The sequence below is a fragment of the Bradyrhizobium niftali genome (genome assembly GCF_004571025.1).
GTDB lineage: Bacteria > Pseudomonadota > Alphaproteobacteria > Rhizobiales > Xanthobacteraceae > Bradyrhizobium > Bradyrhizobium niftali.
In genome coordinates this window covers 1-55078 of record NZ_SPQT01000020.1, presented here as the reverse complement: position 1 = coordinate 55078, position 55078 = coordinate 1, and the positions used below count along the sequence as shown (strand labels likewise).

Sequence of the window (55078 nt, the reverse complement as noted above, 5' to 3'; positions counted from 1 at the left end):
GGGAAGCTTCATCGCGACAACCGTTTCATCATGAAATAGACCAGCGGCAGCACCAGTGGCATCGCGACGACGATGGAAGCCATCGCCAGCGAGAGCTGGTCGAGCCGGAGATAGCGGATGCCGAGCGTCGACAGCACATGCGTCAGGTCGGCCGGGCCGCCGCCAGTGAGCAGATAGACGCTGTTGAAGTCCCCTAGCGTCCAGATCATCGAGAGCAGCGTGCAGGTGACATAGAGCGTCTGCATCGACGGCCAGGTGATGAAGCGGAACTTCTGCCACCAGCTCGCGCCATCCACCTCGGCGGCCTCGAACAGATCGTGCGGTATCGCAAGGCGTCCGGTGATCAGGATCAGCGTCCAGAACGGCAGCGATTTCCAGATGTGGACGCCGATCGCCATGGTCAGCGCCACCGTCGGGTCGTTCAGCCAGTTCGGGCCGTCGTCACCGGTGAACGAGAAGATGAGGTGGTTGATCACGCCCCATTCGGGATTGAGCATGAAACGCACCGACAGGATGGTCGGGATCGACGGCACCGCCCAGGGCAGGATGAAGATCACCGAGAGCCATTTGATCCAGGTGCGCTGCTGGGCGAAGAAGCCGGACAGGAACAGCGCGATCAGCATCTTGATGTTGATGCCGATGACCAGGAAGATCAGCGTGTTGACAGCGGCGCGCGCGAAGATCGGGTCGTTGTAGAGCGCGACATAGTTCGCCGGCGCCCGCGCCAGCCACAGCCCGTAGCAGACGGGATAGACGACGAAGGCGAGGAAAACCAGCAGATAGGGCGCGAGCAGCACGATGCCCCAGACCTGCGCCGGGGTCAGCCGCGACGACAAGGGCGGCGCGGGGATTGCCTGATCGCCAGAGAGCGTGATCGCCATTCTTTTCGAACTCTTCAAAGAGATGCCGGCCGCGAAACGCGGCCGGTGTTGTTCTTATACCTCTCCCCGCAAAGCGGGGAGAGGGGAAGGGTGATTTAGCCCGCGACCTGCTTGATGCGGGCGATCAGCTCGTCGACCGCCTTGTCCACCGGCACCTTCTCGCTGACCACGCGGTTCATCGCCTTGGCCCAGACGTTTTCGTTGTTCAGGATGGTGAACTTCCAGTTCTTGGTGAAGTCGAACGCGGCGGTGCCGCCCTTGAACTGCGCATAGACCGCCTTGCGATGCCGGTCGGCCTGCCAGAACGGGCTTTCCTGGCTTTCCTTGGTCACCGGGAACCAGCGGCCAAGCGCACCCTCGATATAGGGCCGGACGTTCTCTTCCTGGAGCAGGAAGGCGATGAACTGCTTGGCCTCAGGCTTGTTCTTGGCCACGTTGAAGACCAGCCCGGTCTTGACGTCGGAGCGGTAGCGGATCGTCGTGCCGTCCGGCGCCTTCGGGAAGGAGGCGGTGATGATGTCTTCCTCATACGCCTTCTTGCCGGCCGCGCGCTGTTCGGGCGTCAGCGTCTGGTTGTTGGAGTCCTCGAACCATTTCGCCGCGATCGAGATCGTGAAGTTGTGGGTCATCACGATGGTCTTGTTGTGGAATGCGACGTTGTTGTCCGGATCCTTCCAGGTTGTGGAGGAGGGCGGGGTGCAGCCCTTGATGTAGGTGTCGGTGTAGTCCTTCATCGCCTTGATCAGGTTCTCGCGGACCTTGGGATCGTCGACCAGCAGCTTGCCGTCGTCGTCGACCAGCCTGACGTGGTAGGCGTCCATGAAGGTGTAGAACGACTGGAAGGCGTCGGTGGATTCCACACCCATCGGCTGGCCGACGGCGTAGATGCGCTGACCGGTGGCCTTGCGGATCGCGGGCTGCACCTTGTCGCACCAGAACGTCCAGTAGCCTTCCCAGTCGTTCGGGATGTCGCTCTGCTTGAAGCCGGCCTTGTCCAGCATGTCGTTCCAGATCTGGACGTGCATGCTCTGCTGCTTCAGCGGGAAGCCGTAATAGGCCTTCTTCTTGGTGACGTCGTTATAGAGGATCGACGCATCCAGCGTGTTCTGCACGAACCGATCCTTGATCGGCTCCATGATGTCGGTGAGGTCCTCGAGCTTGCCCTCATAGGCCCATTTGCCCTGCACCTGCACGTCGTAGGTGTCGGCATAGGCAACGTCCGGCACGGTGCCCGAATCGAGCGCGGCGACCGTCTTCGGAATCATGTCCTGGATCGCGTACTGCGACAATTCGACCTTGATGCCGGTCTTGGCCTCGAACTTCTTGATCGTCTCGATGAGCGCGTCGTCTTCGGACCGATAAAATCCCTTGCCCCACCAGACCGTAATCGTCTTCTGCTGCGCAAATGCGGGTGCAGCGGCTGCGAACAGCCCCGCCGCAGCGACCGCGAGTGTGACTGCGCCAATAACCTTGGATCTCACGTTTTTCTCCCTCAAACGGCCGGTGTTTTTAACCGGTCGTATAAAACACTAGCGCATGGCCGTCAGCCGATCTAGCGGCATGTTGTCAGACCTAGGTCGTGGGGACGGGGCCTGTGGAGATGATTAACGTGCGCATCGATCCAATCGCCGCATCAATTCGGCCGGATCAATTCGCAATGGTCGGACACCGCCGTTCGATCGCGGTCCTCAGTTCGACTTCGCGTTTTCTTTGGCGTTCTCCGCCGTCGGCGAGTCTGCCGGGGCGGGACGCTTGCCGCCGCCGGTGATGCGCTCGATCGCGGAGCGCACGGCGTCGCCCGCCTTGCGGTCCTTGAGCATGTCGAGCAGGGGTGCGGAGGCCGGCGAGCGGCGGATCAGGCTTTCCGGATCGGGGAAGATCAGGGGATCATCCCAGGGACCCTGCACCACGAAGGGCAATTCGAAGCCCGAGGCGCTGTTGAGGCTGGCCACGCCCTTCATGTCGTATTCGCGCGTCGGCACCGAGGCGGTGCCGGTCATCGTGATCTTCGCCGCCGGCCCTTCGACGCGGATGTCCTCGGCGGTGGCGACCCCGTCTGAGAATTTCACCGCGATGGTGAGATTGTCGTAAGGCGTCGAGCCGTTGCGGAAATTGCCGCCGCCGGACAGCGGCCGGCGCTCCAGCCGCTTCAGGAGCTGTTCGGCGTTGAAGCCCGAGATCGCGCCGTCATGCCCGGTGACGGTGGCGCTGCCGTCGAGCGACTGTACGAGGCCGAACGGGCTCGAGCCGGAGGCAACGAGGGAGACGTTGATGTTGCCGCGGCCGGACAGTTTGTTGAGGCCGAACAGTTCGGAGGCGCAGGCCTGGAGGTCGACGTCGGTGAACTGGAATTGCGCCTTGATGTCGGCGACGGTGTCGGCGCGCGCGATGCCGAACGAGCCCTTGGCGATGCCGCCATAGATCTGGGCCTCGCCCACCGAGAGCGCCAGCGTGCCGTTGCGCAAACTGGCGCCGATCGCGGTGCGGCCGAGCTTCGACGGTCCGACCGTCAGCCGCGCCGCCGACAGGCGCATGTCGAGGTCGGTGGTCGAGAGCCCGTTGAGATCGAACAGCTGCCTGTTCCAGTCGCGCGCGCCGCTCGCGAGCAGGCGGAAGGTCGAAATATAGGGTGTGAAGTCGAGCGTGTCGGCGGCGAGCGTCGCCTGGAGCGTCTGCCGGCCGTTGTTAGCGTAGGTCATGACGCCCTCGGCGGCATTGCCGTCGAGCTCGACATTGACGTTGGTGAGCGCGATCGAGGCGCCGACGACATTGGCGCGCGCCTTCAGTGCGAAACGGCCGAAGCCACCGCTGGCGGGCTGCGGCTGGCCGGTCCAGCGCAGCGCGTTGCGCAAGGACGGGCTGTCGATCGTGAGCGTGCCTTCCATCATCGGGCTGGTGCGGTTGGCGACGCTGCCGTCGAAGGCGAGCTTGAGCGGGGCGCTGGCGATCCGCGCCTTCAGGCCGGAACGATCGCCGGAGAGGGCGGCGACGAAATCGGCGAAGCTGATCGAGCCGTCGACGCGTTCGCCGCGCCAGTCGAACTGGCCGGTCGCGGCGAAGGAGCGCGAGATCGAGGGCCAGGCCAGCGACAGGTCGATGTCGTCGAACTGCTCGGTGGCGTGCGTGGCGGCGTCCTCGTAATTGAGCACGCCGTCCTGGATCCGGATCTCGGAGAACGAGACCTGGTTTTCGGCGCCGGGCTTCATGGTGCGCGCAATGGTCTGGATGAAGGGCGTCCAGTTGCTCTCGCCGTCCGGCCTCAGGCTGACATGGATGCGCGGCCGCAGCAGCGTCAGGTCGGCGATCTCGAACCGTTGCAGCAGCAGCGGCAGCAGCCGCAGATTGGCGGTGAGCACGTCGACACGGAGCGCGGGATCGCTGGTGCCGCCGCCCTTCAGGCCGACGTCATGGAAGGAGATGTAGCTCGCCGGCAGCAACGAAATGTCGATGGCGCCTGCGACATTGAGCTCGAGCCCGGTGACATCGCGGATCTGCGCTTCCACGGCCTTGCGCAGCGCGTCGCGGTTGATGAGCCAGGAGGTCGCGATCAGGGCGATCAGCGCAACGCCGAGCAGCGCCGCGATCGGCGTCCCGAGGCGCTTCATTCCTTGGGCCATGGTCAATGGCATGTCCTGATCGGGTTGGTCGTTGGAGCCAGAAGGGCGGGCCGGGAAACCCGCGCGCCCCACGCCCAAGTCCTGTTAGGTTAAGTGCCGCAACTTGATGGGTTTTCTTGTCGCTTTCAAGGCCGCGGGCGGTCTTGCCCACGGCGTGGGCAGCTTCTACCACCGCCCCGCGGTGCGGAGAACCCCGTATCATTGACGGCTTCGGACGATTTCGCCTAATAATCGCCGCCAATAAGGCGCGACGCCCGCAAGCCGAAGGTTCAGTCGAGGTTTTTTGCATGAACAAGGTCTATCCCGACGCCAAGTCGGCGCTCGACGGCATTCTGAAAGACAACATGATGATCATGTCGGGCGGCTTCGGCCTCTGCGGCATTGCCGAGGAGCTGTCGGACGCGATCCGGGAGTCTGGCGTCAAGGGGCTGACGGTCGTCTCCAACAATGCCGGCGTCGACGGCATCGGGCTCAGCCGCCTCCTGGAAACCCGGCAGATCAAGAAGATGATCTCGTCCTATGTCGGCGAGAACAAGCTGTTCGCCCAGCAATTCCTCGCCGGCGAGCTGGAACTCGAATTCAACCCGCAGGGCACGCTGGCCGAGCGCATCCGCGCCGGCGGCGCCGGGATCCCGGCCTTCTACACCAAGACCGGCGTCGGCACGCTGATCGCCGAAGGCAAGGAAGTGAAGGAATTCGACGGCGAGAAGTACCTGATGGAGCGCGGCCTGTTCGCCGACCTCGCCATCGTGCACGCCTGGAAGGGCGACACCGCCGGCAACCTCATCTACCGCAAGACCGCGCGCAACTTTAACCCGATGATGGCGACCGCCGCCAAGATCACGGTGGCCGAGGTCGAGCATCTGGTTCCGGCCGGTGAACTCAATCCCGACCACATCCACACGCCCGGCATTTTCGTGAAGCGCATCGTCGAGGTCGGCACGGCCAAGAAGCGCATCGAATTCCGCAACACCCGCCCGCGCACCGCCGCTTAAGCGTCAGGAGACTCACATGGCCTGGACCCGTGAACAGATGGCTGCGCGCGCCGCCAAGGAACTGCGTGACGGCTACTACGTCAATCTCGGCATCGGCATCCCGACGCTGGTCTCGAACTTCATCCCCGACGGGGTCGATGTCAGCCTCCAGAGCGAGAACGGCATGCTCGGCATGGGACCGTTCCCCTATGAGGACGAGGTGGATGCCGACCTCATCAATGCCGGCAAGCAGACCGTGAGCGAGCTGCCCTCGACCTCGTATTTCTCGAGCGCGGATTCCTTCGGCATGATCCGCGGCGGCCACATGGACCTGTCGATCCTCGGCGCCATGCAGGTGGCCCAGAACGGCGATCTCGCCAACTGGATGATTCCCGGCAAGATGGTCAAGGGCATGGGCGGCGCGATGGACCTCGTCGCCGGCGTCAAGCGCGTCGTCGTGGTGATGGAGCATTCGGCCAAGGACGGCTCGAAGCTCCTGAAGAAGTGCAATCTGCCGCTGACCGGCGAGCGCGTGGTCGACATGGTCGTCACGGATCTTGCCGTCTTCACCATCGACAAGCACGGCGACGGCGGCATGGCGCTGATCGAGCTCGCCGACGGCGTGACGCTCGACGAGGTCAAGGCCAAGACCGAAGCCGAATTCCGCGTCGCGCTGAAGAACACGTAAGGTCGTCGCAACGGGGGCGCGCATGACGATACGGTCTGCGCGTCCCGAAGACGCCGGTTTCATCGTACAAACCATCCTGTCATCGCAGCGTGGCTACCGGCCGCGCGGCTGGTTCGACATCGCGCTCGGCTGGCCAGACGCGCAGTGCCGCGATTTCATCGCGCGCATCACGGCCGCGCACGCGGTGTCGATGTGGCATGTCTCGCAATTCCTGATCGCCGAGGTCGACGGCAAGCCTGCTGCCGCGTTGTGCGCACTGCCGGCGGCCGGCACGGGACCTGCGGCCTGGCGTGCCATCGAAGAGGCCGGTGCCGCGACCGGGCTTGCCGCGCCAGAGTTGGAAGCCATCCGTCGCCGCGGCGCCTACACGCGCGCCTGCTGGGTTCAGGGCGGCGAGGGCGATTGGATGATCGAGCACGTCGCGACCGATCCCGCCTATGGCGGTCGTGGCCTCGTGCAGTCGCTGATCGCGCACGCACTGGATAAGGGGCGAACGGCCGGATTTACCCGGGCGACGATATCGTTCCTGATCGGCAACGAGCCGGCAGAACGCGCCTACGCCAAGGCCGGTTTTGTCTTCGCCGATGAGAAGCGCGATCCCGCCTTCGAGGCGATCATCGGCGCGCCGGGCTTTCGCATGTTTGCGCGCGCGATTTGAGCAAACTTGGTTGCCGCATTTGACGCTGTCACGCTGCGGTTCCTCGGTTCTATCACTGCGCATCGGAGTACTGGATCGCCCGATCAAGTCGGGCGATGACACCGCGGGTGTGGCATGTGCGTGCGGGCTACGCGATCACGACCTCGCCGCCCACGTCTTGCTCCACCGCGCCGACACGCTCGCGACCCACGACGGCTCCTCGCGCACCAGGCGGAAGCCGAGATTGGCGGGCGGCACGCCTTGCGCGCAACCGCCGGCGCGGGCGTCGCGGATGAAATCGGTGACATAGGCGCGGTGCGCGCCCTCGGCGATACGCACGCCGCAATTCACAGTCGGTTTGCCGGCATTGCCGGCCTCGTCGGTCCGCGAGCGCACGAAACAGGTCGAGGTCCACTCCCAGACGTTGCCGGCGAGATCTTCGATGCCGTGCTCGTTCGCGCCGAACTTGCCGAACGCATAGGCCGTCGTGTCGGAGAGGTCGCGTTCGGATTCCCGCTCATAGCGGCTGATCCAGCGCTTCGAGGGATCGTTCGCGTCCACCGGCGCGCCATCGTCCTTGAATCGCGAGCCCGCCGCAAACGCCCATTCCGCGTCGCTCGGCAGGCGCCACGTCTTGCCGGTCTTGTGCGAGAGCCAGCCCGCATAGGCCTGCGCATCGTGCCAGCTCACCTGCACCGCGGGGCGATCGGTGGCGATCGCCACGTCGCGATCGAGCGCACGGCAGGCGCCGTCCTGCACACAAAGCTGGTAGTCGGATGACGAGACCTGATGCCGCATGACGTGCAGCGGCCTGGTGAACCGCATCGCGCGTAGCGGCGCTTCCGCCTGCTGCCAGCCACGCGTGAAATCGCCGGCCTCGCGGTAGGACAGGCTGCCCGGCGCGATCTTGATGATCGCAGGCTCCGCCGTGCCGCGGACCGCCATGTCCGAGACCAGCGGCGCCACCGCGATCGGCCCTGCGAGCCCGGCCGCGCAAGCCAGTAGCAGTTTCAGCTTGAATGCGAGCAGCATCGTCGTCTCCCCGAAAGGAAGAAGGGGCCGGTGATCACCGGCCCCTTGTCGCGTCTAGTTGGTGTTGGCCGGTATTTCCGCAGGCGCCTTCACCTGGGTCATCAGATCGTCGTTCCACTTGCCTTCGACCTTGAAGTGCGCGGTGGCGCCGAGGTCGGCGGCCTCGATCAGATTGTGCGTGACATAGGCGTAGATGCCGGGCTGCATGAACTTGTACAGCGCCGCTCCCGCCGAGCCGCCGCGGATGAACCAGGTCTCCAGCCCGACCTCGGGTGCATTGCCGAATTTGCCGGTCTCCCAGACATAGTCGCCATGGCCGCCGATCAGATGTGGACGGCTGTCGCGATTGGCCTGCGAATGCACGATCAGCACGTTCTCGCCGACATTGGCGGTGAGCGCATTCTTGCCGGTGAGGGCGCCGGCCCTGCCGTTGAACACGACGTGGGACGGGATCAGCTTCTTCATCACCTCTTCGGTGTCGGTGAAGGCTTCGCCCGGCGAGTCGTAGGACTTGAAATTGCCCTTCTCGTCGCGCGGCACATACATGTCCTGCTCGCCGATATAGTAGACCTTGTCGTATTTCAGCGCGTGGCCCTTGCCGTCGTTCAGTCCGTCGCGCGGCAGCACCATCACGGCACCGTTCATGCCGGAGACGACGTGCCAGGGGATCATCGGGCCACCGGGCGCGCAGTGATAGACGAACACGCCGGTCTTGGTCGCCTTCCAGCGCAGCACGACCTGCTCGCCGGGATTGATCAGGGTGAGCGCGCCGCCGCCGAGCGCGCCGGTCGCGGAGTGGAAGTCGATGTTGTGCGGCATGGTGTTGGTCGCGGGATTGATCAGCGTCGTTTCGACGTAGTCGCCCTCATGCACGACCATCAGCGGGCCCGGCATCGAGCCGTTGAAGGTCATTGCCTGGAAGGTGGTGCCCTTCTCGTCGATGACGACCTTCTTCTCCTCGATCGTGAGCTTGAACTCCACGATCTTCGGGCCCTGCCTGGTCGCCTGCTCGTGCGCATGCACGAACGGCGGAGCGACCAGCTCGACCTTTTGACGCGGCAGTTTGAGATCCTCGGCAGCCAGGGCGGGGGTCGCCAGCATCAGGGCGGTCGCGGCGGCGCTGATCAATGCGGCTCTGCGGGTGAACATCGTAAAGCATCCTTCATCTGAAAGGGTTTTGATGACGGATGCAGTGTGCGCCTGTTGCGGCAAGCGTGTTTGCGCTGCGACAAGCTTTGGCCGGATTCGCCTCCGTGAAATTCCCCAGGAGGTATGCCGAAGGCAGCATCGACGATGTGAGCGGCACGACGGCACATGGCACGGCATCGGTTGCGCCAGCGGCAACTCGTTCGCATGTTCGGTTGCGGTTGATCGTGAACGTATGGATGCGCCGAACTAGAGCAACTGTATCGCGATCCAGACAGTGCCCCAGACCGCGAGCGACAGCGCGGCAAAGACGGTGGCCATGATCGTCAGCACGCGCACGAGATGGCCCGCGCCGACCGGGGGCGCGGAGGGGACGGGACGAAAATCGTCGAAGCGCGGAATATGGCCGCGAACGCCGGTGAACCAGAGAACGAGATCGAGCGCGAACGACGCCATGGCCTATCTCCAGGGAGCAAGGATTAAACGTCATCATCGTCCCAATCCGGGCTCGGACTTTGAGCGAGCGCAAGGTCGCCGGCCCGAAAACGGGTAATTCAATGCCATCCGGGACTTGCCGCGGCGATGCGCGGCTGAAATTTACGAATGGGTAAAATATGAGGACTGATCTTGCAGCGAGCTACGGCGAAGAGAGATTGCCGCGCTACACGAGCTATCCGACCGCGCCGCACTTCTCGCCCGTCATCGGCGCCGACACCTACGCCCGGTGGCTGGCCGAACTTCCCGCAAGCGCCAGCGCGTCGCTCTATCTGCACGTGCCGTTCTGCCGCGAGATGTGCTGGTATTGCGGCTGCCATACTCAGATCGTCCGGCGCGACGAGCTGATCGCGGCCTATCAGCGGACGTTGCGCAGCGAGATCGCGCAGGTCGCCGAGACCATCGGCCGCCGCATCAAGGTCGAGCATATCCATTTCGGCGGCGGCACGCCGACGATCATGGCGCCGGAGGCTTTCGCCGAGTTGATGGCGGCGATGCGCCAGGCGTTCTTCGTGCTGCCTTCGGCCGAGATCGCGGTGGAGATCGATCCCCGCACGCTGACCGCCGACATGGTCGAGGCCATGCGGCTTTCCGGCGTCAATCGTGCCAGTCTCGGGGTGCAGAGTTTCGATCCCATCGTACAGCGTGCGATCAACCGCGTGCAGAGCTTCGAGCAGACGGCTGATGTCGTCGACATGCTCCGGCGTGCCGGCATCGCGGGAATCAATTTCGACCTGATCTACGGGCTGCCGCATCAGACCGTCGCCTCGTGCCTGGACACGGTGCGGCGCAGCCTCTCGCTCGCGCCCGACCGCTTCTCGGTGTTCGGCTACGCTCACGTGCCTGATTTCAAGAAGCACCAGCGCATGATCAGCCAGGGCGCGCTGCCCGACGGCCTGGCGCGTCACGACCAGGCTTGTGCGATCGCGAATGCGCTGAAGGAGGCCGGCTACGTGCAGATCGGGCTCGATCATTTCGCCCGACCCAGCGATTCCATGGCCGCTGCCTTCGAGGAGCGGACGCTGCGGCGCAATTTCCAGGGCTATACCACCGACAAAGGTGAAGTCCTGCTCGGTTTCGGCGCGAGCGCGATCGGGCATCTGCCGCAGGGCTACGTCCAGAACGAGGTGCAGATCGGCGCCTATGCGCAGAGCGTCAGTGCCGGCCGTCTCGCCACCGCGAAGGGCTATGGACTCACCGGCGACGACCGGCTGCGCGCCGACATCATCGAGCGCATCATGTGCGAGTTCGGCGCCGATCTCGGCGACATCTGCGCGCGCCATGGCGCAGAGGCCGAGACGATGCTCAAATCGGCGTCGCGTCTGAAGCCGCTGATCTCGGACGGCGTCGTGAGGCTGGACGGCGACCGGCTCGCGGTCGCCACCGACTCGCGCTTCCTGGTCCGCAGCGTCGCCGCCGCGTTCGACGCGCATCTGGACCCGGGCAAGCAGCTGCACAGCCGGGCGGTGTAACTGCGTCATTCCGGGGCGCGCCTCCTGGCGCGAACCCGGAATCCATTTCACCGCACAGGTTGCTGCCCGATAGATTCCGGGTTCGCGTTACGCGCGCCCCGGAATGACGAGTTGGTGACCTTGCGCCAGCTTGCGCTCCAACAAAGAAACCGCCGCCCGCTCCGCTATCGTCGTTTCGGAACGGAGTTGTCCATGCCCTTTCGATCCGGCGATCTGGTCGATGACATCATGCGTACGGCGCCGCACACGATCCGCGTGTTTCTCGCCTTCAGGATGGCCTGTGTCGGCTGTCCGATCGCAACCTTCCACACGGTGGACGACGCCTGCCGCGAGCATGGCATCGATCGCGAAAAATTCCTCGCCGCGCTGTGTGACTGCGTGCCGGCGTGAGACGGTCTGGAATTCGCGCGGGTCGCGTGCGGATTCCCGGGTGAGGGAGCGCTTTCGCCGTAAGCGGGAGCGTCCCTCGCCCCTATCTTCGGGGGCAGGGTTGTCGCAAAGGCTTTGGGTAGGCCTGAGCGCGCGCCTCGTCCTTCGAGACGACCGCTTCGCGGTCTCCTCAGGATGAGGCTAATCGGCTTCGGTGCCTGTTGAAACTGCTGCCGCGCACTCCGTCGTCATCCTTGAGGAGCCCGCCCAAAGCGGGCGTCTCGAAGGATGGGCTGCGAGGAAAATGCTTTCACATGTGATAGCCCGACGATCTCAGGAAACGTCCTGGCTCAGCTCTCACGCCGCGCCGCTGTCGGGGCTGCGCTCCGCCAGCACGACGATCCCATGCGGATCGCGCAGGATGATGCGCTGGCGGCCGCTCTCGACGAGGCCTTGGCTCTCCCAGGCGCTCAGGATGCGGCTCACGGTGTGCAGCGTGGTGCCGGTCATCTGCGCGATGTCCTGGCGGCTGATCGGGAAGTCGATCTCGATGCCGTGGTCGAGCTTCTTGCCGGACTGCTTGGCGAGGCGCAGCAGCGCATGTGCGATGCGCTGCTCGACCTGCTGGGTCGACATTTCCAGGATGCGGGTGTGGCTCTCCTGGAGCCGCGTGCCGACGGTCTGGAGCGTGTTGGCGGCCAGCGCCGGAAACCGCTCGACCAGCCGCGGCCAGGCCGAATTCGGCCAGATCAGCACCACGCTGTCATCGACGGCCATCGCAGTCGCCGGGTAGCGCGCGGCTCCGATCGCCATCGCGAGCCCGAACGTCTCGCCGGGCGCGACGTAGCGCACCACGATCTGCTCGCCGGTCGGCGTGGTCTTGGCCGCGCGGACATGTCCGTGCAGCAGCAGGAAGAAGGACTGCGCGTCCGCGCCCTGCTCGAAGATGGCGCTGTTCTTGGGATAGCGCGCCGAGCGGGCCTCGCGCAGGATCTCATCCATGGCTTCCGGCGTGACGCCGGCAAACAGCGGCAAATGCGCAACCAGCGATGTGTCGACCTTGGCCATTCTGCCTCCTTGGCGCTCGGGAGTGTGATGGCACCTGCAATCGTCCTGGTGTTTGCGATAGCGCAAAACCGGCCGGTCGGGACGGCAGTATTTTTCCAGGCAGCGATCTGAATATACAGGAGTTGCCCCATGGCTGGCGCCCGATCCCGCAATTTTGCGGGCTGGCCGCTGTTCGCGAACAGCTTTCGGCCCTTTTTCCTGTTCGCGGCCATCCAGGCAGGCCTGTCGATTCTGGCCTGGCTGCCGCTGTTCTACGGCGAATTGTCGGTGACATCGGCCTTCGCGCCGCGCGACTGGCACGTCCACGAGATGCTCTATGGCTTCCTGCCGGCTGTGATCACCGGCTTCCTGTTCACGGCGATCCCGAACTGGACCGGGCGGCTGCCGATCCAGGGCACCTCGCTGGGCGCATTGCTGGTGGTGTGGCTGGCCGGCCGCGTGGCGGTGACGCTGTCCGCCGAGGTCGGCTGGGCGTTCGCGCTTGTCGTCGATGCGGCGTTCCTGGCGCTGGTCGTCGCCGCCGCGACGCGCGAGATCATCGCGGGCGGCAATTGGCGCAATTTGCCCGTGGTGGTCCTGGTGCTCGTGCTGCTCGCCGGCAATGTCGGCTTTCATCTCGAAGCGCATCACGCGGGCGCGGCCGACGTCAGCATCCGCCTCGGCATCGGCGTGGTCGTGCTTCTGATTTCGCTGATCGGCGGCCGCATCATCCCGAGCTTCACCCGCAACTGGCTGGTCAAGTTCAATCCCGGTCGCCTGCCGGTGCCGTCCGGCCGCTTCGATGGAGTGGTGATCGGATTGAGCGCGTTGGCGCTGATCTCGTGGATCGTGGCGCCGTTGAACGTGATCACCGGTGCCGTGATGGCGCTCGTTGGCGTGCTGCATCTGGTGCGGCTTGCGCGCTGGGCCGGCGACCGCACCTCGCGCGAACGGCTGCTCCTGATCCTGCATGTCGGTTATGTCTTCGTGCCGCTCGGCTTCCTCCTGCATGCCCTGGCCGTGTTCGGCGCGTTGCCGCCGAGTGCGGGGATTCATGCCTGGATGGCAGGCGCGGCCGGAACCATGACACTCGCGGTGATGACCCGCGCGAGCCTCGGCCACACCGGACAGGCGCTGACGGCCTCGCCGGCGACGCAAGGTATCTATGTCGCGATCGTCGCCGCGGCGCTGGCGCGGGTTGCTGCCGTGGCGTGGCCTGCGCATGGCGATGCGCTGCTGCACGTTGCCGCCTGCGGCTGGGTCGTCGCCTTCCTCGGCTTTGCGATTGCGTTCGGCCCGCTGCTCGCCGGCAGCAATCGGCGCGCACTTGCCATCATGGGCGTGCCCGCTCCGGCACGATAGAGTCAGGCCGCAGATGCCGAAGGCACGTCGGCGGGCTTGGCCAACGGCCGCACGCCCTTGCGCCATGCGGTGATGGTGCAGCCGAAGCGGCCGCGGAACCAGCGGGCCATGGCGCTTTGCGCGGAGAAGCCGAGCTGTGCCGCGATATCGGCCAGCGGCCGGCCGGGGTCGTCGATCAATTCGACGACGAGATCGGCGCGCTGCGCGTCGAGGATGGCCGAGAAGCTGGTGCCTGACGCGGCGAGGTGACGGTGGACGGTGCGGCGGGTGCAGGCGAGATGCTCGGCCACGCGCTCGACCGTGCAGTCGCCGCTGGCGAGCAGGAGGCGCACGACCTCGTCGACCTTCTCCTCCCAGCTTGCCGGCCGGATCCCGATCGCCTCGATCCGCTTGCGCAGATAGCTCGCGATCAGCGGATGCGCGCTCGGGATCCGGCGCTCCATGTCGTGCACCGACAGCAGGATTGCGTCGTCCTCGGCGTTGAACGTGACGTGGCAGCCGAAGAAGTCGCGGTAGCGCCTGCGGTCGCGCGGCGGCGGATAATGCAGATGCACTTCCTGCGGCCGCCAATCGCTGCCGAACAGCGACTGGATGATGCGGTGGACGCTGCCGAGCGCCATGTCGATCGACTGCCGCGGCGCGCTCGGCTGCCGGCCGCGCAGATGCAGCGCGACGGTTACGGTCTGCTTGTTGCGCGCAACGTCGAGCCGCATGCCGTCATGATGGACATGGATGAAACGCGAAAACGCTTCGATCGCTTCGCCGACGGTCGCCTGTTCGCGCACGATCAGGCCGACCGCGCCGAAATTGGTCAGGCCGCCGCGTTCGGCGAGGCGCAAGCCGAAATCTTCGGCGCCGGACATTTTCGCCGATAGTTCGAGCAGGCGGCGCAGGCCTGTCACGGCAATGGGGGTATCCGGCTTGTCGAGGCAGGCCAGCGGCAGCCTAACCTTGCGCATCATCTGTTTGGGGTCGAGCCCGACCGACCGGGCGACCTCCGGGTAATAGCTCAAGCCTGCGCTGCGAATGAGGTCGGTCATGCAAACCGTTCGTGCCAGCCATTCCCGCAGATGTCCCGAAATGTAAAGTTTCTGTCCCGATCCGTCAAATCCGGGAACGGGATGGAACATACATAAGGAAAACCGAAGCACTGGCGTGAATGCCGTGCTCATGACGCCGGGCGCGACGAGGCCCCGCCGTTTCGGATCATTTGACCAAGACATTGCTGGATCGGGATTATGCCGGGGAACATGCTTTCCAAGCGTGAGGTATTCGTCATCGACACCGATGCCGCCTCCCGCGAACAACTTTCCACCGCGCTCCAACAGAGCGCCTATGACGTGATCTGCTTCGCCGACGGTGCGTCTCTGCTCTCGGAAGCGAGGGCGCGGATGCCGGCCTGCGTGCTGCTGGAGATGCCGCCGGATCGCTCCGCCCTCGACGTGCTCAAGCGGCTGCGCGAGGAGAATTGCATGGCGCCGGTCCTTGTGACTTCGGCGAATGGCAGCATTGCCATGGCGGTCGACGCGATCAAGAGCGGCGCGGCCGACTTCATCGAAAAGCCGTTCCGCACCCATGACATCGTGGACCGGATCGATGCCGCCATCGACGAGTTCGGGCAACCCAACTCGAACCGCCAGCGCTGGTTGCCCGGCTGCGAGCCCCTGACGGCGCGCGAAGGCGACGTGCTCGAGCATCTCGCCGCCGGCCTGACCAACAAGGAGATCGCCCGGCGCATGCATCTGAGCGCTCGGACGGTCGAGGGCTACCGTGCCGGCATTCTGAAGAAGGCCGGCGCCAAGAACGTGACCGATCTGCTCCGCCGCATCTTTGGTCAGGGTTCGCCCACCCAAGTCTGAGGACTTGTCTAAGGACTTGGGTTAACGGCTCCGCCGCGGCGTGCGACGCGTTCCGCGGCCATGGTGCCGCCGCAGCGGCGCCCCACGGAAACCCCAATCGAACCAGTTCCTTCCCTGCCGCGTCCAACCATGTTGGCGAGGCATTTGATCGCGCGTCCGGCTGGCGGCGCGGCGATATCGGCAGGAGGGACTTCATGCGCATCACCGCAAAATGTTTGGCAACGACGAGCCTGGTTCTGGTGACCACGGCACTCGCGCTGCCGTCGTGGGCCGGCGATGTGGACGCCACATCGGCCATCGACACCGTCACGGTTTACCCGGATGGTGCCACCGTCACTCGCGTCATCACGGTCGACCTGCCGTCCGGTGACTCGACGCTGGTTGCCAAGGACTTCCCGCTTGGTCTCGATACCTCCTCCATCCGGGTGGAGGGTGAGGGTGGTGCAAAGCTCACCATCGGCACGATCGATGCGCGAACGCCGCGTGCGGCGCCGGTCAACCTGCCCGAGCTGGACAAGCGCATCGAGGCCCTGAACGACCAGCGCGCCGACCTGCAAGGCGCGATCGACTCGGCCAATGCCCGGCGCAAATTTGCGGAGCACTTTGCGGAAGCGTCCCCCGCGGGCATCGGCGACAAGGGCGAGGCGCGGCCGATCGCCGAATGGCGCACGGCCTTTGCTGCGGTCGGCGAGGAAATTGCGAGCGCCGATACCGCCGTTCGCGACGCCACGCGCAAGATGCGCGAGATCGACCGGCAGGTCGCCCAGCTCGAAGTCGAGCGCAAGGCCAAGCCGCCGAGCAAGCTCGAAGTCCGCATGGACATCGCCGCGCCGGCCGCGACCAAGGCGACGTTGCGGGTCACTTACAATGTGCGGAACGCGCGCTGGCTGCCGCTCTATGACGCCCGGCTCGACACCGGCGCCAAGGACCGCAAGCCGCAGCTGGAGCTGGTCCGCCGTGCCGAAATCACGCAGTCGACCGGCGAGGACTGGTCGAACGTCACGCTTGGCGTCTCCACGGTCCGCGTCAGCCGCGGCGGCAGTGCGCCAGAGCTGGGCTCGCTGGTCGCGCAATATCCACAACCGCCGAAACCAATGGCGCTCGGTGCGGCCTCCGATCTGGCGCGGCCTGCGCCGGTCGCACGTCAGATGCAACCCCATCTTTCGAAAATGGCCGAAGCGCCTGAACCGCGCGAGCGCGCCGACGAGCAGCAGGCAGTTGCCGAGATCGGCGACTTCCAGGCCACCTTCAGGATTCCCGGCCGCGTCAGCCTCGGCGCTGCCGAGGGCGCCAAGGCGTTGCGCATCGCCTCGATGACCGTGCCGGCCGATCTCGCCGTCCGTGCCGCGCCGGTAATGGACCCAACCGCCTTCCTCGAAGCGAGCTTCAAGCAAACCGACGATACGACATTGTTGCCGGGCAAGGTCGCGATCTATCGCGACGGCGTCTTCGTCGGCCGCGGCAAGCTCTCGGCCTCGGCCAAGGACGACATCGTACGGCTCGGCTTCGGCGCCGACGACAAGGTCAAGATCGAGCGTGCCGTGCTCAAGCGCAACGAGGGTTCGGCCGGCTTGCTCGTGACGACGTCGAAGACCGACGAGCGTTCGTTCAAGACCACCGTCCGCAACGGTCACGACTTCCCGATCAAGGTCGCGATCGAGGACCAGCTGCCGGTCAGCGAGAACGAGGACATCGTCGTCGAGATGCTGCCGTCGACCACGCCGCCGACCGCGAGCAACATCCGCGATAAGCGCGGCGTGCTGGAATGGTCGTTCGACGCCAAGCCTGGCGAGGCCCGGGACTTCAACTTCGCCTGGCGCATCCGCTGGCCGAAGGACAGGAGCATGGTGATCGTGCCGGCGGGCTAGGAGCCTGAGGCGCGATGCCTTCTTACCTCTCCCCGCAAGCGGGGCAAGGGAGCGCATCTTCAACGCGGCGGCAGCTCAGCTTGCATTGCTGCGCGCCGCCGCCCGCATCGATTGCGGCAGCACGTACGGCACGCCGTCGGCTTGGTGGACGACGGCGTCGATCTCGAAGATGTCGCGGATGGTCTCGTGCGTGACGACCTCGGTGCGCGGGCCGTCGGCGGCGAGCTTGCCTCCGTTTAGTACCACAAGCCGGTCGGCGAAGCGGATCGCCAGGTTGAGGTCGTGCAGGATCGCGATGACAGCGGTGCCGCCAGCCGCGCGGCGGCGGGCGGCCTCGACCAGGTCGATCTGATGGCGCAGATCCAGGCTCGAGGTCGGCTCGTCCAGCAACAGAAGTCCAGGTCCATGCTCGGCCTCGCCGCAGGCGAGCTGCACCAGCACGCGGGCGAAATGCGCGCGCTGCTGCTCGCCGCCGGACAGCGTTGGTAGCTGCCGCTCGCGAAAATGGGCAAGGCCGACCTCGTCCAGCGCGGCATCGACGAGCGCGCCGGCCTCGCGCGGGCTGCGATCGCCTACGCCCATCAGCACGATCTCTTCGACGGAGAAGGGGAAGGTGACGTTGATGTGCTGGGACAGCATCGCGCGTCGCGCGGCGAGCTCGCGCGGCGTGAAGCTGTTGATGTCACGCTGCTTGAGGCGTACCTCGCCCCCGCTCGGACGGAGATCGCCGGACAGGAGCCGCAGCAGCGTCGACTTGCCGGCGCCGTTCGGGCCGATGATGGCGACCATCTCGCCGGCCGCAACCGTGAGCCCAACGCCATCCAGCAGCCTCGCGCGGCCGGCGCGCTTGCTTAAGCGTCGCGCCTCGATCACCGCGCTCATAATGAGGTGAGCCCGCGCTGCCGCAGCAGGATCCCCAGGAAGACCGGGGCCCCGACCGCCGCGGTCAGAATGCCGATCGGCATCTCCGCCGGCGCCACGATGGTGCGCGCCAGGGTGTCGGCGCCGACCATCAGGATGGCGCCGAGCAGCACCGAGGCCGGCAGCAGCAGGCGATGCGCCGGTCCAATGACGAGGCGGAGCAGATGCGGCACGACGATGCCGACGAAGCCGATGACGCCGCTGATCGACACCGCAACCCCGGTCATCGCGGAAACCATGACAATCGAGATTCGCTTGAGGCGCTCGACGTCGACACCGCCGTGAAAGGCGTCGGCCTCGCCAAGCACCAGCAGATCGAGGCCGCGTGCGATGAAGGCGCAGGCGCCAAGCCCGATGACGAGGATCGGCGCGAGCACCGCGGCCTTGGTCCAGGTCGCGCCGCTCATCGAGCCCAACATCCAAAACGTAATGTCGCGAAGCTGGCGGTCGTCGGCGATGAACACCAGAAGCCCGATACCGGCATTGGTGATGGCGGTGATGGCGACGCCGGCGAGCAGGAAGATCGCGATCGAGGTCCGCCCCGAGCGGCTGGAGATGCCGTAGAGGATCGCGGTCGTTGCCAGCGAGCCTGCGAAGGCGGCGAGCGGCAACAGCTCGGTCTGGAGGAAGCGCAACGTCTCGCCGAAACGCGAGTCCGTGAAGACGATCGCGCTCGCAGCGGCCAGCGCGCCGCCGCTGGAGACGCCGACCAGGGCGGGATCGGCGAGAGGATTGCGGAACAGTCCCTGCATGATCGCGCCGGCCGCGGCGAGCAGGCCGCCGACCATCGCGGTTGCCGCAATCCGGGGAATGCGGATCGACCACAGCACGAGCTGGTCGCGCGCCGTCATCGCATCGGCTGTCGTGGTGCCGGCAAAGCCGAGGGCAGCGGGCAGCCGGGAGAGCGGAATGCCGGCTGCGCCCACGGTCAGCGCGACGACCGCGGTGGCCGCGAGCACCGCGAGCAGAAGAGGAATCGCGAACGATGCGGATCGCCGTCTCGCACCAGCGTGTCGCTGCGGGCGTCGTGCCTCGGTCTCGATCGCCACGCTCATTGCCGGCAATTCGCCGCCGACAGAGCCGACGGGAATGCGCCACCCTGGTCGGCCAATGCCGGATAGAGTTTTACGGAGAGGTCGCGCGCCGCCGCCGCCGTGCGCGGCCCGAAGCCGAGCAGATAGAGGCCGTCCATCGTGATGAAGCTCTTGTTGGCCGCGACCGGCGTCAGCGCAAAGCCGGGATGGGCATAGACCGCGTCGGCCTGGAGCGACTCCTTGCCGCGTTCGATCGACAGCACCACGTCGGGTTTTGCGGCCACGATCGCCTCGTCGCCGATGATCTTGTAGCCGTCGTAATCGTCGACGGCGTTCGCGGCGCCGGCGAGCTGGATGATCTCGTCGGCTGCGGTCTTGTGGCCCGCGACCATGGCACGCCCGTTCTGCAGCGACATCACGAACATCACGCGCACCGGCTTTTTCACCTTGGCGCGCAGCGCGCGGAGCTGGGCGAGATCGGCGCCGACTGCGGCGCTGAGGCATTCGGCGCGTGCATCGACGCCCATGGCGTGGCCGACCAGCCTGATCTTCTCGATCAGGCCATCCTCGGAAAAGGTCTCGGGCACCAGCACCAGCGGCACCTTCGCCGTCTCGAGGATGTCCATGGTCTCGCGCGGGCCCGACCCCTGGATCGCGAGGATCAGCGTCGGATTGAGGCCGAGCACGCCCTCGGCCGAGATCTGGCGCATGTAGCCGACATTGGGTTTGTCGTGCAGCGCCGCCGCCGGATAGAGGCTAGTGGTGTCCACGCCGACCAGCCGGCTCTCGAGCCCGAGCGCATAAAGGATCTCGGTGATGGCGCCGCCGATCGAGACCGTGCGTGCGACGTCGGCAACGGTGACATCGCGATTGCGGGCGTCATGCACGGTGATGCCGGCGGCGTGCGCGGTGGACGCGAGCGCGATCGTGCCGGTGAACAGGAACGTTGTGAGGGTGCGGCAAAATGTCATTGCATGTTACTTCGTCAGGATCAGCTTGTTCTGCGAGGTCAAACGCAGGCGATAGGCGTCCTCGCCATGCGCGATGATGATCTCGCGCTCGTGCGCGAAGAGCTCGCGGCTGTCGATCCGGCTCCCTCGCATGGTGAGGGTTCTCGTTGTTGCGGAAGGGCTTTCCGACGGCCCTGCCGCGCCGTTGCCGCTGTCTCCGGACATTGCTGACATTTTTGGTGTGATGCGCCTTCGAAATTTCAGATGCTGCCTGTTTGTATAGGCGGCAACTGGCGCATTCCAACGGCGGCAATTTTACAATCGATATAAACTGCAACCTGATGTCATTGACCGTCAGAGTGTTGCCACGTTACCAATCATGGCAGCAGGCAACATGCCTGCGTCTTGAAAGATCAGCCAGCCAGTCGCCGCGTCGAGCGGCGCACGCCAGCCAAAAGACACCAAAAACTAAAGTGAAGTGCAGGCTGGGGCTGATATGGCTGACGGGGCTAGGTATTCGCGGGCCCTGATTTTGGGCGCGTCGGTGGTTTCAATCGCGGCATTGGTGACGGAGAGCGGTCTCGCGCAGACCGCATCGCCGCAGGCCGAACATGCGTCGTCGCCGGAACGGCCGAAACAGGCCAAGCGCAAGCCGGCCAAGCCGCTGGCCGCGCAGCAGGCAGCGCCCGACGTCTTGAACGCCCGTGCGCAGGCGGGTGGCGCCGCGCCGGTGCAGGTGCTCGACACCATCACGGTCGCGGCGACGAAGACCAAGGAGCGCGCGATCGATGCGCTCGCGCCCGTCAGCTCGATTTCGCTCGACCAGATCCAGGGTCTTCAGCCGAACCGGCTGTCGGATGTCTTCTATGCCGTGCCCGGCGTGTCGTTCCAGGAGCGCGGCGACGATCCCGCGACCGTCATCAACATCCGCGGCTTGCAGGACTTCGGCCGCGTGGCGGTCGTCGTCGACGGCGCGCGGCAGAACTATCAGCGCACCGGCCACAATGCCAACGGCTCCTTCTTCCTCGATCCCGAATTGATCGGCGGCATCGACGTCGTGCGGGGACCGACCGCCAACATCTACGGCTCCGGCGCGATCGGCGGCCTGGTCTCGTTCCGCACCAAGGACATCAACGACGTGCTGCGTCCCGGCGAGCGCTGGGGTGTCGATCTCTCCGGATCCTATGGCTCCAACAACAATCGCGGCCTCGGCTCGGTATTCGGCGGCGTGCGCGCCACGCCCGATGTCGATATCTTCGGCGGCGCGGTCTACCGCACGCAGGGCAATTACAAGGACGGCAACGGCACCGAGATCGGCAACACCGGCAACCAGGTCGAGGCCGGGCTGATGAAGCTCACGGTGCGGCCGGCCCTCGGTCACGAGGTCAAGTTCGGCGCCGTGTTCCAGGACTATCAATACGACATCGGCCAGTTCAATCGCGGTCCGACGACCAACCAGGCATTGATTGCGCTCAATCGCGGATCCTCGGTCTACGCGTCCGATGCCAAGAACTATACCGGGACCATCACCTGGAACTATGCGTTGCCGAGCGACAATCTGTTCGACTGGCACATGTCGGTCTACGGCAATCGCACCGACAACGATCAGACCAAGACCTACCACTACGGCACGACACCGTCGGCCTTTTGCAACGGCGGCCTCGGCAACAACGTCTCGGGCTGCGTCGGGGACAAGCGCGGCTACGTCCTCAACACGTATGGCATCGACGCCAACAACACCACGCGCTTCAACGTCGGCGACTGGCGCAATGCCCTCACCTGGGGCGTCGACGCGTTCCAGGATGACGTGATCACGACCGACAGCCGCGGCAATTCCAACATCACCACGCCGAGCGGCATCCGCACCGTGTCAGGTGGGTTCCTTCAGTTGAAGCAGAACTACAGCACCTGGTTCGAGGCGGTGAGCGCGATCCGCTATGACCGTTACGACCTGGACTCGGGCAACACGCACGCCGGTGGTGACCGCTTCTCGCCGAAGATCACCCTTGGCGTCACGCCGGTCGCGGGCTTCCAGCCCTATGTCAGCTATGCCGAAGGCTACCGTGCGCCCTCGATCACGGAGACCGTCATTTCCGGCGCGCATGCAACTGGCGGCGGACCGGTTTTCTTCCCTTGCCCTGATGGGACCAGCGGCCTGTTCTGCTTCCTGCCCAACCCGAACCTTCGCCCCGAAGTCGGCAAGAACAAGGAGGTCGGCTTCAACCTGAAATATGACAACATCTTCAGCGCGTCCGACTCGTTCCGCGGCAAGATCAACCTGTTCCGCAACGACGTCTCCGACTACATCGACCTCGTCGCCTCGACGCCGGTGGCGACGCCGTTCGGCATGGCGAGCCAGTACTACCAGTATCAAAACATCGCGCAGGCCCGCATCCAGGGCTTCGAGGCGGAGACGATGTACGATGCCGGCGTCTGGTTCGTCGGCGTCGCCGGCCACTACATCCAGGGCAAGAACGTCGCGACCAATATCGGGCTCGCGACCATCACCCCGCGCAAGGTGGTCACGACCGGCGGTGTCCGCCTGCTCGACCGCACGCTGATCCTGACGGCGCAGTGGGCCTCGTACGGTCCCAACAACGACGTGCCCGCCGGCTATCTGCCGGCGACCGGGTACGAGCTGGTCAACCTGTACCTGACCTATAACGCGACCAGGGACATCGTGTTCTCGGCCTCGATCGACAATCTCTTGAACCAGTACTACCGGCCTTACGCCATTCCCGGCAGCTCGACCGACGGCACCACGCAGAACGACGTGCTGTGGTCGAGCCCGGGACCGGGCCGGGTCTACAAGGCCGGCATGAAGATCCACTTTGGAGGTGCGTAAGCCGACAGGCGCCGCAACGCCAGCCATCTCCGCCGGGCCGCGCTGATGCTCCAGCGCGGCTTCGGCGCGTTTTCGTCTTGATCAGAAGGAGAGACTTTTATGTTCATCGCCATGAATCGTTTCCAGGTGAAGAAGGGCGCGGAGACCGCGTTCGAAACGGTCTGGGCCACGCGCGAATCCTATCTCGGCAGCATGCCGGGCTTCGTCGAGTTTCACTTGTTGAAGGGCCCCGAGGCCGAGGACCACACGCTCTATTCATCGCACACCGCCTGGGTCGACAAGGCGGCGTTCGAGGCCTGGACGCGCTCCGAGGAATTCCGTCGCGCCCATGCCCGCGCCGACAACCGGACCGGCGAGAGCCTCTATCTCGGCCATCCCAAGTTCGAGGGCTTCGAGGTGATCCAGAGCGAGCGCAAGGCCGCGGCCGCCTGAGGTGGCGACGCAGGAGAGGAGCTGGACATGCTGAGCACCGACCTCGCCGATCTCAAGGCGTACATGGCCGACAATCCCGGCGCGGTGATTGAGGACGTGGCGCGGAAGCGCAAGGTCACGGCGCGTGCGGTGATCGAGGCGCTGCCCTCGTCGATGGTGCGCATGGGAGGCGGCGAGCATTTTGCCGCCGCCATGCAGGACGTCGCACAATGGGGCGAGGTCACGCTGATCGTGCACACGGATGACGCGATCTTCGAATTCACCGGCTCAATCCCCGCGGGCGAGATCGGCCGCGGTTATTTCAACCTGATGCAGCCGAAGGGCCTGCATGGCCATCTCCGCCACGAACGCTGCGCAGGCGTCGCCTTCGTCGAGCGCCCCTTCATGGGCAAGAATTCGGCCTTCATTGCCTTCGTCAATGCCGACGGCGGCATCATGTTCAAGGTCTTCGTCGGCCGCGACGAGACCCGTGCGCTGCGTGGAGACCAGCTGGCGCGGTTCCGCCAGCTTGCGGACCGGATCGCGGCGCCGCCCGCGGCATAGCTTCCCTCTGTCTGTCGGGAGATCAGGATGCAAGGCAATTCCAGGCTTCGGCACGTGATCGTAGCAATCGCGCTGGCGCTCGCGCCGGCTCCGGCCTTCGCGATCGACGAAGCGCTGTTGCCGCGCAATCTGTCGCCCTGGGGCATGTTCGTCAGCGCCGATATCGTGGTGAAGGCGGTGATGATCGGGCTGGCCGTCGCCTCGCTGGTGACGTGGACGGTGTGGCTCGCCAAGACCGTCGAGCTGCGCCGCAAGAGCGCGCTCGCCGTGCAGCGGACGCGCGCGCTCGAGGGCAAGATGAAGCTGGCGGAGGCGGCGGAGCGGACCTCCGACGCGCATGATGCGGTCGCCCAGCTGATCCAGTCCTGCGCCAAGGAGGCGGAGCTCTCCGGCGGCATTGTCGATGACGGTCTTCAGGAGCGCGTGGCGCTGCGGCTGGAGCGGGTCGAGGCGGCGATGTCCAGGCAGATCGCGCGCGGCACCGGCGTGCTCGCGACCATCGGCGCCACTGCGCCGTTCGTCGGCCTGTTCGGCACGGTCTGGGGCATCATGAACGCCTTCATCGGCATCTCCGAGAGCCACACCACCAGCCTTGCGGTGGTCGCGCCCGGCATTGCCGAAGCGCTGCTCGCCACCGCGTTCGGCCTCGTTGCCGCGATCCCGGCGGTGGTCATCTACAATCATCTCGTCCGCGGCATCGCCAATTACCGTGCGCTGCTTGGGGACGCCTCGGCACAGCTCATGCTGCTGGTCAGCCGGCAGCGCGACCACAGAGAGTTCCGCCTGTCGCGGGCGGCGGAGTAGGCCATGGCCGCAAAGCTCGGCGCAGGTTCGGGATCGCCGCTCAAGCGCGGTGACCCCAGTGATCTCGACCTCACCCATGAGATCAACGTCACGCCGTTCATCGACGTGATGCTGGTGCTGCTGATCATCTTCATGGTGGCAGCCCCGCTCGCCACCGTCGACATCGGCGTCGAGCTGCCGGCGACCGCGGCCGAGCCGGCGCCGCGGCCGGACAAGCCGGTCTTCGTCACCGTGAAGCCGGACCTGTCGATTGCCGTCGGCGAAGACGTCGTGGCTCGGGAGGCGCTCACCTCGTCGCTCGACACCGCCACCGGGGGCCGCAAGGGCGAGCGTATTTACCTGCGCGCCGACAAGGCGGTCTCCTACGGCGATCTGATGGACGTGATGAACACCCTGCGCAACGCCGGGTATCTTAAGGTCGCCCTCGTCGGCCTCGACGGACGCAGCTGATGACCGCGAACGCCTTTGCCCTGCATGAGCCACTCGGCGAGCGCGAGGGCGCACGCTGGGGTGTCTCGGCCGCGGTGATCGTGGCGTTGCATCTTGCCGCCGTGCTGCTTGCGACGAGCTGGCTCAGGTCGCAGCCGGAGCAGGGCGTCAGCCTTCCGGCGATCTTGGTCGATATGGCGCCGGTGACCTCGGCGCCGCAGCCAATGCCGGACGACGTCGCGCCCGGGCCGGTGATGCAGGAGGCCGACGCTTCGCCGCCGGAGCCAGCGCAGCGGCAAATGACAGAGGAAACCATCGCGCCGACACCGCCGCAGGACAAGCCCGACGTCGTGGCACCGCCTGAGCAGAAGCTGGAGCCGACACCAGCCAGGCCCGAACCCGCGAAGATCGCGCCGGTCGAAAAGCCTGCGCCTGACAAGCCGAAGATCGTTCGCCGCGAGGCAAAGAGGCCCTCGGATGCCACGCCCGCGCCGCGCACCAGCGCGCCGCCGCGCGCCGAGCGGGAGGCGCCGATGGCGTCGGCGATGAGCACGGGCGCGGTGGCCTCGGCGATCGCGTCCTACAATCAACGCGTCCGCGCGCATTTGATGCGCTTCCACCAATATCCGTCAGCAGGCGGCGGTCAGCGCGGCGTTGCCAGGCTGAGCTTCACCCTCAGCCGCAGCGGGCAGGTCATGTCCAGCCGTCTCGGTGGCTCCTCCGGCGTCGCCGCCTTCGACGCCCAGGCCATGTCGATGATCCGCCAGGCCTCGCCGTTTCCGCCGATTCCCGACGAGATCAAGAACGGCGCGATGAGCTTTTCGATCCCGGTGGAGTTTACGGTGAGGTAGCTCCGCTGTCATGCCCCGCCTGGTGCGCAATTGCGCACGGGGGCGGGGCATCCAGTACTCCGCGGCCTCTCGATTCAAGTACTCCTGTCACGGAGTACTGGATCGCCCGGTCAAGCCGGGCCATGACCGTGTTGAGAGAGAGAAGGGCCTTACTTCGCCTTCAGGAAATCCGCGACCTCGAGCAGCATGAACTCGTCGTCGTCGGCCTTGTTGGGATCGCGGCTGGACGAGAACGGCAGGTTGTTGTCGTTGCCGACGATGATGTGGGTGTCGTCGACGCGATCGACGTTCTCGATGGTGAAGAACGGGAAAGTGTAGACGCCGTCATTGAGCGGCTTCTTCGCCTTCTTGTCGGGATCCCGAATCTTCATGAGGTCGATATAGCCGATCTTGCGCACGGGCCTGCCGACATTGGCGTCCGAAAGCTCGATCTTGTAGACGCGCTTGAACTTGGCGAGATCGGGGAAGCAGTTGTCGCCGCGCTGGCCTTGCGGGCAGGCCTTGTCGGCCGTGCCTTCGCCATTGTCGCGCTCGATGACGAGGCCGGCCGTGGGATCGATCATGTTGAAATCGCCGATGGCATTGCCGTTCTGCTCGAACACGTATTGCCAGTAGCGGCCGGTGAACTTTTCAGCAGTGACGTCGAACTCGAGGATGCGGGAGGCTTCCTTGCCGTCAACCTTTTCCCAGTCCTTCTTCTCGGAGTCCCACAGCGGGCCCTCGAGCAGGCCGTAGAGGAACTTGCCGTCCTTGGACGAGGCAAAGCCCTCAAAGCCCTTGGAGCGGCGGAGGTTGACGTTGGTGTAGGTCGCACCCGGCGCGCCCGGTGTCGCCACCGCCCAATGATCGGGCGAGCGCACCGGCTTGCCGTCGGCAACCGTCTCGAACAGCCCGAGGATCTTGCCTGATTTGTCGGCCTTCAGGATGTAGGGGCCGAACTCGTCGCCGATCCAGAACGTGTCGCCGATGATCTGGAACCCTTCGGTGTCGAAGTCGGAGCCGGTGAGGTAGCGCTTCTGGGTATCCTCGTGCACGATGCGGAACGGCACCTTCTTGTCGGGGTCGTGCAGGAAGATCGTCTCCTGCCGCTCGATCTTGCCGCCCGCCCAATCCATCTTGTAGCGATTGAGATACAGCATCGAGTCCGGCGAGTTGGCGCGCGCGCCCATGCCGTTGTCGGTGATCACCCAGAAGCTGCCGTCGGGCATGTGCTTGATGCCGGAATGGCCCTGGAGCGGCTGGCCCTTGAACGGCAGCGACACGCCGGTCGCCCGCTCAGCGGACTTGCCCATCACGGTGCCGAGCGCGTCGACGCGCTTGCCGGTGGTGTACTTTCCGGACGTCTTGAGATCGGCGGGCGCATCCGCCGGCGCGTCGATGAAGGTCTCGGCCGGCATCACCACGTGGCCGGCGAGCTTCGCCGGGAATTCGCCCTCGCTCTGCGCGAGCGCCGTGCTGGCGGTGAGAATGATCGTTGCGACGGTGCTGAGAAAAATCGCGCGCATGTGCGTCTCCTGTTGGCGGACGCACGCGTTATGCGGATCGCTTGTTGCAGTTTTGTGAAACCGGGCCAAACGCCGCAGCGGCCGGCTACTCCTTTACCGCGCCGGTCAGCGAGGACACGTAATAATCCACGAACAGCGAGTAGAAGACCGCAACCGGCAGCGAGCCGAGCAGCGAGCCCGCCATCAGCGCGCCCCACTGGTAGACGTCGCCGGTGACGAGCTCGGTCAGGATCGCGACCGGCACGGTCTTGTTGGCGCCGCTCTGGATGAAGGCGAGCGCGTAGATGAACTCGTTCCAGGACAGCGTGAACGAGAAGATGCCGGCCGAGATCAGGCCGGGCACCGCGAGCGGCAGCGTGATCCGGCGCAGGATCTGGAGCCGCGTCGCGCCGTCGACCAGCGCGCATTCCTCGAGCTCATAGGGGATCGACTTGAAATAACCGATCAGGAGCCAGGTGCAGAACGGCACCAGGAAGGTCGGGTAGACCAGGATCAGCGCTATCGGTGAGTCGAACAGGCCGAACTGCACCACCACGGTGGCGAGCGGGATGAACAGGATCGACGGCGGCACGAGGTAGGCGAGATAGATGCCGAGGCCCACATAGGGACTGCCGCGGAAGCGCAGGCGCTCGATCGCATAGGCGGCAAGCGTGCTCGCGACCAGCGACAGCGTGGTCGAGCCGATCGCAACCAGCATCGTCGTCCACAGCCAGCGCGGATAGGCGGTGTCGAACAGCAGATGCTTGATGTGCGCCAGCGTCGGCGAGGAGATCCAGAACGGATTGTGCGCCTTGTAGTTCATCAGCTCGGCGTTCGGCTTGAACGAGGTGATCGCCATCCAGTAGAACGGAAACAGCAGGATCAGCACGAAGCAGCCGAGCGGCAGGTAGATCATCATCAGCCGCCGCAGCCCGGAATCCCAGGCCATGGTGTCAGGCGCCGCCTTCGCGTCGGCAGTGGGTTGCGCGACGGTGTCAGTCATTGCTCTCTCCCTGCTGCCATTTGCGGCGCGCCAGGCCGAAATAGGAGAACAGCGTCGCGAACACCAGGAACGGGATCATCGACACCGCGATCGCGGCGCCTTCGCCGAGCTCGCCGCCGGCAATGCCGCGCTGGAAGGCCAGCGTTGCCAGCAAATGGGTCGAGTTGCCGGGGCCGCCACGGGTGATGGCGTAGACCAGCTGGAAGTCGGTGAAGGTGAAGATGATCGAGAACGTCATCACGATGGCGAGGATCGGCATCATCATCGGGAAGGTGATGTAGCGGAAGCGCTGCCAGGCGCTGGCGCCGTCGAGCATCGCGGCCTCGTACAGCGAGGGCGAGATGGTCTGCAGGCCCGCCAGCAGCGAGATCGCGACGAAGGGAATGCCGCGCCAGATATTGGCGGCAATCAGCGAGAAGCGCGCCGGCCAGGGCGAGCCGAGGAAGTCGACATTGCTCGATCGCCAGTGCAGCACGTCGACCAGGAGATAGGAGATGATCGAGAATTGCGGATCGTAGATCCACCAGAACGCTAGCGCCGAGAGCACCGTCGGCACGATCCAGGGCAATAGTATGATCGCACGCAGCAGGCTCTTGAACGGAAAATGGTTGTTGAGCAGCAGCGCCAGCCAGAAGCCGAGCGCGAACTTCCCGAACGTCGCTATGCCTGTGTAGACCACACTGTAGAACACCGCGTTCCACCACAGCGGGTCGGTGAGCAGATACTGGAAGTTCTCAAGACCGACGAAGACGCCTTTGCGGCCGATCGTGGTGTCGGTGAAGGCGAGCCAGATGCCGAGGCCGAGTGGATAGGTCAGGAACACCGCGAGCAGCCCGATCGCGGGCGCAAGGCACATCGCGATCAGGAACGGCTTGTAGTCGAACAGACGGACCAGCCAGCTTGGCTGCCGGTGGGCGAGGGCGAGAGGGGGAAGTGTGGTCACGGACATCAGGGTTTTGTCCTGTCGTTGAACGTCGTCACACCGTCATTGCGAGCGTAGGGACTTGTCCGCCGAAGCGGAAGGCGGAAGCAATCCAGTCTGTCTCCGCAGTGGAAGTCTGGATTGCTTCGTCGCTCTGCTCCTCGTAATGACGATCCGTTACTTCTGCCGCCGGAAGTACCGTTTGCAGCGCTGTTCGGCTTCTGCGGCCGCGGCCTCCGGCGTGGCAGCGCCGGTCGCGACGGACGCGCACATCTGAATCAGCACGTAGTCGGCGCTGACGGCACCGGTCGCCGTCGAGATCGGCCCCCTGTAGCCGTCATAATAGGTGCTGTTCATGGTGTCCTTGAACAACTTCACCTTGGGGTCCTGCGACCACACGGCGGCATCGGCATAGGCGGCCAGCGGCTGGGACCAGTAGCCGGAATTGGCATTCAGCCACGGCTCGTACTGGTCCTTTTCCAGCATGTATTGCAGGAAGGCCTTTGCGGCGTTGGGATACTGGCTGTGCTTGAACACCATGGCGTTCAGGGTCAGGCCCGCCATCGGCGAGATCTTGGCCACGCCCTTCGGCAGCAACTGATGCTCGCTGTCGTCGGCAATCGCCTTGGTCGCCGGATCGTTCTTCAGCGAGAAGTACAGCGAGACGCCGTTGGCGGTCAGCGCGATCTCCTGCGAGGAGTAGGCGCGGTTGTTGCTGACGTCGTTCCACGACGTCGTACCGGCGATGAAGGTCGGGTAGAGCTGCTTGACCCAGTTCAGTGCGGCGATCGTCTCCTTGCTGTTGATGATGACGTTGCCCTCTTCGTCGAGCAGAGCGGCGTTGTGTGACCACAGTGCCCAGTTCGCAAAACCGTTGCCGTCGCCCTTGGCGTTGCCGAGCGCGAAGCCGGCTGGCTTGCCGGCCTTCTGCAGCTTCTGGCAGAGGTCGACGATGCCGGCGTGGTCTTCCGGCACCTTGTCGAAGCCGACCGATTGCAGGATCGACTTGCGGTAGATCAGCGGACCTGCGGTGGCGCCGAACGGCAGTCCGATCCAGGCGTCGCTCTTGTTCCTCTTGCCGTAACGCTGCGCCAGCGGCAGCCAGCCGCCGTAACGCTTGCCGACATAGTCGGCGACGTCGGTCAGCTCGATCAGCTTGTCGATGTAGATGTGCGGTGCATCGGAGAAGCCGATGATGATGTCGGGACCGGCACCGGAATTGGCTGTTACCGCGGTCTGCTGGTTGATGTCCTCCCAGCCGACGAAGTCGACCTTGACCTCGACCCCGGTCTCCTTGGTGAATTTGGCTGCATTGGCGCGGAATACGTCTTCGTCGGCCTGGACGAAGCGCACCGGCCGCAGCATGCGCAGGGTTGCGCCCTTCTCGATCGGCAGTTTCGGTGCGGGGACGTCCGCGGCCTTGATCGTGGATTGGGCGTGCGCTGCAACACCGGTTGCCGCGAGTGTCGCAGCGGACAGGCCCAGCGCCAAGGCGTCACGACGTGTGAGGTCGTTCCTCATCAGTTCCTCCCTGTTGTCTCCCTTCCCGGCGTTGATCGCCGGTGAAGGGCCGTTCCGGTTTCCGGCGCGTCGTGCGGCCGGCCGCCTAGCTGTTCGGCCCGCGATCCATGCTGACGGGCTGCCAGCGGCGGAGCGCGGTGCTTTGCAGCACCGACGGATTGACGCAGCTTACCGGCCACATGCCCTGAAGCACCAGTGACAATTCGTAGCCCACGCGGCGCTTGCGTGCCTCGTCGAACCGTGCCGAGGCCGAGGCGACATGGGCGGTCAGGGTCACGTTCTCCATGCTGAGGATGGGATTGTTGTGCGAGGGCGGCTCCTTCTCCAGCACGTCGAGGGCGGCGTGCGCGATCCAGCCCTCTTGCAGCGCCTTGATCAGGCTCTCCTCGTCCACCGTGGCGCCGCGGCCGGTGTTGATGAAGATCGAGCCCTTCTTCATCTGCCGGAAGTGCTTCTCGGTCAGCATGTGATGCACCTCGGGCCGCGCGGGCGCGTGCATCGACACGAAGTCGGATTGCGACAGCACCTCGTTCAGCGTCGCGGGGATGACGCCGTGGTCGTACATCAGCGTTTCCTGGATGAAGGGATCGTAGGCCATCATGCGCAGGCCGAACGGCGCGGCGCGCTTCGCAACTGCACGCGCGACGCGACCGAACGAGATGAAGCCGAGCGTCTGGCCCATCAGCCGCGGGATCTTCAGCAGCGCCGGCCGGCCCTCGGCCCAGCGTCCGTCGCGCACCATCCGGTCCTGCTCGACCAGGCGGCGGAAGCCGGCAAGCAGCAGCATCATGGCGTGGTCGGCGACCTCCTCGATGAAGGTGTCGGGGATGTTGGTGACGGGAATGCCACGTGCGGTGGCGGCCTTCACATCGACACTGTCCACGCCGACCGAGCCGAGCGTGATGACCTTGCAGCTCTCCAGCGCGTCGATGATCGACTTGGTGATCGGGATGCCCTTGGCGTAGATGGCGTCGGCGTTTTTCGCGGCGGCGATGAACTCAGCCTCGTTGGCCGGGGCCTCGACGATCTCGGCGTCGATCGGATCGAGCGCCTCGCGCTCGTAGGAATAGTCGCTGCCCGCGACCGTGAAGCTCGCGCCCTTCGGCGTCACCACCCTGTATTTCGGCATTTCCTGCTCCCGATTTGGTTTGTCGGTTCTTGTTACGACCCGGCCTTCTGGGCGGGCCTTTGCGTCTTTTACGCGAAATCGGGGTGCATGCGTACAATCGCCGGTTGCTCGCTTGACCATTATTCGCAGCTTTCCGTAGCGCCGTCAGGGCTTCTACGGAGGCACGTAAGTAACTTGCTAAGGGATCGCACACTAAAAGTTGATTCAAATAAAAAGGTCTGCGCGCGAGTCCGCGCCACCCGAGGAGCCCATCGTGAAGTTGAGCAATCTGAAGATCGCGCCCAAGCTTGGCATCCTTGTCGGTGTGACCCTGTTCGGCCTGTGCATCTCCGGAGTTCTCGCCGGATATCTGATGAAGCGCGAGATGGTGAATGCACGCATCGACCAGACCAAGGCGATTGTGGAGATGGCCCGCAACTATGCGGCTGCCGTGATGAAGCGCGTCAGCGCCGGCGAGATGACCAAGGATGCCGCGCTCGCGGATCTCCGCCGCTACGGCAACTCCATGACGTACGACAAGAACTCCGGCTATCTGTTCGGCACCACCTATGACGGCATCACGCAGCTTGCGCCGGATCCGAAGGTGATCGGCCAGAACCGCATGGACGTGGAGACGAACGGGCGCAAGCTGTCCCGCGAGATCATGGACGGGGTCAAGGCCAGCGGCGAAATCCTGCTGTTCTATGAATACATGAAGCCCGGCCAGGAGAAGCCGATCCGCAAGCTCGGCTACGCGGTCGCCGTCCCCGGCTTCGACATGTATCTCGGCACCGGCGCCTATCTCGAGGATATCGACGCCAAGATGGGGCCGATCTACTGGCTGCTCGGCCTCGCCATGCTCGGCATCGTCATCGTCGCCGGCAGCGTCGCCTGGCTGATCGGCCGTAGCATCAGCCGTCCGCTGGCGCTGCTCGGCGCCCGCATGAAGGATCTCGCCGACGGCAAGCTCGAGGGCGACATTCCCGGCGTCGGCCGCGGCGACGAGGTCGGCGCGATGGCCGCGACCGTTCAGATCTTCAAGGACAATGCGGTCCGTATTCGCGACCTCGAGAAGACCGAGGCGGACGCCAAGGAACGCGCCGCGGCGGATCGTCGCAGCGCGATGGAAGAGATCGCCAAGGACTTCGAGCGCAGCGTCAACGGCATCGTCCGCTCGGTCTCCTCGGCCGCGGCCGGCATGCAGAGCACGGCGCAATCGATGACGGCGACCGCGAGCGACGCCTCCTCGCGCGCGGCGACCGTCGGCGCGGCCTCGCAGAAGGCCTCGGGCAATGTCGGCACGGTTGCCGCGGCCGCCGAAGAGCTGTCGAGCTCGGTTGCGGAAATCTCCCGCCAGGTGACGCGTTCGACCGAAGTGGCGAGCCGGGCGGTCAACGACGCCGAGCGCACCAACGCCACGGTGCAGGAGCTCTCCACCGGCGCGGAGAAGATCGGCGAGGTGGTCAAGCTCATTCATTCGATCGCGGCGCAGACCAATCTGCTCGCGCTCAACGCCACCATCGAGGCGGCGCGCGCCGGCGAGTCCGGCCGCGGCTTCGCCGTCGTCGCCTCCGAGGTCAAGGCGCTCGCCAACCAGACCGCGAAGGCCACCGAGGAAATCTCCGCCCAGGTCGCGGCGATGCAGACCTCGACCAGCGATGCGGTCGCGGCGATCGGCGGCATCACCCAGACCATCGCCGAGATGAGCGAGATCACGGCGGGCATTTCCGCCTCGATCGAGCAGCAGGGCGAGGCGACCCGCGAGATCGCCCGCAACATCCAGTCGGTTGCGGCCGGCTCGAGCGAGATCAATGCCAATATCGGCAGCGTCACCTCGGCCGCGGCAGCGACCGGCTCTGCTGCCACCGACGTGCTCACCAACGCCCGCGAGCTGGACAGCCAGTCCGGCGCGCTGCGCAGCGCGGTGGACGGCTTCCTCGCCAAGGTGCGTGCGGCGTAAGTCTTGCTATCATGCCCCGCGAAGGCGGGGCATCCAGTACGCCGCGGCCTCTCTGTTCGAGCCTCGCTGTCTCTGGAATGCTGGATCGTCCGCCTTCGCGGACGATGACAGCTACTGCTTCTCGATCTTCGCGTTCGTGATCAGCTTTTCCCACAGCACCAGCTGCTCGTTCACGAAGGTGCCGAGCTGTTCCGGCGTGCCTGAGAAGGCATCCATGCCGAGGGTGGCGAGTTGCGCCTTGATCTCCGGCTTCTCGACGATCTTCCTGATCTCGGCGTTGAGCCGCGTCACGATCTCCTTCGGCATGCCGGCCGGACCGAAATAGCCCTGCCATGAGGAGATGTCGAAGTCCGGCACGCCGGCCTCCTGCATCGAGGGCAGGTTCGGCACCAGCGGAGAGCGGTCCTTGGTGGTGACGGCGAGCGCGCGCAGCGCGTTGCCGTTGACGTGCGGCAGGCCGGTCAGGATGTCCACGAACATCATCGAGACGCGGCCGCCCATGACGTCGTTGAGCGCCGGCGGCGAGCTCTTGTAGGGCACGTGCAGTAGGTCGAGCCCGGCATTGTGCGCGAACGTCGCACCCGACACGATCGCCGAGGACGAGCCCGAGGCGTAGCTCAGCTTGCCGGGATTGGCCTTGCCATAGGCGACCAGCTCGCCGACGGTCTTGGCCGGCACTTCGGGGTGAACGACCAGCATGAAGGGCAAGTCGCCGGTGCGCGCGATCGGGGTGAAATCCTTGACCGGATCGTAAGTCAGGCTCTTGAGCAGGTAGGGATTGGCCGAATGTGTGGTGTTGGTCGTCACCAGCAGCGTGTAGCCGTCGGGTGCGGCGCGTGCGACAAAGGTCGCGGCGATCATGCCATTGGCGCCCGCCTTGTTCTCGATCACGATGCCGACGCCGAGTGCCTGCGACAAATGCTGCGAGATCAGCCGCGTCGTGGTGTCGGTGCCGCTGCCGGCAGCAAACGGCAGCACCAGCGTGATGTTGCGGCTGGGGTAGTTGTCGGCCTGTGCGGCGGTCGAGGCGGCAAGGCAGAGCGCGGCCGTGCCGATGGTGCGCAGGTTTCGCATCAGCGCTGAAAGCATGTGTGGTCGTTCCCTCTTTTTCGTTGGCGGGGAACCTAGCTTCTCTTTGCTGGAATCGGAAGGCGGGAGTTTGCCGCCAGGTCTCGCGTCCGGGACACGAAAGGGGAGCGTCCGCGGCGCGGAATTACTTCACCACCGAGCCCTTGCGCGAGGCGATCACGACGCCGGCGAGCACCAGCGCGTAGCCGATCAGGTGAAACGGCTGGAGCTTTTCGCCGAGCAGCAGGATCGCCATCGCCGAACCGAACACCGGCACGAGATGGAAGAACGGCGCGGCCCGGTTCGGCCCGATCAGCGCTACGCCGCGGTTGAAGAAGAGATAGGCGAGCGTCGAGGGGAAGATCAGGATGTAGCCGAGCGTCGCCAGCGTCAACCCGTCGAATTGGATGACGTTGCCGCGCCAGGCCTCCCAGACGGCGGTGGGCAGCAGCATGATCGCGCCACAGCAGGTGGTGAAGGACAGGAAGGAGAGCTGATGAACCTTCGGCCGGCGCGGGATGAATGCTGAGTAGAGCCCGAATGCCACCAGCGAGGACGCGAACATGATGTCGCCCCTGTTGAAGCTGATGCTTGCCAGCGCCGCGAGATCGCCGCGCAGGATGATGATGAGCACGCCGAGAAGCGAGATCGCGATGCCGGCGAGCTGAGCACCGGTCAGCCGCACGCCGAACAGCGCCAGCGACCACAGCGCCACGAACAGCGGCCCGGCCGACTGGATCAGCAGCGCGTTCAGCGCCTCCGTGTATTGCATCGCCCAGTACGAGATCGCGTTGTTGAAGGCGAAGCCGACCAGCGACAGGAACAGCATCAGGGGCAGGCTCTTGCGCAGAGCCGGCCAGTCGCGCTTCAGATGCGGCCAGGCGAACGGCAGCAGGATGAGGAACACGCCGAACCAGCGGATCGTGGTCATCGTCAGCGGCGGCACATGCGCGCCGACATGGCGCGCGAGCACGATGTTGGCCGCCCAGAACAGCGAGCTCAGGCTGAGCAGCAGATAGGGCTGGTTGTTGAGCCAACTGGCCGGATTCGAGGCTGGTGGCGCGGGCGAAGCGATCGTCATTGGGGTCGGATGCAACTTGCGCCCGATTGCCGTCGTGACACAAGTCACGCGACCGCAATGCTACAATGCAGGCATGACCTGAGGAGGTGCCATTGGCGGTCAATATGTTGAACATCGCTGCGCCCGGCGCGTGATCGTCGCGGCGAGGCGGAAGGACGAAGAGCCGCCGCGGCCTACGTCTTCCGCCCGGCGCGCGCATCCGGCATCGACGCATCGACAGCGGCGTGGCAGGCCGTCTGCAACAGGCGGCAGACTTCCTCGGTCGACCGCTGCGGGCTCAGCGCTGCGAAGGTCGGATAGCTCGTCAGGACGAAGATCAGGTCCACGGCATCCTGCACGGCCCGCTTTGCGGCACGGCTCTCCGTGATGCGTGTCACCAGTCCCGTCACAAGCTCACGCCGCCGCTCGTTGCGCGCGACCAGCGCATTGCCGAATTCGGGATCGGTTGCGATCGCCTGGTTGAGGCCGCCGATCGCGGGGTCGTGCGCCCAGAAGGTACAGAAGATCGCGACGACGCGATCGAGCGCGGCGCGGGGGTCCGGCAACGCCATCACGTCGGCCAGCTCGAACAGGCCGCCCTGCCGCGCGATGTCGTCGAACACGGCCTCCAGCAGTCCGCGCCGCGATCCGAACTGGTTGTAGACGGTCAGCCGCGTGACGCCTGCCGCCTTCGCCACCACGTCGAGCGAGAAGTTCGCGATGCTCGCATCCTTGCGCAACAGGCGCGCACCGGCCGCAATGATGCGTTCGCGCGTCTCCGCGGCCGCGGAGGCGCGGACCGAGCTCACATAGCTGCGCTTCGGCATCGCCCTGCCATTGTCTTGACGCATTGATTATACATGATGTATATCCAATTTAGAAGCCGGTTTGGAGCTTGCCATGCAGACTGCCCTCGTAATCGCACTGTCGCTTCATGTGTTGTCGTCCGTGTTCTGGGCCGGATCAAGCTTTGCGCTGGCGCGAACCGGAGCAGCCGGGGGCGAGCAGCTCGTCGGTCCACAGCTCGGCGCGGCGACGGTTGCGATCCTCACCGGCGGCTATCTCGGGCATCTCGTTCATTCCGGCAGCTTTGGCACGGCCGAGCGGGTGCTCGCGCTTGGTGCGGTTTGCGCGCTGATCGCAGCCGGCATTCAGGCCGCGACCGGCCCCCGTGCGCTGCTGGGCTTGCGCCGTGGCACGAGCGAGGCCGCGGATGTGCGCTCACGCATCGCGACCGCCCAGCGCGTGGCCGCCGCTCTGCTCGCCATCACCGCGCTATGCATGGGCGCGGCGCGCTACGTCTAGGGTCTCATTCATTCAAGGTAACAGCTGACGGCGAAGTGCCGCAACGGCCTCGAGGCCGGCAGGCAATTTCGCAAGTAGAGCTTTGCAAGAGCGCGGCATCCCGCCGCTGAAGAAGGAAAAGCAATGTCCAGGATGATTCTGTTGAACCTGCCCGTGCGCGATCTCGCTGCATCGACGGCGTTCTATGTGTCGCTCGGCGGCACGGTGAACCCGCAGTTTTCGGGCGAGAATTCGACCTCGCTCATGGTCACGGACGCGATCGGCGTGATGCTGCTGACCCACGATCACTATCGCCAATTCACCAAACGTCCGATTGGTGACCCGCGCCGCGACAGTCAGGTCTTGATCGCCCTCACGGTCGATGACCGCGACGCCGTCGATGCAACGCTGACTCGCGCGGTGGCGGCGGGTGGTCGCGCCGATCCCAACCCGGCACAGGATCTCGGCTTCATGTACAACCGCCACATTGAAGATCCGGACGGTTATGTCTGGGAAATCGTATGGATGAGCCCATCGGCGAGCACCTGAACGCAGAAGATTGCGCGACGAGCTTACGAGGGGAGTCTAACTCGTCTGCTTCCTTGACGCCGCGAATACGCCCGACAGCACCAGGGCAAAACCAATGAAGTGGAACGCCTGCGGGCGTTCGCCGAGGAAGACCATCGCCATGATCGAGCCGAACACCGGCACGACGTGGAAGAACGGCGCGGCGCGGTTGGCGCCGATCAGGCGCACGCCGCGATTGAAGCAGAGATAGGCGAGCGTCGAGGGGAACACCGCGACATAGAACAGCGTCAGCAGGTTCGGCCCGTCGAGCTTCATCACCGGCCGCGCGGACAATTCCCAGATCTCAAGCGGAATGAGGCAGGCGGCGCCGGCACCGAAGGTGAAGGCGAGGAACGACAGGCCGTGCATCGCCGGCCGCTTCAGGCTCAGCACCGAATAGAGCGCGAAGATCAGCAGCGCGAGCAGGAAGATGAGGTCGCCCTTGTTGAACTCGATGTTCGACAGCGTGGTGAAATCGCCATGCAGCAGGATCGTCAGCACGCCGCACATCGACAGCAGCACGCCGAAGGCCTGTGCCGCGGTGAGCCGGACGCCGAGGATCGCCAGCGACCACAGCGCGACGAGCAGCGGCGCGGACGACTGGAGCAGCAGCGTGTTGAGCGCCTGGGTATGCTCCAGCGCCCAGTATTGCAGCGTGTTGAAGGCGCCGATGCCGGTGATCGAGAGCGTCACCATCAGGCCGAGCTTGCCGCGGATCGCGAGCCAGTCCCGCGCGAGATGTTTCCAGGCGAATGGCAGCACGAGGAGGAACGCGAAGAGCCAGCGCAGGAACGACAGCGTGACCGGCGGGATGTGGCCGGCGGCAAGCCGCCCGACGATGGCGTTGCCGGCCCAGCACAGCGCGGTGATGCTGAGCAGCAGATAAGGCTGGTTGGCGATCCAGTTGTGGCCGGGCGTCGCGGCGCTCGTGGTCTGGTCGGTGGCGGACATTGTGATTGTTATGGCCCCGCGTCATGCGCCGAGGCCCCGGCCCGGCGACGTCCGGGCCGGCTGGTAGCCCGGCCCGTTCAAAGACACGGAAATGCGCCCGATATCAATGGCGCGAGGTGCATCGCGACCATGCGTCGGTCGTAACAATGGAACATCAGGCCTTATTCTGCCGCGACGCATCGCGCGCCATCGCGTCCGGACGCATGGCGGCCCGCGCGGCCCAGCCCCCGCCGAGAATCGCTCCGGTAAAACCGCCACCATGGGTGAAGGCTGATGCGAGATAGAGGCCACAGATCGCGGTTGCGGCGATCGGCTTGAAGCCGCGCGTATTCGGCGCAAAGCCGTAGATTGAGCCGTCGGGCGTGTTGAGGTAGTGGGCAAAGGTTTCTGCCGTCGACATCTCGCGCTGCGTCACCGCACCGGCAATGCCGGGGAAGTGCCGGTCGAGATCGGCAATGACGCGGTCCATCCAGCGCTCCTTGCGAGCGCCTTTTGCGGCGCTGGAAAGGCCGGCCCAATTCTCGATCCGATCGACGCCGACGAGCGAGGCCAGATGAGGAGGATGCTCGTTCAGCCCGGAATCGATCTGATCATAGGCGACGAAACCATAAGGCGTAAGGCGACCGGACGAATCCTCGCCCAGAAGCGCGCCGGCCTCGCGAACGCCGGAGAGCGTGGTGAGCCAGGCCGGCAGGATGCTGGTCGAATAGTGCGACACCCCGAAATTGCGGGAAGGGCGGCTCAATCCGATCGACACGGTCCACAGTGAGATCGACGGCAGCTTGTCCTGATAAGGCGCCTGGAAAGCGGCGCGCTTGTCCTGCGGCAGCATCGCGGCCAGCACCGAGGGGGCCGCATTGCCGAACACGATCGGGGCCAGCTCTTCGCTCGCCTCGTCTGTTCCCGCCGCGCGATGGCGCACGCCGCGCACGCGGTCACCGTCCATCAGGATGGTCTCGACCTCGCGACCCGTCTCCGCCACACCGCCGGCGTCGCGGATGATTGCGACCAGGCGGTCGCTCAGCACTTGCGAACCGCCGCGTATATAGTGGCCGCCACCGGAGAGATACGAGGCCTGCGGGATCGCGAACGGGATGAAGGGCATCGTGTCCGGATCGTCGGTGTAGTAGACGAGGTTCGAGGCCAGTGCGAGCTTCACCGGCTCGTTGTCGCCGAACAGACGACAGAGCACTTCACTCAACGTGGCATGGCGGTCGCGGATCAGTGGCCACAAACGCCATGGCAAGGTCGGTGCATTCCAAAGCCACCAGTTGCGGTCGTCCTGATGCTCGCTCATCAATGAAACCGCCTGCCGCACCGCGTCGATACGTTCAAAATACTGCGCGATGCCCTTGGCCTGCGCAGGAAATTGCGATTTCGCCGCGGCCGACGCGGCATCGATCCCGCGCGGCATCACAAACGGGCGCTCGAACAGGGGGCTGCGCACCTCGTGCAGTGCGCCGACCTCGACGAAGGGCATGTCGCGGTCGATCCCGAGTGCCCGCAGGATCGGCAGCTTGGGATCGCCGGCATCGAGGCCGTCGATCTCGTGCAGCGACGCCTCGATCGCGAGCTGGCCATGACGATACACCGTGGCTGCACCGCCGAAATTGTGATTGCGTTCGAGCACCAACACCTTGTGGCCGGCCCGCGCGAACAGCGCCGCCGCGGTCAGGCCGCCGAGTCCGGACCCGATGGCGATGGCGTCGAAGCTGCGCATGGTCGTCTCCACGGACTGATTGCGGCTTCGCAACCCTTGGCTCGCGAAGCAGACGCCGCGTTGACATGCGTCAAGCAGGCCGCGCGAAAACAACCAAGGCCCTGGGCCGGTCTGACATATTGCCGTCACAGATCATCGGCTATTCCGCCTCGCGCGGATCGCAAACGGCTTCAACAGCTCCGCGCAGGCGAGATAGACAACGACTAGAAGCGCGATGCCGGCCATCATCAGCGGCGGCGGCGCGACAAAGCCGAACCAGGTGCCGACCGGCGTGAACGGCACGACCATCGCGACCAGCAAGGCGATCAGCGACGAGGCCGACAGCACTGGATCGGGCCAGTTGCGCCACGGTCGGCCGTTGGTGCGGATGACGAAGATCACCAGGATCTGCGTCGCCATGGATTCGATGAACCAGGCGGTGCGGAACTCGCCGGGCGATGCGTGAAACAGCATGATGAGGGCGCCGAAGGTCAGGAAGTCGAACACCGAGGACAACGGTCCCATGATCGCGGCGAAACGCGCCAGCCGCGTCATGCTCCAGACCTGCGGCTGCGCGGTGGCCGCGCGCGAGACCCGGTCGAAGGGAATGCCGAGCTCGGAGAGATCGTACAGCAGGTTGTTGAGCAGGATCTGCGTCGGCAGCATCGGCAGGAACGGCAGCACCATCGAGGCGATTGCCATCGACAGCATGTTGCCGAAATTCGAGCTCGCGCCCATGCGGACATATTTCATGATGTTGGCGAAGGTGCGCCGTCCTTCCTCGACGCCGTCGGCGACGACCTCGAGATCCGAAGCGAGCAGGATCATGTCGGCGGCGGCCTGCGCCACGCCGGTTGCGCCGTCGACCGACAATCCGACGTCGGCAACCTTCAGGGCCGGTGCGTCGTTGATGCCGTCGCCGAGGAAGCCGACCACTTCGCCGCCCGCCTGAAGCGCCTTCACGATGCGCGACTTCTGGTCCGGCGCGAGGCGGCCGAAGGCGTCAGTGGAACGCACCTGCACGGCGAGCGCTTCGTCGCTGAGCCGTGCAACGTCGGCCCCCGACAGCACGCGCGCGGGATTCAGCCCGACCAGGCTCGCGAGCCGCTTCACCACCACGGGGTCGTCGCCCGAGAGGATCTTCAGGCCCACGCCGCTCGCCGCGAGCCGCGCGATTGCGGCCGCGGCCGTCGGCTTCGGCGGATCGGCGAAGGCGCAAAAGCCCTCGAAGGCGAGATCGGTCTCGTCCTCCGTCTCGACCTCGCGCGGCACGCCGCTCCACACCCGCGAGGCGATCGCCACGGTGCGCAGGCCCTCGCTCGCGAGCTCACGCACGCGTGCCAGCGCAGCCGTGCGCGCGCTCTCGTCCATCGTGCACAATGCGAGCACGGCTTCCGGCGCACCCTTGACGACGAGCAGCGTGCCTTCGGGGCCGGTCGCGAGCACCGATCCCAGCCGGCGCGAGAAGTCGAAGGCCTGCCTCCCGGCCAGGGTCCAGCCCTGCGCGGCGTCCGGCCGGCCGGCGACGAGCGCGGCATCGAGTGAGCCGCGATCGCCGCCGAGCGATGCCGCGATGGCGCCGAGCTGCGCAGCGCGGGCATCGTCCTTGCCCTCGGCGTCGAGGCTCCCAGCGAGAGTGATCTCGGCCGAGGTCAGCGTGCCCGTCTTGTCGGTGCACAGGACGGTCATGGCGCCGAGATCGTGGATCGCGGCCAGCCGCTTCACGATCACCTTGCGGCCGGCCATCCGCAGCGCGCCGCGCGACAGCGTCACCGTGGTGATCATCGGCAACAGCTCCGGCGTGAGCCCGACCGCGAGCGCGACTGCGAACAGCAGCGAATCAAGCACGGGACGGCCGAACACGACGCGGACGGTGAGCACGACCAGCACCAGCGCGAGCGTGGCCCGCGCGATCACGAGGCCAAATTCGTGCAAATCGCGCTCGAAGGGGGAGGGGGCCTGCGTCTCTGCAAGCGCGGAGGCCGCCGCGCCGAACACGGTGTCGCGGCCGGTCCTGACGACGAGCGCGACCGCCTCGCCCGTTTGCGCCACGGCGCCGCGGAATAGTGCATTCGACGTGTCGTCGGGGTCGGCAGCGGCGCCGGCGCGCTTCTGCACCGGATAGGGCTCGCCGGTGAGCGCGGCCTCTCCGGCCGTGAAGGCGGTGCTCTCCAGGATCAACGCATCCGCCGGGATGATGTCGCCGGCGCGGACGCGCAGGAGGTCGCCCGGAACGACGTGGTCGACGTCGATCTCGCGGAAGGCGTCGTCGCGCCTGACCTCGGCCTTGAGCGCCACCGAGCGGCGAAGGATCTCGGCGGCGCGGACCGCATGACCCTCCTGGATGGTGTCGAGCCCGATCGAGAGCACGAGAATCAAGACAATGATGAGCCCGCCGATGTCGTCGCCGGTCAGCATCGAGACGATGCCGGCGACCAGCAGGATCAGCGACAGCGGCTCCAGCAGCCGGCGCAGGATCGCACGCGCGGCCCCCTCGATGCGCGGCGGCGCGTCGCTGTTCGGCCCGAAACGGCCGAGGCGTGCGGCGGCCTCGGTCGCAGTCAGGCCCTGCAAGGTGCAGCCGAGCTCAGTGCAGAGCGCATCCGTCGGCAGGCGCCAGAACTGGCTCGTCTGGCTGTTCGGTGGCTTGGTCACGGCATATCCGGCATGGAGGCCTTGGGGCCCGGGAAGGGTAAGCTGCGGAGGTGACAGCCATCCTTGGCGCAATCGCGGGCCGGAACGGTTGATGCGTGTCAATTCCGCTGCCGCCGGGCCGCCAACCTTTCAGGATTTTAAGGGGATATCAAAGGCTTGGAGTGCCTTCCCGACCTCGAAAAAGCCCCGTTCTTGCTTGCCTAGAGAGGCTGCTTCCTTTATCCGGTTGGCTGCCTTGCGTGCGAGCGGCCTTGGGCCGCAGAGAGGGCTTGGCGCAGGCATGATCCCGGAAAAGTGGGCACCGGTTTTCCGCGAGGATCATGCCTCCTAGAGACAGATTGAATAGGGATTACCCGCGAATGGCCAATGTTGTCGTCGTCGGCGCCCAGTGGGGCGACGAAGGGAAGGGCAAGATCGTCGACTGGTTGTCGGAGCAGGCGGACATCGTCGTCCGTTTCCAGGGCGGCCATAACGCCGGCCACACGCTGGTGATCAACGGCAAGACCTACAAGCTCGCGCTGCTGCCCTCGGGCGTGCTGCGTGAGCACAAGCTGTCGGTGATCGGCAACGGCGTGGTGTTCGATCCCGCCGCCTTCCTCGACGAGGTCACCAAGCTGCGCGCGCAGGGCGTTGCCGTCTCCCCGGAAAATCTGCGCGTCGCCGAGAACGTCACCCTGATCCTGCCGCTGCACCGTGAGCTCGATGCCTTGCGCGAGTCCTCCAACGCGGCGACCGCGATCGGCACCACGCGCCGCGGCATTGGTCCTGCCTACGAGGACAAGGTCGGCCGCCGCGCCATCCGCCTGATGGACCTCGCCGACCTCGACACCCTCCCGCACAAGATCGACCGGCTGCTGGCTCACCACAACGCCTTGCGCCGCGGCCTCAATCTGCCGGAGTTCGACGGCAAGGATATTCTGAAGGAATTGACCGCGCTGGCGCCGCAGCTTCTGCCCTATGCCGAGACGGTGTGGCGGCTGCTCGACATCAAGCGGCGCGAAGGCAAGCGCATGCTGTTCGAGGGCGCGCAAGGCGCGCTGCTCGACGTCGACCACGGCACCTATCCCTACGTCACCTCGTCCAACACGGTGGCGGCGCAGGCCGCGACCGGCTCGGGCCTCGGCCCCGGCGCGGTCGGCTACGTGCTCGGCCTGTGCAAGGCCTATACGACCCGCGTCGGCCAGGGCCCGTTCCCGACCGAGCAGGACAACGCGATCGGCCGCAAGATCGGCGAGCGTGGCCGCGAGTTCGGCACCAATACCGGGCGGCCCCGCCGCTGCGGCTGGTTCGACGCCGTGCTGGTCCGCCAGGCGGTCCGCACCTGCGGCATCAACGGTCTCGCGCTGACCAAGCTCGACATCCTCGACGGCTTCGATTCGATCGAGGTCTGCACCGGCTACAAGCTCGACGGCAAGGAGATCGACCACTTCCCGGCCGGCGAGGGCGCCCAGGCCCGGGTCGAGCCGATCTACGAGACCATCGAGGGCTGGAAGGAGCCGACCGCCAGTGCGCGGTCCTGGGCCGACCTGCCGGCCCAGGCCATCAAATATGTCCGCCGGATCGAGGAATTGGTGGGGTGCCCCGTCGCGCTGCTTTCCACCAGCCCCGAACGCGAAGATACTATCCTGGTACAAAATCCGTTTGAGGCTTAACGATCTCTTACCGGGAGGCGCGTATAGTTGAGTAGAAATGGCTGATTACTATCCGCTGATCGCCCGCGCTATTGCCGCCCTGGACCCCAACGCTCCCGGCGAAAGCCGTCGCGCGCTCTATGAGCGGGCGCGCACGGCGCTGATCGCACAGCTCCGCAGCGTGCAGCCGCCGCTTTCCGAATCCGAGATCACCCGCGAACGGCTGTCGCTGGAAGAGGCCGTCCGCAAGGTCGAATCGGAGGCCGCCCAGCGTGCCCGCGAGGCCTCGCGCCCCGGTGGCGGCACCCGCAGCAGCGGCAGCGGCGATGCCTTCCGCCGGGCCAGCACCCGTGCCACCGAGGGCAACCCGGCCGCAGCCCCTCCGGCTGCTCCGCCGCGCACCCGTCCGGCGCCGACGCCGCCGCGCGCCGACCGCCCGTCCTTCAACGTCGATGACCAGAGTGACGCCCAGCGTCCGCCGCGCGCGCCCCGTTTCGACGCGCCGCGCCAGCCCGGTCCGCCGGCGATGCCGGAGCCGCCGGCCCCTCCACCTGCCGGACGCGAGCGCGCGCCTGGGCGCCGCCCGCCGGACATCGGACCTCCGCCGCCGCTGCCGCCCGCACCGGGCGTGCGCGGCTTCCGCGATATCACCGCCGACGTCAACGATCTCGGCGGCGCCGCCGCGCAGGCCAATCGCGCCGCGCGCCGCACCTATGCCAACGTGCCCTCGCCCTCGCCGGAATTCGACCGGCTGGAGCCGAGCCTGGAGAACCGCGCCGGCGAGGGCGATGCGCCCTATTCCTATGACGAGTCGATCGAGGAGGCCGAGCGCTATGCGCCGCGGGCCGCGTCGACGCGCCCGCACATCCCCGTCCTCGACCGCGACACCAAGAAGCCCAAGCGCGCCCGCTCCGTCTTCCCGTTCAAGAGTGCGATCGCCGTCGGCATCGTGCTGATCCTGGTCGGCGCCGGCATTCTCTGGGGCAAACAGCTGGTCCAGATCGCGAACGGCCTGATCAAGTCCTCGCCGACCCAGGTGGTTGAGGCGCCGAAGGATCCGTCCCAGCCGCAGAGCAAGCCGAAGATCCCCGATCGGGTCGGCCAGCCCTCGGCCAGCGACCAGCCGGTCGCGCCGGTGGCGCAGAAGGTCGTGCTCTATGACGAGGATCCGTCCGATCCGAAGGGCAAGCAATATGTCGGCTCGGTGGTGTGGCGGCTCGAGCCGATCAAGGCGTCGGGCAACCAGAAAGCCGACGTCGCCGTGCGCGCCGACATCGAGATTCCCGACCGCAAGTTCAAGATGACGATGTCGTTCCGCCGCAACACCGACTCCTCGCTGCCGGCGAGCCACACCGCGGAGCTGACCTTCATCCTGCCGCAGGATTTCCCGGGCGGCAGCGTCTCCAACGTGCCGGGCATCCTGATGAAGTCGAACGAGCAGGCGCGCGGCACGCCGCTCGCAGGGCTAGCGGTCAAGGTCACCGACGGCTTCTTCCTGGTCGGCCTGTCCAATGTCGACGCCGACCGCGCCCGCAACGTCCAGCTCCTGAAGGAGCGTTCCTGGTTCGACGTGCCCCTGGTTTACGCCAACCAGCGCCGCGCCATCATCGCGATCGAGAAGGGCGCCCCCGGCGAGCGCGCCTTCAACGACGCGTTCGCGCAGTGGGGCGATTAGGCCGCCCCGTCATTCCGGTGCGTGCGCAGCACGAGCCCGGAATCCATTGTGCAGCACGTGACGTAGAGAAATGGATTCCGGGCTCGACGCTACGCGTCGCCCCGGAATGACCTGCAGACCTATTGCGCGGCCGCTTCCCGCTTCCGTGCCGCTGCTGCGGCTGCGTGCTCGCGGTCCATCACGGCGCGGCAGCCGGGGCTGACCTGCGCCTTGTTCCGCACCATGCAGGCGGTGATCCGCGGGATATCAGGGATTTCACTGGAGCACAGCCGCATCGCATCGCCCGAGCACATCTGCTGCGCTTCGGGCGAGAAGGCGAAGCCGGGCGATGTCTGGAATGCGACGGCGGTGGTGGCGAGGGCGAAGAGAGTTGCGATGGTCCGGTTGCGTGTCATGCAGAATGTGTCCCCGTGGGCTTGAGCCGCTTGGTTTTGGGGCGCCTCACGCGGCTTGACCTGCCACATGTCTCAGCCATCACGCCGGGAACCTCATCCCGCATGTGGTTGCTCGATCTCTCGTGATGTTCGAATCGAAAAGTGCTGCGCCGCCCGAGCCAAGTATGCGCCATTGTCGTATGGCTGCAATGGGCCGCACGAACGAATTCGCAGTTGTTGCGCGCACGTCACGCAGAAAGCGACGCGCTCCGTCAGATGAGGCGATAGGATGGCGTGCTTGTGGCGTCGCTCTCGCCAAGTGCGGCGGCGTGTTCCTCGACCGCGGTGATGCCCTTCGCGGTGAGCTCGAACAGATCGCCGTCCTTCATCACGTAGCCGTCGGCGATCAATTGTCCCATCTTGCCTTGCCGGTCGTCGGCAAAGGCGATGGATTGACAGATGTCCCTGAGGATCGAGAGCTGTTCGTCGCGCAACATGGCTTCACCTCTCCGTTCACAGGGACTGTGTCCGATCCTCACATGCCGTGACTGGCGAACACCTTGCTGCATGATTTCGACAGCTTGGCCCGGTTGGCCTGCAGGCAGCTCTGCACCGCGCCGTCATTGCCGAGGTCCTTGCGGCACAACCGCGAGGCATCGCGCGAGCAGGCGTTCTGCTCCTGCGGCGTGCCCATGTGGCCTTGCGCGAGAGCGGGCGCGCTCGACAGGCCACCGAGGGTTGCAAGCGTGATCGTCGCCAGAAGAAATTTGCGGGACATCGGCGGCTCCAGTCCAAGAGGGGTGATTCAGGTCCTGTCTGAACTCGTCGCCGTGCCACTTGTTCCCCTTGGGGGAGGCGCCGGCGCCCGCTATTCAAGGTTCCCGAGGCGCTGCTATAACAGGGGCGAAGTGTGAGGGTCTTTGATGAAACGCTATCTGGTGTTTGCGCTGGTCGGGCCGTTCGTCGGCGGGTTCCTGCTGCTGCTGACGACGACCTACCAGTCCGGCTACTGGACCCAGACCAACCTCGGCGAGGTCGGCAAGCTGTTCGCAGTGTTCTTCAAATCCCTGCAATACAGCTATCTGTTCGGCTTCCTGCCGTCGCTGATGATCGGCGCGGTCGATGACATCCTGGTCCACATCCGCCGGGTCGGCCCGGTGCTGCGGATGCTGCTGGTCGGCCTGTTCGCCTTTGTCCTGGCCTCGCTGACCTACAGCTCGCGCGGGCCGGATTCGGGCGCGGTTCAGTTCATCCTGTACGGCATGGTCGGCTTCGTGCCGTCGGTGATTTCCTCCTGGCTCGTGCATAGATATCTCGAGGAGCCGCAAGCGGCGGCGGCACCGACCTGACCGCGCGACGTTCGGACGCGGTGCAGCAACCTCCGCCGCGTCGGCGAGTTTTCCCTGGGCCATGACCATGTCCGACGACGATATTCTTGCTCCGCGCAAATCCCGTTCCGGGAGCCGTTCGCGCGCCAGCTTCTCAGGCACGGAAGCACGCGGGCCGATCATCGACCAGGACGGCCGCGAGATCCGGCCCGAGACGCTGGAGCAGGGCTTTCGCGAGTTTCGTTTCGAGTTCGGTCAGGGCAATCCGCTTGGAGGCAATCCGCTCGGAGGAAATCCGTTCGGCAACCTGACGCGCGAGCAACGCATCGCGCGGCTCGAGGCGATCGCAAAGCTGCTCGACGTCGCCTTCATCCTGCCCGGCACCAACATCCGCTACGGCATCGACGGCCTAATCGGACTGATCCCCGTCGTCGGCGACATCATCACCACCGCGATCTCGCTGTGGCTGGTGCGCGAGGCCCGCGCGCTGGGCGCGCCCTGGTACCTCACCGCGCGCATGCTCGGCAACGTCGCGGTCGACGGCGTGGTCGGCATGGTACCGCTTGCGGGCGACGCCTTCGACGTCATGTTCCGCGCCAACATGCGCAACATGCGCCTGCTCCGGCGCTGGCTCGACAAGCAGCCGCGGATCTGAATCCTCGCTCTGCGCGTGAGGGGGAGTCTCCGCGAGTCTCGCTGTCACCGTCCTTGCGGAGACTCCCCCTCACCCTGACCCTCTCCCCGCAAGCGCGGAGAGGGGAAGAAAGGTGTCAGAAACGCAAAAAGCGCGATGGCCTTTCGGCCATCGCGCCTTCTGCGCACATTGGGCTTAGCGAAAAACTTAAGCCGCGTCGGCGTCGGTCTCGGCGGCCGGCTCGGGCTTGCGGCGACGGGGCAGCGGGAAGGCTTCGCTCTCATAGAGCGAGCGGATGCCGTTCTGGTCGAAGCGCGCTTCCTCGACCTGGAGATAGGCGCCGTTCAGCGAATCCGTCGGCAACTGCTCCATCGCGAACTGCACGGCCTCGGCCGCGGTGCCGAACCGGCGATAGGTGAAGCCGGCACGCTTCTTCTTCCGGATCGCGGCGGGGAAGAGCTCGGCGGAGGTGTTGAAGTTGAACGGACGCAGTGGACGCATGGTCAAAGACCTCGTGATCTTCTCTGGGGCTTTAAGCGCGTGGGGTTTGGGAGGGCGGAGGCCACAAGCGCGTGGGCCCGCCGCACATGTCATTTTCGCCCTCTAATATAGGCCGTTTTGACAAAATTGCGACCCCTGCGATGGGAGATGATGAATCCGCGCATGGCAGCCCCGCAAGGGCTATAAACCGAGTAATTTCAAATAGTTGTATGGTTTATAGTTTGCCAAGAAGCAACAGCACGACCAGCACCACGAGCACAACGCCGCCGATCCCCATGCCGGAATGGCCCATGCCATAGCCGTAACCGCCGACACGGCCGGACAGGCCGCCGAGCAGGTAGATGATCACCAGGATGATCAGGATGGTCCCGAGTGTCATGGCATCCTCCCTGGCGGCCGCCAAAACGCGATGATTGGCCACACCGCCAGAGAAGAAAAGCACATCGCGCCGCCGGGTTCCATGGCGGAACCCGGCGGCGCGCAACGTTTATTTCGGCTCGAGCTTCAGCGCCGCCGAGTTGATGCAGTAGCGCAGGCCCGTCGGCCCGGGGCCGTCGGGGAAGACATGGCCGAGATGGCCGCTGCACTTGGCACAGAGCACCTCGGTGCGGACCATGCCGTGGCTCACGTCCCTTTCCTCGTCGACATGGCTCTCGGCGGCGGGCTGGGTGAAGCTCGGCCAGCCGCAGCCGGAATCGAACTTGGCGTCGGACTCGAACAGGACGTTGCCGCAGCCGGCGCAGACATAGGTGCCGGCACGGTGGTCGTGCTCATACTCGCCGGAGAAGGGACGTTCGGTCGCCTTCTCGCGCAGCACCGCGTACTGCATCGGCGACAGCTCGCGCCGCCACTGCTCTTCGCTCTTGATGACTTTGTCGTCCGTGGTTTTCGTCTTGGCGTCGGGCATGGGTCTCCCGTTTTTTGGTGATCTTGCGATCAGTTGGTGGCCTTGCTGGCATTCACCAGCGTCGGCTTCTCGATGTAGTTATCCGCGAACAGCTTTTTCAGGTTCTCGATCTTGGGCAGGTCGTTATAGGCGATGTAGGGCTGGTTCGGATGCAGCGTCAGATAGTCCTGATGATAGGCCTCCGCCGGATAGAACGCCTCCAGCGCGCCGACCTTGGTCGCGATCGGTTTGCCGAACACCTTGGCGCCGTTGAGCTGGGCGATATAGGCCTCCGCCACCTTCTTCTGCTCGTCGGAGGTGGTGAAGATCGCCGAGCGATATTGCGTGCCGGCGTCGGGACCCTGGCGGTTGAGCTGGGTCGGGTCGTGCGCCACCGAGAAGTAGATCTGGAGGATCTTTCCGTAACTGATCTTCTTCGGGTCGTACTTGATCTCGACCGATTCCGCATGGCCGGTCCGGCCGCTCGAGACGGTCTGGTAGTCGGCGGTCGCCTTGGTGCCGCCGGCATAGCCGGAGACCGCGTTGACGACGCCCGCAGTGTGCTGGAATACGCCCTGCACGCCCCAGAAGCAGCCGCCGGCGACCACGGCGGTCTGGATGCCGCTCGCCGGTGCCGCGTCCATGGTCGGGGCCGGGATCACGACCGCATCCTCGGCGGCCCGGGACGGCACAGCAAAGGCCAGCGTCAGGGCGGTCGTGGCAGCCAGCAGGGACAGGAGGGCGGGACGGCGCATGGCAGATCCTCTTTCCGGAAGGTGGATATTCTAGGTCGGTTGGCGCCGCGCGAACAGCCTGCCCGGCGGCATTCGGTCACCTGAGATACGGGGACAGGTGCCGATTGTTACGCCGCGGCGGACACGACTCTGTGAGAAACGCGGCCCGAGACAGCCCGGCTTGGCGCGGTGAGGAACTCTGCGCTAGATGAACCCGCGCGATCGACGATCGACCTAAAAAGTGGTGGCTGGAGCTGGCCTGACAACATGCTGCGCGTCGTTTCCCTGACACTCGTCATCCTGGCCGCCTGCGCATCGATCGCCGCGGCCGATCCGCAAACCGGCGACGACCTTGCCATTTGCCGCGACCGCCAGGCGGAGGCGCAGGCCCGCGCGGTGGCCTGCGACAATCTGCTCAACGCCGACCGGCTCACCGGCAAGGACAAGGCGGTCGCGTTGTCCGTGCGCGGCAACACCCTGATCAACAAGCGCGACCACGTCCACGCGATCGAGACCTTGTCCATGGCCGTCGATCTCGATAGGGACAACGTGATTGCGCTCAACCTGCGCGGTCTCGCCTATGAGCGCAGCGGGCAGGACGACCTCGCGATGGCCGACTACAACCTCGCGCTCCAGAAGCGCCCGGCCTACGGCGTCCCCTACAACAACCGCGGCATCATCCAGGCGCGCCGGGGCGCGCTGCAAAGCGCGCTCGACGATTTCAACATGTCGATCAAATACACGCCCAAATTCCTGCTCGGCTGGACCAATCGCGCCCGCGTGCGCACGCTGATGAAGGATTTCGACGGCGCGATCGCCGATTTCGCGGAGGCCGAGAAGATCGATCCGACCGCGCCGCAGATCGCCGGCAACCGCTGCATCACCTGGGGCATGATGGGCAAGTTCGACCGGGCCCTTGCCGACTGCAACGGCCTGATCGAGAAACAGCCGAAGAACGTGTTCGCGATCAACAATCGCGCCGACGTCAACATGATGAAGGGCGATCTCGATGCCGCGCTGAAGGACTACAACACGGCCATCCAGATCAGCCCGAACAATGTCCGGGCACATTCAGGCCGCGGCCAGATCTACGAGCGGAAGAATGATCTCGCCCAGGCCCGCGCCGACTATCGCGCCGCGGCCTATTCGCTGACCAAGTTCGACGAGACCGAGGTCGCGCGCGCCCGCGCCATCGCGCAGGAGCGGCTCGCCGCGCTGACGCCGCAGGCGCCGGCCGGGGCGACCGGGCGCCGCGTCGCGCTGGTGATCGGCAACGGCGCCTACAAGAACGTGCACGCCTTGCCCAATCCGCCGCGCGACTCGAAGTTGATCGCAAACGCGCTGCGCGACGTCGGCTTCCAGACCGTGATATCCGTCAGCGACCTGACCCGCGACAAGTTCTTCGAAGCACTGCAGACGTTCGCCGCCGAAGCGGAGAAGGCCGATTGGGCGGTGGTCTATTACGCCGGCCACGGATTCGAGATCGGCGGGGTGAACTATCTCGTTCCTGTCGACGCCAAGCTCGCCGCCGACAGGGATGCCGAGGCTCAGGCCGTCGCCCTGGAGCAGGTGATCGCAGCGGTGGGCGCTGCGAGAAAAGTGCGTCTGGTGATGCTGGATGCATGCCGCGACAATCCGTTCGCGCCGACCATGCAGCGGACGCTGTCACTCAAGCTGGTCGACAAGGGCTTTTCCAACATCGAGCCCGGCGCCGGCTTCATGGTGGTCTACGCCGCCAAGCACGGCGAGACCGCGATGGACGGCGACGGCGGCGCCGACAGCCCGTTCGCCACCGCGCTCGCCCGCGAGATCAAGCAGCCGCGCGTCGAGATCAGGAAACTGTTCGACATCGTCCGCGACGACGTCTGGTCCGCGACGAGGCACGGGCAGCAGCCGTTCACCTACGGCTCGCCGCCGGGGCGCGAGGATTTCTATTTTGTGGCGGGGAAATAGTTGCGCATGGGGCGCGACTGCGGAGCCTTACAACCGCTGTCGTCCCCGCGAAGGCGGGGACCCATAACCACAGGGAGGAGTGTGGGGCAAAGCGCCCGCTCAGAGCCTTCGCCAAACTTCTTTCTGTGGGTATGGGTCCTGGATCTGCGCTTCGCTTGTCCGGGACGACGCGCGGAGGTTGAGCCGGCGGCGTCGCCAAAGCATCGACGCTTAAACGACAATACTCAACCTTTTCGCCGCGCGCGTAATCCCCGTGTAAAGCCACCGCGCCCTCGAGTCCTGAAACGCAAAACTCTCGTCGAACAGCACGACGTCGTCCCATTGCGAGCCCTGCGACTTGTGCACGGTCAGCACGTAGCCGTAGTCGAACTCGTCATAGGGCTTGCGCTGCTCCCAGGCGATCTGCTCGACGCCGCCCTCGAAGCAGTCGGCGCGCACCGAGACCTTGGTCACCTTGTGGCCAAGATCCTCGTCCGGCGACAGCCGCATGCTGAGGATGCGCGATTTCGAGCGCGAGGTGTTCCGCGACTTCACGCGCCACAGGCCGCCGTTGAACAGGCCCTTCTTGCGGTTGTTGCGCAGGCACACCAGCTTGTCGCCGGCGACCGGAAAGGCGTCCTCGATGTTCTGGCGCTGGCGCACCCGCATATTGTACGCGCGTCGCGTGTTGTTGCGGCCGACCAGCACCTGGTCGGCGCCCATGACGCGGTCGGGATCGAGCTCCTTGCGCGACACCACCTCGCTCTCGCCATAGCGGCCGATGTCGAGCTCGCGCCCTTCGCGGACGTCCATCGACATCCGCACGATCGGATCGTCCTGGGCCTGGCGGTGCACCTCGGTCAGCATCGCGTCGGGCTCGGTGTTGGTGAAGAAGCCGCCGCCCTGGATCGGCGGCAGCTGCGCGGGATCGCCCAGCACCAGCAGCGGACAGTCGAACGACATCAGGTCGCGCCCGAGTTCAGCATCGACCATCGAGCATTCGTCGATCACGATCAGCTTGGCTTTGGACGCCGGCGCGTCGTCCCACAATTCGAAGCTCGGCTGCTCCTCGCCGGATTCGCGGGCGCGGTAGATCAGCGAGTGGATGGTGGAGGCCTCGTCGCAACCCTTGTTGCGCATCACCAGCGCCGCCTTGCCGGTGAAGGCGGCGAACTTCACCTCGCCGTCGACGCCCTCAGCGATGTGCCGTGCCAGCGTGGTCTTGCCGGTGCCGGCAAAGCCGAACAGGCGGAACACGGGCGGCGTGCCATTGCGGCCGGGCTTGGCCTTGAGCCAGTCACCGACGGCCTTGAGGGCGGCATCCTGATGCGGGGTGAATGTGGGCATATCTGTCTTGAGGAGGGGCGAGCCGAAGCGATTCGCCATCCCTCAAAACTAACCATTCGGCCCGCCGGTTCAAGCGCAGGGCAATCGCATTTGAGGCCGTTGCTCTGCAGCCCATCCTTCGAGACGCCCGCCTTTGGCGGGCCCTCAGGATGAGGACGGAGTGCGCGGCAGCAATTTCGACCGGCAAAGATGCCGCTCAGCCTCATCCTGAGAGCCTGACCGAAAAAGGTGAGCGGCTTTAGCGGGCCTGTGATTCCTTCGGATTTGCAAAGATTCGAGGGAGGACACCATGCCGTGGACCAAAGCCGCTCGTATCAAGTATCAGCGCAGTGGACTGCGTTACACAAGTGATCTGACCGATGCAGAGTGGGCGTTGATCGCCCGGAAGATGCCGCCGCGACGGCGATTGGGCCGGCCGCGGGAGGTTAATCTGCGCGAGATCGTGCAGGCGATCTTCTATATTCTGTCGAGCGGCTGCCAGTGGCGAGCCTTGCCGAA

At 65.5% G+C, this 55078-nt stretch carries 55 protein-coding genes (1 of these 55 cut by a window edge); 23 read left to right on the top strand and 32 right to left on the bottom strand.

The window, feature by feature from the left end; translation table 11 throughout:
* From E4K65_RS29400 to E4K65_RS29385, 4 genes are all read right to left on the bottom strand, one after another.
* Window positions 1-12, bottom strand: partial view of a carbohydrate ABC transporter permease gene (locus tag E4K65_RS29400; protein ID WP_135177108.1) — the 5' portion only. The gene continues 840 nt to the left of window position 1, outside the view; 12 of the gene's 852 nt are visible here — the first part of the coding sequence; the start codon lies at window positions 10-12; its stop codon lies beyond the left edge, outside the window.
* Window positions 9-881, bottom strand: coding sequence for a carbohydrate ABC transporter permease (locus tag E4K65_RS29395; protein ID WP_027545529.1), 873 nt, complete (start codon window positions 879-881; stop codon window positions 9-11). The genes E4K65_RS29400 and E4K65_RS29395 overlap by 4 nt, the downstream gene beginning before the upstream one ends.
* A gap of 95 nt (window positions 882-976) precedes the next feature.
* The gene (locus tag E4K65_RS29390; RefSeq protein ID WP_135177107.1) at window positions 977-2362 is read right to left on the bottom strand and encodes an ABC transporter substrate-binding protein; all 1386 of its coding nucleotides are present in this window, start codon (window positions 2360-2362) and stop codon (window positions 977-979) included.
* A 207-nt stretch (window positions 2363-2569) separates the two neighbouring features.
* Window positions 2570-4498, bottom strand: coding sequence for an AsmA family protein (locus E4K65_RS29385; RefSeq protein ID WP_167771263.1), 1929 nt, complete (start codon window positions 4496-4498; stop codon window positions 2570-2572).
* A gap of 287 nt (window positions 4499-4785) precedes the next feature.
* Here E4K65_RS29385 and E4K65_RS29380 point away from each other — a divergent pair, with 287 nt between their 5' ends.
* From E4K65_RS29380 to E4K65_RS29370, 3 genes are read left to right on the top strand one after another with little or no spacing between them, the layout of a single operon-like run.
* Window positions 4786-5493 carry a CoA transferase subunit A gene (locus E4K65_RS29380; protein ID WP_011089830.1) on the top strand — a complete coding sequence of 236 codons (708 nt, stop codon included), beginning with the start codon at window positions 4786-4788 and terminating at the stop codon, window positions 5491-5493.
* A 16-nt stretch (window positions 5494-5509) separates the two neighbouring features.
* Window positions 5510-6160, top strand: coding sequence for a 3-oxoacid CoA-transferase subunit B (locus tag E4K65_RS29375; protein WP_027545524.1), 651 nt, complete (start codon window positions 5510-5512; stop codon window positions 6158-6160).
* Window positions 6161-6182: 22 nt separating this feature from the next.
* Window positions 6183-6818, top strand: coding sequence for a GNAT family N-acetyltransferase (locus E4K65_RS29370; RefSeq protein WP_135177105.1), 636 nt, complete (start codon window positions 6183-6185; stop codon window positions 6816-6818).
* 135 nt (window positions 6819-6953) lie between these two features.
* On the opposite strand, the gene E4K65_RS29365 is transcribed toward E4K65_RS29370, so the two are convergent.
* The 3 genes from E4K65_RS29365 to E4K65_RS29355 form a co-directional block, all read right to left on the bottom strand.
* Window positions 6954-7829, bottom strand: a complete 876-nt coding sequence (locus E4K65_RS29365; RefSeq protein WP_135177104.1) for an SUMF1/EgtB/PvdO family nonheme iron enzyme — start codon at window positions 7827-7829, stop codon at window positions 6954-6956.
* A 54-nt stretch (window positions 7830-7883) separates the two neighbouring features.
* On the bottom strand, window positions 7884-8978 hold the full coding sequence (gene nirK / locus E4K65_RS29360) for a copper-containing nitrite reductase (RefSeq protein WP_135177103.1): 1095 nt from the start codon (window positions 8976-8978) through the stop codon (window positions 7884-7886).
* A 246-nt stretch (window positions 8979-9224) separates the two neighbouring features.
* Window positions 9225-9431, bottom strand: coding sequence for a hypothetical protein (locus tag E4K65_RS29355; RefSeq protein ID WP_027544890.1), 207 nt, complete (start codon window positions 9429-9431; stop codon window positions 9225-9227).
* A 158-nt stretch (window positions 9432-9589) separates the two neighbouring features.
* Here E4K65_RS29355 and hemN point away from each other — a divergent pair, with 158 nt between their 5' ends.
* Both hemN and E4K65_RS29345 read left to right on the top strand, forming a co-directional pair.
* Entirely contained in the window at window positions 9590-10942 is a 1353-nt protein-coding gene (hemN, locus tag E4K65_RS29350; protein ID WP_135177102.1) for an oxygen-independent coproporphyrinogen III oxidase, read from the top strand.
* Between the two features lie 192 nt (window positions 10943-11134).
* The gene (locus E4K65_RS29345; protein WP_135177101.1) at window positions 11135-11332 is read left to right on the top strand and encodes a DUF1858 domain-containing protein; all 198 of its coding nucleotides are present in this window, start codon (window positions 11135-11137) and stop codon (window positions 11330-11332) included.
* 336 nt (window positions 11333-11668) lie between these two features.
* Here E4K65_RS29345 and E4K65_RS29340 read toward each other — a convergent pair whose 3' ends face one another.
* A complete protein-coding gene (locus E4K65_RS29340) occupies window positions 11669-12379 on the bottom strand; it encodes a Crp/Fnr family transcriptional regulator (RefSeq protein WP_135177100.1) in 711 nt (236 codons plus the stop codon).
* Between the two features lie 129 nt (window positions 12380-12508).
* Here E4K65_RS29340 and E4K65_RS29335 point away from each other — a divergent pair, with 129 nt between their 5' ends.
* Window positions 12509-13720: an NnrS family protein gene (locus E4K65_RS29335; RefSeq protein ID WP_135177099.1), complete on the top strand. Its 1212-nt coding sequence runs from the start codon at window positions 12509-12511 to the stop codon at window positions 13718-13720.
* Window positions 13721-13722: 2 nt separating this feature from the next.
* Here the strand turns inward: E4K65_RS29335 and E4K65_RS29330 are convergent, their stop codons facing one another.
* Window positions 13723-14760, bottom strand: a complete 1038-nt coding sequence (locus tag E4K65_RS29330) for an AraC family transcriptional regulator (RefSeq protein WP_135177098.1) — start codon at window positions 14758-14760, stop codon at window positions 13723-13725.
* 198 nt (window positions 14761-14958) lie between these two features.
* Between E4K65_RS29330 and E4K65_RS29325 the strand changes: the two genes are divergently transcribed.
* Window positions 14959-15579 carry a response regulator transcription factor gene (locus tag E4K65_RS29325; RefSeq protein ID WP_027544896.1) on the top strand — a complete coding sequence of 207 codons (621 nt, stop codon included), beginning with the start codon at window positions 14959-14961 and terminating at the stop codon, window positions 15577-15579.
* A 194-nt stretch (window positions 15580-15773) separates the two neighbouring features.
* On the top strand, window positions 15774-17447 hold the full coding sequence (locus E4K65_RS29320; protein WP_135177097.1) for a mucoidy inhibitor MuiA family protein: 1674 nt from the start codon (window positions 15774-15776) through the stop codon (window positions 17445-17447).
* A 75-nt stretch (window positions 17448-17522) separates the two neighbouring features.
* Here the strand turns inward: E4K65_RS29320 and E4K65_RS29315 are convergent, their stop codons facing one another.
* From E4K65_RS29315 to E4K65_RS48880, 4 genes are read right to left on the bottom strand one after another with little or no spacing between them, the layout of a single operon-like run.
* Complete coding sequence (locus tag E4K65_RS29315; RefSeq protein ID WP_135177096.1) at window positions 17523-18329, bottom strand: heme ABC transporter ATP-binding protein; 807 nt, start codon at window positions 18327-18329, stop codon at window positions 17523-17525.
* Window positions 18326-19423 carry a FecCD family ABC transporter permease gene (locus E4K65_RS29310; protein ID WP_135177095.1) on the bottom strand — a complete coding sequence of 366 codons (1098 nt, stop codon included), beginning with the start codon at window positions 19421-19423 and terminating at the stop codon, window positions 18326-18328. Before E4K65_RS29310 ends, E4K65_RS29315 begins: the two co-directional genes overlap by 4 nt.
* Entirely contained in the window at window positions 19420-20373 is a 954-nt protein-coding gene (locus E4K65_RS29305; protein WP_135177094.1) for a heme/hemin ABC transporter substrate-binding protein, read from the bottom strand. The genes E4K65_RS29310 and E4K65_RS29305 overlap by 4 nt, the downstream gene beginning before the upstream one ends.
* A gap of 6 nt (window positions 20374-20379) precedes the next feature.
* A complete protein-coding gene (locus E4K65_RS48880; protein WP_135177093.1) occupies window positions 20380-20586 on the bottom strand; it encodes a hemin uptake protein HemP in 207 nt (68 codons plus the stop codon).
* Window positions 20587-20848: 262 nt separating this feature from the next.
* Here E4K65_RS48880 and E4K65_RS29295 point away from each other — a divergent pair, with 262 nt between their 5' ends.
* The 6 genes from E4K65_RS29295 (at window position 20849) to E4K65_RS29270 (ending at window position 26256) form a co-directional block, all read left to right on the top strand.
* Window positions 20849-23197, top strand: a complete 2349-nt coding sequence (locus E4K65_RS29295) for a TonB-dependent hemoglobin/transferrin/lactoferrin family receptor (protein WP_167771253.1) — start codon at window positions 20849-20851, stop codon at window positions 23195-23197.
* Window positions 23198-23296: 99 nt separating this feature from the next.
* Window positions 23297-23629 (top strand): heme-degrading protein HmuQ, encoded by a 333-nt coding sequence (hmuQ, locus tag E4K65_RS29290; protein WP_135177091.1) that lies wholly within the window; start codon window positions 23297-23299, stop codon window positions 23627-23629.
* 27 nt (window positions 23630-23656) lie between these two features.
* Entirely contained in the window at window positions 23657-24172 is a 516-nt protein-coding gene (gene hutX / locus E4K65_RS29285) for a heme utilization cystosolic carrier protein HutX (protein WP_135177090.1), read from the top strand.
* 27 nt (window positions 24173-24199) lie between these two features.
* Window positions 24200-24976 carry a tonB-system energizer ExbB gene (gene exbB / locus E4K65_RS29280; RefSeq protein WP_135177089.1) on the top strand — a complete coding sequence of 259 codons (777 nt, stop codon included), beginning with the start codon at window positions 24200-24202 and terminating at the stop codon, window positions 24974-24976.
* A 3-nt stretch (window positions 24977-24979) separates the two neighbouring features.
* Window positions 24980-25426, top strand: a complete 447-nt coding sequence (gene exbD / locus E4K65_RS29275; RefSeq protein ID WP_135177088.1) for a TonB system transport protein ExbD — start codon at window positions 24980-24982, stop codon at window positions 25424-25426.
* Window positions 25426-26256, top strand: a complete 831-nt coding sequence (locus E4K65_RS29270; protein WP_135177087.1) for an energy transducer TonB — start codon at window positions 25426-25428, stop codon at window positions 26254-26256. Before exbD ends, E4K65_RS29270 begins: the two co-directional genes overlap by 1 nt.
* A 149-nt stretch (window positions 26257-26405) precedes the next feature.
* Here E4K65_RS29270 and E4K65_RS29265 read toward each other — a convergent pair whose 3' ends face one another.
* The 5 genes from E4K65_RS29265 to E4K65_RS29245 all read right to left on the bottom strand — a co-directional run bounded on the left by E4K65_RS29265 (window position 26406) and on the right by E4K65_RS29245 (window position 32315).
* Window positions 26406-27761, bottom strand: a complete 1356-nt coding sequence (locus tag E4K65_RS29265; RefSeq protein WP_135177086.1) for an esterase-like activity of phytase family protein — start codon at window positions 27759-27761, stop codon at window positions 26406-26408.
* A gap of 85 nt (window positions 27762-27846) precedes the next feature.
* Window positions 27847-28743: a carbohydrate ABC transporter permease gene (locus tag E4K65_RS29260; protein ID WP_135177085.1), complete on the bottom strand. Its 897-nt coding sequence runs from the start codon at window positions 28741-28743 to the stop codon at window positions 27847-27849.
* On the bottom strand, window positions 28736-29692 hold the full coding sequence (locus E4K65_RS29255) for a carbohydrate ABC transporter permease (protein ID WP_135177084.1): 957 nt from the start codon (window positions 29690-29692) through the stop codon (window positions 28736-28738). Before E4K65_RS29255 ends, E4K65_RS29260 begins: the two co-directional genes overlap by 8 nt.
* Window positions 29693-29842: 150 nt before the next feature.
* The gene (locus tag E4K65_RS29250) at window positions 29843-31186 is read right to left on the bottom strand and encodes an ABC transporter substrate-binding protein (protein WP_135177083.1); all 1344 of its coding nucleotides are present in this window, start codon (window positions 31184-31186) and stop codon (window positions 29843-29845) included.
* An 85-nt stretch (window positions 31187-31271) separates the two neighbouring features.
* Complete coding sequence (locus E4K65_RS29245; protein ID WP_167771252.1) at window positions 31272-32315, bottom strand: C-terminal binding protein; 1044 nt, start codon at window positions 32313-32315, stop codon at window positions 31272-31274.
* A gap of 253 nt (window positions 32316-32568) precedes the next feature.
* Between E4K65_RS29245 and E4K65_RS29240 the strand changes: the two genes are divergently transcribed.
* Window positions 32569-34254: a methyl-accepting chemotaxis protein gene (locus tag E4K65_RS29240; protein ID WP_135177081.1), complete on the top strand. Its 1686-nt coding sequence runs from the start codon at window positions 32569-32571 to the stop codon at window positions 34252-34254.
* A gap of 111 nt (window positions 34255-34365) precedes the next feature.
* Here E4K65_RS29240 and E4K65_RS29235 read toward each other — a convergent pair whose 3' ends face one another.
* From E4K65_RS29235 to E4K65_RS29225, 3 genes are all read right to left on the bottom strand, one after another.
* A complete protein-coding gene (locus E4K65_RS29235; protein ID WP_027544914.1) occupies window positions 34366-35343 on the bottom strand; it encodes a Bug family tripartite tricarboxylate transporter substrate binding protein in 978 nt (325 codons plus the stop codon).
* Window positions 35344-35467: 124 nt separating this feature from the next.
* A complete protein-coding gene (locus tag E4K65_RS29230; protein ID WP_135177080.1) occupies window positions 35468-36403 on the bottom strand; it encodes a DMT family transporter in 936 nt (311 codons plus the stop codon).
* 173 nt (window positions 36404-36576) lie between these two features.
* Window positions 36577-37233 (bottom strand): TetR/AcrR family transcriptional regulator, encoded by a 657-nt coding sequence (locus E4K65_RS29225; protein ID WP_235885768.1) that lies wholly within the window; start codon window positions 37231-37233, stop codon window positions 36577-36579.
* A gap of 49 nt (window positions 37234-37282) precedes the next feature.
* On the opposite strand from E4K65_RS29225, the gene E4K65_RS29220 reads away from it, so the two are divergent.
* Both E4K65_RS29220 and E4K65_RS29215 read left to right on the top strand, forming a co-directional pair.
* Window positions 37283-37687, top strand: coding sequence for a hypothetical protein (locus E4K65_RS29220; protein ID WP_135177079.1), 405 nt, complete (start codon window positions 37283-37285; stop codon window positions 37685-37687).
* Between the two features lie 123 nt (window positions 37688-37810).
* Entirely contained in the window at window positions 37811-38215 is a 405-nt protein-coding gene (locus tag E4K65_RS29215) for a VOC family protein (RefSeq protein ID WP_135177078.1), read from the top strand.
* Window positions 38216-38251: 36 nt separating this feature from the next.
* Here E4K65_RS29215 and E4K65_RS29210 read toward each other — a convergent pair whose 3' ends face one another.
* The 3 genes from E4K65_RS29210 to mgtA all read right to left on the bottom strand — a co-directional run bounded on the left by E4K65_RS29210 (window position 38252) and on the right by mgtA (window position 43538).
* On the bottom strand, window positions 38252-39184 hold the full coding sequence (locus E4K65_RS29210) for a DMT family transporter (protein WP_135177077.1): 933 nt from the start codon (window positions 39182-39184) through the stop codon (window positions 38252-38254).
* 154 nt (window positions 39185-39338) lie between these two features.
* Window positions 39339-40904, bottom strand: coding sequence for a phytoene desaturase family protein (locus tag E4K65_RS29205; RefSeq protein WP_135177076.1), 1566 nt, complete (start codon window positions 40902-40904; stop codon window positions 39339-39341).
* 132 nt (window positions 40905-41036) lie between these two features.
* Window positions 41037-43538, bottom strand: a complete 2502-nt coding sequence (mgtA, locus tag E4K65_RS29200) for a magnesium-translocating P-type ATPase (RefSeq protein WP_135177075.1) — start codon at window positions 43536-43538, stop codon at window positions 41037-41039.
* A gap of 359 nt (window positions 43539-43897) precedes the next feature.
* On the opposite strand from mgtA, the gene E4K65_RS29195 reads away from it, so the two are divergent.
* Window positions 43898-45190: an adenylosuccinate synthase gene (locus E4K65_RS29195; RefSeq protein WP_027544922.1), complete on the top strand. Its 1293-nt coding sequence runs from the start codon at window positions 43898-43900 to the stop codon at window positions 45188-45190.
* A 37-nt stretch (window positions 45191-45227) separates the two neighbouring features.
* On the top strand, window positions 45228-46844 hold the full coding sequence (locus E4K65_RS29190; RefSeq protein ID WP_135177074.1) for a hypothetical protein: 1617 nt from the start codon (window positions 45228-45230) through the stop codon (window positions 46842-46844).
* A 119-nt stretch (window positions 46845-46963) separates the two neighbouring features.
* Here E4K65_RS29190 and E4K65_RS29185 read toward each other — a convergent pair whose 3' ends face one another.
* From E4K65_RS29185 to E4K65_RS29175, 3 genes are all read right to left on the bottom strand, one after another.
* Window positions 46964-47239, bottom strand: a complete 276-nt coding sequence (locus E4K65_RS29185) for a hypothetical protein (RefSeq protein WP_135177073.1) — start codon at window positions 47237-47239, stop codon at window positions 46964-46966.
* A 251-nt stretch (window positions 47240-47490) separates the two neighbouring features.
* Window positions 47491-47715 (bottom strand): hypothetical protein, encoded by a 225-nt coding sequence (locus tag E4K65_RS29180; RefSeq protein ID WP_027544925.1) that lies wholly within the window; start codon window positions 47713-47715, stop codon window positions 47491-47493.
* Between the two features lie 38 nt (window positions 47716-47753).
* Window positions 47754-47996, bottom strand: coding sequence for a hypothetical protein (locus tag E4K65_RS29175; RefSeq protein ID WP_028173075.1), 243 nt, complete (start codon window positions 47994-47996; stop codon window positions 47754-47756).
* A gap of 145 nt (window positions 47997-48141) precedes the next feature.
* On the opposite strand from E4K65_RS29175, the gene E4K65_RS29170 reads away from it, so the two are divergent.
* Window positions 48142-48567, top strand: coding sequence for a DUF5413 family protein (locus E4K65_RS29170; protein WP_027544927.1), 426 nt, complete (start codon window positions 48142-48144; stop codon window positions 48565-48567).
* A gap of 61 nt (window positions 48568-48628) precedes the next feature.
* A complete protein-coding gene (locus tag E4K65_RS29165) occupies window positions 48629-49201 on the top strand; it encodes a DUF4112 domain-containing protein (protein ID WP_135177071.1) in 573 nt (190 codons plus the stop codon).
* Between the two features lie 186 nt (window positions 49202-49387).
* Here E4K65_RS29165 and E4K65_RS29160 read toward each other — a convergent pair whose 3' ends face one another.
* The 4 genes from E4K65_RS29160 to msrA all read right to left on the bottom strand — a co-directional run bounded on the left by E4K65_RS29160 (window position 49388) and on the right by msrA (window position 51322).
* Complete coding sequence (locus E4K65_RS29160; protein WP_027544929.1) at window positions 49388-49681, bottom strand: hypothetical protein; 294 nt, start codon at window positions 49679-49681, stop codon at window positions 49388-49390.
* Between the two features lie 214 nt (window positions 49682-49895).
* Complete coding sequence (locus E4K65_RS29155; protein ID WP_167771251.1) at window positions 49896-50060, bottom strand: DUF3309 family protein; 165 nt, start codon at window positions 50058-50060, stop codon at window positions 49896-49898.
* Between the two features lie 108 nt (window positions 50061-50168).
* Window positions 50169-50588 carry a peptide-methionine (R)-S-oxide reductase MsrB gene (msrB, locus tag E4K65_RS29150; protein ID WP_135177069.1) on the bottom strand — a complete coding sequence of 140 codons (420 nt, stop codon included), beginning with the start codon at window positions 50586-50588 and terminating at the stop codon, window positions 50169-50171.
* Window positions 50589-50617: 29 nt separating this feature from the next.
* Window positions 50618-51322, bottom strand: coding sequence for a peptide-methionine (S)-S-oxide reductase MsrA (gene msrA / locus E4K65_RS29145; RefSeq protein ID WP_135177068.1), 705 nt, complete (start codon window positions 51320-51322; stop codon window positions 50618-50620).
* A gap of 246 nt (window positions 51323-51568) precedes the next feature.
* Here msrA and E4K65_RS29140 point away from each other — a divergent pair, with 246 nt between their 5' ends.
* On the top strand, window positions 51569-53254 hold the full coding sequence (locus tag E4K65_RS29140; RefSeq protein WP_135177067.1) for a caspase family protein: 1686 nt from the start codon (window positions 51569-51571) through the stop codon (window positions 53252-53254).
* 210 nt (window positions 53255-53464) lie between these two features.
* Here E4K65_RS29140 and E4K65_RS29135 read toward each other — a convergent pair whose 3' ends face one another.
* Window positions 53465-54580, bottom strand: a complete 1116-nt coding sequence (locus tag E4K65_RS29135; protein ID WP_027544933.1) for an ATP-dependent DNA helicase — start codon at window positions 54578-54580, stop codon at window positions 53465-53467.
* 289 nt (window positions 54581-54869) lie between these two features.
* Between E4K65_RS29135 and E4K65_RS29130 the strand changes: the two genes are divergently transcribed.
* Window positions 54870-55078 (top strand): transposase (locus E4K65_RS29130; RefSeq protein ID WP_135177066.1); only part of this gene is annotated, 209 nt, incomplete at its 3' end.

Bases quoted from the DNA above. Each gene is read 5' to 3' on its own strand.
- E4K65_RS29395 (WP_027545529.1), bottom strand. From the start codon at position 881: ATGGCGATCACGCTCTCTGGCGATCAGGCAATCCCCGCGCCGCCCTTG.
- E4K65_RS29385 (WP_167771263.1), bottom strand. From the start codon at position 4,498: ATGGCCCAAGGAATGAAGCGCCTCGGGACGCCGATCGCGGCGCTGCTC.
- E4K65_RS29380 (WP_011089830.1), top strand. From the start codon at position 4,786: ATGAACAAGGTCTATCCCGACGCCAAGTCGGCGCTCGACGGCATTCTG.
- E4K65_RS29375 (WP_027545524.1), top strand. From the start codon at position 5,510: ATGGCCTGGACCCGTGAACAGATGGCTGCGCGCGCCGCCAAGGAACTG.
- E4K65_RS29370 (WP_135177105.1), top strand. From the start codon at position 6,183: ATGACGATACGGTCTGCGCGTCCCGAAGACGCCGGTTTCATCGTACAA.
- E4K65_RS29365 (WP_135177104.1), bottom strand. From the start codon at position 7,829: ATGCTGCTCGCATTCAAGCTGAAACTGCTACTGGCTTGCGCGGCCGGG.
- nirK (WP_135177103.1), bottom strand. From the start codon at position 8,978: ATGTTCACCCGCAGAGCCGCATTGATCAGCGCCGCCGCGACCGCCCTG.
- E4K65_RS29355 (WP_027544890.1), bottom strand. From the start codon at position 9,431: ATGGCGTCGTTCGCGCTCGATCTCGTTCTCTGGTTCACCGGCGTTCGC.
- hemN (WP_135177102.1), top strand. From the start codon at position 9,590: ATGAGGACTGATCTTGCAGCGAGCTACGGCGAAGAGAGATTGCCGCGC.
- E4K65_RS29345 (WP_135177101.1), top strand. From the start codon at position 11,135: ATGCCCTTTCGATCCGGCGATCTGGTCGATGACATCATGCGTACGGCG.
- E4K65_RS29340 (WP_135177100.1), bottom strand. From the start codon at position 12,379: ATGGCCAAGGTCGACACATCGCTGGTTGCGCATTTGCCGCTGTTTGCC.
- E4K65_RS29335 (WP_135177099.1), top strand. From the start codon at position 12,509: ATGGCTGGCGCCCGATCCCGCAATTTTGCGGGCTGGCCGCTGTTCGCG.
- E4K65_RS29330 (WP_135177098.1), bottom strand. From the start codon at position 14,760: ATGACCGACCTCATTCGCAGCGCAGGCTTGAGCTATTACCCGGAGGTC.
- E4K65_RS29325 (WP_027544896.1), top strand. From the start codon at position 14,959: ATGCCGGGGAACATGCTTTCCAAGCGTGAGGTATTCGTCATCGACACC.
- E4K65_RS29320 (WP_135177097.1), top strand. From the start codon at position 15,774: ATGCGCATCACCGCAAAATGTTTGGCAACGACGAGCCTGGTTCTGGTG.
- E4K65_RS29315 (WP_135177096.1), bottom strand. From the start codon at position 18,329: ATGAGCGCGGTGATCGAGGCGCGACGCTTAAGCAAGCGCGCCGGCCGC.
- E4K65_RS29310 (WP_135177095.1), bottom strand. From the start codon at position 19,423: ATGAGCGTGGCGATCGAGACCGAGGCACGACGCCCGCAGCGACACGCT.
- E4K65_RS29305 (WP_135177094.1), bottom strand. From the start codon at position 20,373: ATGACATTTTGCCGCACCCTCACAACGTTCCTGTTCACCGGCACGATC.
- E4K65_RS48880 (WP_135177093.1), bottom strand. From the start codon at position 20,586: ATGTCAGCAATGTCCGGAGACAGCGGCAACGGCGCGGCAGGGCCGTCG.
- E4K65_RS29295 (WP_167771253.1), top strand. From the start codon at position 20,849: ATGGCTGACGGGGCTAGGTATTCGCGGGCCCTGATTTTGGGCGCGTCG.
- hmuQ (WP_135177091.1), top strand. From the start codon at position 23,297: ATGTTCATCGCCATGAATCGTTTCCAGGTGAAGAAGGGCGCGGAGACC.
- hutX (WP_135177090.1), top strand. From the start codon at position 23,657: ATGCTGAGCACCGACCTCGCCGATCTCAAGGCGTACATGGCCGACAAT.
- exbB (WP_135177089.1), top strand. From the start codon at position 24,200: ATGCAAGGCAATTCCAGGCTTCGGCACGTGATCGTAGCAATCGCGCTG.
- exbD (WP_135177088.1), top strand. From the start codon at position 24,980: ATGGCCGCAAAGCTCGGCGCAGGTTCGGGATCGCCGCTCAAGCGCGGT.
- E4K65_RS29270 (WP_135177087.1), top strand. From the start codon at position 25,426: ATGACCGCGAACGCCTTTGCCCTGCATGAGCCACTCGGCGAGCGCGAG.
- E4K65_RS29265 (WP_135177086.1), bottom strand. From the start codon at position 27,761: ATGCGCGCGATTTTTCTCAGCACCGTCGCAACGATCATTCTCACCGCC.
- E4K65_RS29260 (WP_135177085.1), bottom strand. From the start codon at position 28,743: ATGACTGACACCGTCGCGCAACCCACTGCCGACGCGAAGGCGGCGCCT.
- E4K65_RS29255 (WP_135177084.1), bottom strand. From the start codon at position 29,692: ATGTCCGTGACCACACTTCCCCCTCTCGCCCTCGCCCACCGGCAGCCA.
- E4K65_RS29250 (WP_135177083.1), bottom strand. From the start codon at position 31,186: ATGAGGAACGACCTCACACGTCGTGACGCCTTGGCGCTGGGCCTGTCC.
- E4K65_RS29245 (WP_167771252.1), bottom strand. From the start codon at position 32,315: ATGCCGAAATACAGGGTGGTGACGCCGAAGGGCGCGAGCTTCACGGTC.
- E4K65_RS29235 (WP_027544914.1), bottom strand. From the start codon at position 35,343: ATGCTTTCAGCGCTGATGCGAAACCTGCGCACCATCGGCACGGCCGCG.
- E4K65_RS29230 (WP_135177080.1), bottom strand. From the start codon at position 36,403: ATGACGATCGCTTCGCCCGCGCCACCAGCCTCGAATCCGGCCAGTTGG.
- E4K65_RS29225 (WP_235885768.1), bottom strand. From the start codon at position 37,233: ATGCGTCAAGACAATGGCAGGGCGATGCCGAAGCGCAGCTATGTGAGC.
- E4K65_RS29220 (WP_135177079.1), top strand. From the start codon at position 37,283: ATGCAGACTGCCCTCGTAATCGCACTGTCGCTTCATGTGTTGTCGTCC.
- E4K65_RS29215 (WP_135177078.1), top strand. From the start codon at position 37,811: ATGTCCAGGATGATTCTGTTGAACCTGCCCGTGCGCGATCTCGCTGCA.
- E4K65_RS29210 (WP_135177077.1), bottom strand. From the start codon at position 39,184: ATGTCCGCCACCGACCAGACCACGAGCGCCGCGACGCCCGGCCACAAC.
- E4K65_RS29205 (WP_135177076.1), bottom strand. From the start codon at position 40,904: ATGCGCAGCTTCGACGCCATCGCCATCGGGTCCGGACTCGGCGGCCTG.
- E4K65_RS29195 (WP_027544922.1), top strand. From the start codon at position 43,898: ATGGCCAATGTTGTCGTCGTCGGCGCCCAGTGGGGCGACGAAGGGAAG.
- E4K65_RS29190 (WP_135177074.1), top strand. From the start codon at position 45,228: ATGGCTGATTACTATCCGCTGATCGCCCGCGCTATTGCCGCCCTGGAC.
- E4K65_RS29185 (WP_135177073.1), bottom strand. From the start codon at position 47,239: ATGACACGCAACCGGACCATCGCAACTCTCTTCGCCCTCGCCACCACC.
- E4K65_RS29180 (WP_027544925.1), bottom strand. From the start codon at position 47,715: ATGTTGCGCGACGAACAGCTCTCGATCCTCAGGGACATCTGTCAATCC.
- E4K65_RS29175 (WP_028173075.1), bottom strand. From the start codon at position 47,996: ATGTCCCGCAAATTTCTTCTGGCGACGATCACGCTTGCAACCCTCGGT.
- E4K65_RS29170 (WP_027544927.1), top strand. From the start codon at position 48,142: ATGAAACGCTATCTGGTGTTTGCGCTGGTCGGGCCGTTCGTCGGCGGG.
- E4K65_RS29165 (WP_135177071.1), top strand. From the start codon at position 48,629: ATGACCATGTCCGACGACGATATTCTTGCTCCGCGCAAATCCCGTTCC.
- E4K65_RS29160 (WP_027544929.1), bottom strand. From the start codon at position 49,681: ATGCGTCCACTGCGTCCGTTCAACTTCAACACCTCCGCCGAGCTCTTC.
- E4K65_RS29155 (WP_167771251.1), bottom strand. From the start codon at position 50,060: ATGACACTCGGGACCATCCTGATCATCCTGGTGATCATCTACCTGCTC.
- msrB (WP_135177069.1), bottom strand. From the start codon at position 50,588: ATGCCCGACGCCAAGACGAAAACCACGGACGACAAAGTCATCAAGAGC.
- msrA (WP_135177068.1), bottom strand. From the start codon at position 51,322: ATGCGCCGTCCCGCCCTCCTGTCCCTGCTGGCTGCCACGACCGCCCTG.
- E4K65_RS29140 (WP_135177067.1), top strand. From the start codon at position 51,569: ATGCTGCGCGTCGTTTCCCTGACACTCGTCATCCTGGCCGCCTGCGCA.
- E4K65_RS29135 (WP_027544933.1), bottom strand. From the start codon at position 54,580: ATGCCCACATTCACCCCGCATCAGGATGCCGCCCTCAAGGCCGTCGGT.